55 protein-coding genes and 1 pseudogene (1 of these 56 only partly in view) are annotated in these 57,671 nt (G+C 35.2%); 30 read left to right on the plus strand and 26 right to left on the minus strand.

Annotated features, from left to right (window positions below):
* The 5 genes from K0U91_RS01390 to K0U91_RS01410 all read left to right on the plus strand — a co-directional run.
* Nucleotides 1-682, plus strand: partial view of a DNA topoisomerase IB gene (locus K0U91_RS01390; RefSeq protein ID WP_220180137.1) — the 3' portion only. It extends 422 nt beyond the left edge of the window; only the last 682 of its 1,104 coding nucleotides appear in the window; its start codon lies off the left edge, out of view; its stop codon occupies nt 680-682.
* A 153-nt stretch (nt 683-835) separates the two neighbouring features.
* Nucleotides 836-2,461 (plus strand): L-glutamate gamma-semialdehyde dehydrogenase, encoded by a 1,626-nt coding sequence (pruA, locus tag K0U91_RS01395; RefSeq protein WP_220180138.1) that lies wholly within the window; start codon nt 836-838, stop codon nt 2,459-2,461.
* A gap of 176 nt (nt 2,462-2,637) precedes the next feature.
* The gene (locus K0U91_RS01400; RefSeq protein WP_220180139.1) at nt 2,638-2,850 is read left to right on the plus strand and encodes a cytochrome C551; all 213 of its coding nucleotides are present in this window, start codon (nt 2,638-2,640) and stop codon (nt 2,848-2,850) included.
* 87 nt (nt 2,851-2,937) lie between these two features.
* Nucleotides 2,938-3,201: a hypothetical protein gene (locus tag K0U91_RS01405; RefSeq protein WP_219971012.1), complete on the plus strand. Its 264-nt coding sequence runs from the start codon at nt 2,938-2,940 to the stop codon at nt 3,199-3,201.
* 138 nt (nt 3,202-3,339) lie between these two features.
* Nucleotides 3,340-4,500: a thioredoxin family protein gene (locus K0U91_RS01410; RefSeq protein ID WP_220180140.1), complete on the plus strand. Its 1,161-nt coding sequence runs from the start codon at nt 3,340-3,342 to the stop codon at nt 4,498-4,500.
* Nucleotides 4,501-4,591: 91 nt separating this feature from the next.
* Here the strand turns inward: K0U91_RS01410 and K0U91_RS01415 are convergent, their stop codons facing one another.
* Nucleotides 4,592-5,614 (minus strand): 3-oxoacyl-ACP synthase III family protein, encoded by a 1,023-nt coding sequence (locus K0U91_RS01415; RefSeq protein WP_220180141.1) that lies wholly within the window; start codon nt 5,612-5,614, stop codon nt 4,592-4,594.
* A gap of 76 nt (nt 5,615-5,690) precedes the next feature.
* On the opposite strand from K0U91_RS01415, the gene K0U91_RS01420 reads away from it, so the two are divergent.
* The 5 genes from K0U91_RS01420 to K0U91_RS01440 all read left to right on the plus strand — a co-directional run bounded on the left by K0U91_RS01420 (nt 5,691) and on the right by K0U91_RS01440 (nt 9,561).
* Nucleotides 5,691-6,590: a magnesium transporter CorA family protein gene (locus K0U91_RS01420; RefSeq protein ID WP_219971017.1), complete on the plus strand. Its 900-nt coding sequence runs from the start codon at nt 5,691-5,693 to the stop codon at nt 6,588-6,590.
* Nucleotides 6,591-6,638: 48 nt separating this feature from the next.
* Complete coding sequence (locus tag K0U91_RS01425; RefSeq protein WP_220180142.1) at nt 6,639-8,225, plus strand: patatin-like phospholipase family protein; 1,587 nt, start codon at nt 6,639-6,641, stop codon at nt 8,223-8,225.
* A gap of 99 nt (nt 8,226-8,324) precedes the next feature.
* The gene (locus tag K0U91_RS01430; protein WP_220180143.1) at nt 8,325-8,822 is read left to right on the plus strand and encodes a DUF2199 domain-containing protein; all 498 of its coding nucleotides are present in this window, start codon (nt 8,325-8,327) and stop codon (nt 8,820-8,822) included.
* Nucleotides 8,823-8,829: 7 nt separating this feature from the next.
* Entirely contained in the window at nt 8,830-9,150 is a 321-nt protein-coding gene (locus tag K0U91_RS01435; RefSeq protein ID WP_220180144.1) for a hypothetical protein, read from the plus strand.
* Nucleotides 9,151-9,192: 42 nt separating this feature from the next.
* A complete protein-coding gene (locus K0U91_RS01440) occupies nt 9,193-9,561 on the plus strand; it encodes a glyoxalase (protein WP_220180145.1) in 369 nt (122 codons plus the stop codon).
* A 63-nt stretch (nt 9,562-9,624) separates the two neighbouring features.
* On the opposite strand, the gene K0U91_RS01445 is transcribed toward K0U91_RS01440, so the two are convergent.
* Nucleotides 9,625-10,176: a DNA-3-methyladenine glycosylase I gene (locus K0U91_RS01445; RefSeq protein ID WP_220180146.1), complete on the minus strand. Its 552-nt coding sequence runs from the start codon at nt 10,174-10,176 to the stop codon at nt 9,625-9,627.
* Between the two features lie 135 nt (nt 10,177-10,311).
* Between K0U91_RS01445 and K0U91_RS01450 the strand changes: the two genes are divergently transcribed.
* Nucleotides 10,312-10,920 (plus strand): hypothetical protein, encoded by a 609-nt coding sequence (locus K0U91_RS01450; protein WP_220180147.1) that lies wholly within the window; start codon nt 10,312-10,314, stop codon nt 10,918-10,920.
* Nucleotides 10,921-10,986: 66 nt separating this feature from the next.
* Here K0U91_RS01450 and K0U91_RS01455 read toward each other — a convergent pair whose 3' ends face one another.
* The 5 genes from K0U91_RS01455 to K0U91_RS01475 form a co-directional block, all read right to left on the minus strand.
* The gene (locus tag K0U91_RS01455; protein WP_219971025.1) at nt 10,987-12,564 is read right to left on the minus strand and encodes a DHA2 family efflux MFS transporter permease subunit; all 1,578 of its coding nucleotides are present in this window, start codon (nt 12,562-12,564) and stop codon (nt 10,987-10,989) included.
* A gap of 117 nt (nt 12,565-12,681) precedes the next feature.
* Nucleotides 12,682-13,785 (minus strand): HlyD family secretion protein, encoded by a 1,104-nt coding sequence (locus K0U91_RS01460; protein WP_220180148.1) that lies wholly within the window; start codon nt 13,783-13,785, stop codon nt 12,682-12,684.
* A 17-nt stretch (nt 13,786-13,802) separates the two neighbouring features.
* Entirely contained in the window at nt 13,803-15,116 is a 1,314-nt protein-coding gene (locus tag K0U91_RS01465) for a TolC family protein (RefSeq protein ID WP_220180149.1), read from the minus strand.
* Nucleotides 15,100-15,726: a TetR/AcrR family transcriptional regulator gene (locus K0U91_RS01470; protein ID WP_219971028.1), complete on the minus strand. Its 627-nt coding sequence runs from the start codon at nt 15,724-15,726 to the stop codon at nt 15,100-15,102. Before K0U91_RS01470 ends, K0U91_RS01465 begins: the two co-directional genes overlap by 17 nt.
* Nucleotides 15,727-16,200: 474 nt before the next feature.
* A complete protein-coding gene (locus tag K0U91_RS01475) occupies nt 16,201-17,319 on the minus strand; it encodes a DNA polymerase III subunit (protein WP_219971029.1) in 1,119 nt (372 codons plus the stop codon).
* A 205-nt stretch (nt 17,320-17,524) separates the two neighbouring features.
* Here K0U91_RS01475 and K0U91_RS01480 point away from each other — a divergent pair, with 205 nt between their 5' ends.
* Genes K0U91_RS01480 through K0U91_RS01490 form a run of 3 tightly spaced genes read left to right on the plus strand, consistent with a single transcriptional unit; the run spans nt 17,525 to nt 20,468 of the window.
* Nucleotides 17,525-18,817 carry a hypothetical protein gene (locus tag K0U91_RS01480; RefSeq protein ID WP_220180150.1) on the plus strand — a complete coding sequence of 431 codons (1,293 nt, stop codon included), beginning with the start codon at nt 17,525-17,527 and terminating at the stop codon, nt 18,815-18,817.
* Entirely contained in the window at nt 18,817-19,413 is a 597-nt protein-coding gene (lptC, locus tag K0U91_RS01485) for an LPS export ABC transporter periplasmic protein LptC (protein WP_220180151.1), read from the plus strand. Before K0U91_RS01480 ends, lptC begins: the two co-directional genes overlap by 1 nt.
* An 8-nt stretch (nt 19,414-19,421) precedes the next feature.
* On the plus strand, nt 19,422-20,468 hold the full coding sequence (locus K0U91_RS01490; RefSeq protein ID WP_219971032.1) for an anhydro-N-acetylmuramic acid kinase: 1,047 nt from the start codon (nt 19,422-19,424) through the stop codon (nt 20,466-20,468).
* Between the two features lie 28 nt (nt 20,469-20,496).
* Here the strand turns inward: K0U91_RS01490 and K0U91_RS01495 are convergent, their stop codons facing one another.
* Entirely contained in the window at nt 20,497-20,886 is a 390-nt protein-coding gene (locus K0U91_RS01495; protein ID WP_219971033.1) for an SRPBCC family protein, read from the minus strand.
* A 29-nt stretch (nt 20,887-20,915) separates the two neighbouring features.
* Here K0U91_RS01495 and K0U91_RS01500 point away from each other — a divergent pair, with 29 nt between their 5' ends.
* Complete coding sequence (locus tag K0U91_RS01500) at nt 20,916-21,527, plus strand: NUDIX hydrolase (RefSeq protein WP_219971035.1); 612 nt, start codon at nt 20,916-20,918, stop codon at nt 21,525-21,527.
* Here the strand turns inward: K0U91_RS01500 and K0U91_RS01505 are convergent.
* Nucleotides 21,520-22,791: a UDP-N-acetylmuramoyl-tripeptide--D-alanyl-D-alanine ligase gene (locus tag K0U91_RS01505; protein ID WP_220180152.1), complete on the minus strand. Its 1,272-nt coding sequence runs from the start codon at nt 22,789-22,791 to the stop codon at nt 21,520-21,522. The two genes, K0U91_RS01500 and K0U91_RS01505, sit on opposite strands and share 8 nt — an antisense overlap.
* A gap of 61 nt (nt 22,792-22,852) precedes the next feature.
* A complete protein-coding gene (gldJ, locus tag K0U91_RS01510) occupies nt 22,853-24,454 on the minus strand; it encodes a gliding motility lipoprotein GldJ (RefSeq protein WP_219971038.1) in 1,602 nt (533 codons plus the stop codon).
* Between the two features lie 164 nt (nt 24,455-24,618).
* Here gldJ and porU point away from each other — a divergent pair, with 164 nt between their 5' ends.
* The 3 genes from porU to K0U91_RS01525 all read left to right on the plus strand — a co-directional run bounded on the left by porU (nt 24,619) and on the right by K0U91_RS01525 (nt 32,394).
* Nucleotides 24,619-28,515: a type IX secretion system sortase PorU gene (porU, locus tag K0U91_RS01515; protein ID WP_220180153.1), complete on the plus strand. Its 3,897-nt coding sequence runs from the start codon at nt 24,619-24,621 to the stop codon at nt 28,513-28,515.
* A gap of 56 nt (nt 28,516-28,571) precedes the next feature.
* Nucleotides 28,572-29,735: a type IX secretion system outer membrane channel protein PorV gene (porV, locus tag K0U91_RS01520; RefSeq protein WP_219971040.1), complete on the plus strand. Its 1,164-nt coding sequence runs from the start codon at nt 28,572-28,574 to the stop codon at nt 29,733-29,735.
* Between the two features lie 397 nt (nt 29,736-30,132).
* Nucleotides 30,133-32,394 (plus strand): FUSC family protein, encoded by a 2,262-nt coding sequence (locus K0U91_RS01525; RefSeq protein WP_220180154.1) that lies wholly within the window; start codon nt 30,133-30,135, stop codon nt 32,392-32,394.
* Here the strand turns inward: K0U91_RS01525 and K0U91_RS01530 are convergent.
* Nucleotides 32,375-32,989, minus strand: coding sequence for a 4'-phosphopantetheinyl transferase family protein (locus K0U91_RS01530; RefSeq protein ID WP_220180155.1), 615 nt, complete (start codon nt 32,987-32,989; stop codon nt 32,375-32,377). The genes K0U91_RS01525 and K0U91_RS01530 overlap by 20 nt on opposite strands.
* 252 nt (nt 32,990-33,241) lie before the next feature.
* Between K0U91_RS01530 and ahcY the strand changes: the two genes are divergently transcribed.
* From ahcY to K0U91_RS01555, 5 genes are all read left to right on the plus strand, one after another.
* Nucleotides 33,242-34,558 carry an adenosylhomocysteinase gene (ahcY, locus tag K0U91_RS01535; RefSeq protein WP_219971043.1) on the plus strand — a complete coding sequence of 439 codons (1,317 nt, stop codon included), beginning with the start codon at nt 33,242-33,244 and terminating at the stop codon, nt 34,556-34,558.
* Between the two features lie 109 nt (nt 34,559-34,667).
* A complete protein-coding gene (locus K0U91_RS01540; RefSeq protein ID WP_220180156.1) occupies nt 34,668-35,477 on the plus strand; it encodes a hypothetical protein in 810 nt (269 codons plus the stop codon).
* Nucleotides 35,478-35,669: 192 nt separating this feature from the next.
* Nucleotides 35,670-36,062, plus strand: a complete 393-nt coding sequence (gene yiaA, locus K0U91_RS01545) for an inner membrane protein YiaA (RefSeq protein WP_219971045.1) — start codon at nt 35,670-35,672, stop codon at nt 36,060-36,062.
* Nucleotides 36,063-36,283: 221 nt separating this feature from the next.
* Nucleotides 36,284-38,095: a BspA family leucine-rich repeat surface protein gene (locus K0U91_RS01550; protein WP_220180157.1), complete on the plus strand. Its 1,812-nt coding sequence runs from the start codon at nt 36,284-36,286 to the stop codon at nt 38,093-38,095.
* Between the two features lie 34 nt (nt 38,096-38,129).
* Nucleotides 38,130-39,455, plus strand: coding sequence for a BspA family leucine-rich repeat surface protein (locus K0U91_RS01555; RefSeq protein WP_220180158.1), 1,326 nt, complete (start codon nt 38,130-38,132; stop codon nt 39,453-39,455).
* A gap of 52 nt (nt 39,456-39,507) precedes the next feature.
* On the opposite strand, the pseudogene K0U91_RS16355 reads toward K0U91_RS01555, so the two are convergent.
* The 3 genes and pseudogenes from K0U91_RS16355 to K0U91_RS01565 form a co-directional block, all read right to left on the minus strand.
* Nucleotides 39,508-39,600: pseudogene (locus K0U91_RS16355) on the minus strand (5-(carboxyamino)imidazole ribonucleotide mutase); the annotation flags it as partial.
* 9 nt (nt 39,601-39,609) lie between these two features.
* Complete coding sequence (locus K0U91_RS01560) at nt 39,610-40,197, minus strand: DUF6705 family protein (RefSeq protein ID WP_220180159.1); 588 nt, start codon at nt 40,195-40,197, stop codon at nt 39,610-39,612.
* Between the two features lie 25 nt (nt 40,198-40,222).
* On the minus strand, nt 40,223-41,938 hold the full coding sequence (locus tag K0U91_RS01565; protein ID WP_220180160.1) for a hypothetical protein: 1,716 nt from the start codon (nt 41,936-41,938) through the stop codon (nt 40,223-40,225).
* A 79-nt stretch (nt 41,939-42,017) separates the two neighbouring features.
* Here K0U91_RS01565 and K0U91_RS01570 point away from each other — a divergent pair, with 79 nt between their 5' ends.
* The gene (locus K0U91_RS01570) at nt 42,018-42,299 is read left to right on the plus strand and encodes a helix-turn-helix domain-containing protein (RefSeq protein WP_220180161.1); all 282 of its coding nucleotides are present in this window, start codon (nt 42,018-42,020) and stop codon (nt 42,297-42,299) included.
* Nucleotides 42,300-42,335: 36 nt separating this feature from the next.
* Here the strand turns inward: K0U91_RS01570 and purE are convergent, their stop codons facing one another.
* Nucleotides 42,336-42,839 (minus strand): 5-(carboxyamino)imidazole ribonucleotide mutase, encoded by a 504-nt coding sequence (gene purE, locus K0U91_RS01575; protein WP_219971048.1) that lies wholly within the window; start codon nt 42,837-42,839, stop codon nt 42,336-42,338.
* Nucleotides 42,840-43,050: 211 nt separating this feature from the next.
* On the opposite strand from purE, the gene K0U91_RS01580 reads away from it, so the two are divergent.
* From K0U91_RS01580 to K0U91_RS01590, 3 genes are read left to right on the plus strand one after another with little or no spacing between them, the layout of a single operon-like run.
* Nucleotides 43,051-43,959: a DMT family transporter gene (locus tag K0U91_RS01580; RefSeq protein ID WP_220180162.1), complete on the plus strand. Its 909-nt coding sequence runs from the start codon at nt 43,051-43,053 to the stop codon at nt 43,957-43,959.
* Nucleotides 43,960-43,982: 23 nt separating this feature from the next.
* Nucleotides 43,983-44,843, plus strand: coding sequence for a hypothetical protein (locus tag K0U91_RS01585; RefSeq protein ID WP_220180163.1), 861 nt, complete (start codon nt 43,983-43,985; stop codon nt 44,841-44,843).
* Between the two features lie 9 nt (nt 44,844-44,852).
* On the plus strand, nt 44,853-45,215 hold the full coding sequence (locus K0U91_RS01590) for a hypothetical protein (RefSeq protein ID WP_220180164.1): 363 nt from the start codon (nt 44,853-44,855) through the stop codon (nt 45,213-45,215).
* Between the two features lie 44 nt (nt 45,216-45,259).
* On the opposite strand, the gene K0U91_RS01595 is transcribed toward K0U91_RS01590, so the two are convergent.
* Complete coding sequence (locus K0U91_RS01595; protein WP_220180165.1) at nt 45,260-46,369, minus strand: 5-(carboxyamino)imidazole ribonucleotide synthase; 1,110 nt, start codon at nt 46,367-46,369, stop codon at nt 45,260-45,262.
* 15 nt (nt 46,370-46,384) lie between these two features.
* Entirely contained in the window at nt 46,385-46,933 is a 549-nt protein-coding gene (locus tag K0U91_RS01600) for a DUF1543 domain-containing protein (protein ID WP_219971053.1), read from the minus strand.
* Nucleotides 46,934-47,020: 87 nt separating this feature from the next.
* Here K0U91_RS01600 and K0U91_RS01605 point away from each other — a divergent pair, with 87 nt between their 5' ends.
* Nucleotides 47,021-47,851, plus strand: coding sequence for a sulfite exporter TauE/SafE family protein (locus K0U91_RS01605; protein ID WP_219971054.1), 831 nt, complete (start codon nt 47,021-47,023; stop codon nt 47,849-47,851).
* The gene (locus tag K0U91_RS01610; protein ID WP_219971055.1) at nt 47,848-48,231 is read left to right on the plus strand and encodes a DUF1634 domain-containing protein; all 384 of its coding nucleotides are present in this window, start codon (nt 47,848-47,850) and stop codon (nt 48,229-48,231) included. Before K0U91_RS01605 ends, K0U91_RS01610 begins: the two co-directional genes overlap by 4 nt.
* A 39-nt stretch (nt 48,232-48,270) precedes the next feature.
* Here K0U91_RS01610 and gloA2 read toward each other — a convergent pair whose 3' ends face one another.
* Nucleotides 48,271-48,648 carry an SMU1112c/YaeR family gloxylase I-like metalloprotein gene (gene gloA2, locus K0U91_RS01615; RefSeq protein ID WP_220180166.1) on the minus strand — a complete coding sequence of 126 codons (378 nt, stop codon included), beginning with the start codon at nt 48,646-48,648 and terminating at the stop codon, nt 48,271-48,273.
* A gap of 5 nt (nt 48,649-48,653) precedes the next feature.
* Nucleotides 48,654-49,091 (minus strand): nuclear transport factor 2 family protein, encoded by a 438-nt coding sequence (locus K0U91_RS01620; RefSeq protein WP_220180167.1) that lies wholly within the window; start codon nt 49,089-49,091, stop codon nt 48,654-48,656.
* A 124-nt stretch (nt 49,092-49,215) separates the two neighbouring features.
* Here K0U91_RS01620 and K0U91_RS01625 point away from each other — a divergent pair, with 124 nt between their 5' ends.
* Complete coding sequence (locus K0U91_RS01625; RefSeq protein ID WP_219971059.1) at nt 49,216-50,295, plus strand: endonuclease/exonuclease/phosphatase family protein; 1,080 nt, start codon at nt 49,216-49,218, stop codon at nt 50,293-50,295.
* 38 nt (nt 50,296-50,333) lie between these two features.
* Here K0U91_RS01625 and K0U91_RS01630 read toward each other — a convergent pair whose 3' ends face one another.
* From K0U91_RS01630 to K0U91_RS01660, 7 genes are all read right to left on the minus strand, one after another.
* Complete coding sequence (locus tag K0U91_RS01630; RefSeq protein WP_219971060.1) at nt 50,334-50,480, minus strand: hypothetical protein; 147 nt, start codon at nt 50,478-50,480, stop codon at nt 50,334-50,336.
* A 1-nt stretch (nt 50,481) separates the two neighbouring features.
* On the minus strand, nt 50,482-51,540 hold the full coding sequence (locus K0U91_RS01635) for a diphosphomevalonate/mevalonate 3,5-bisphosphate decarboxylase family protein (RefSeq protein ID WP_220180168.1): 1,059 nt from the start codon (nt 51,538-51,540) through the stop codon (nt 50,482-50,484).
* A 106-nt stretch (nt 51,541-51,646) separates the two neighbouring features.
* The gene (locus tag K0U91_RS01640; RefSeq protein ID WP_220180169.1) at nt 51,647-53,407 is read right to left on the minus strand and encodes an AMP-dependent synthetase/ligase; all 1,761 of its coding nucleotides are present in this window, start codon (nt 53,405-53,407) and stop codon (nt 51,647-51,649) included.
* A complete protein-coding gene (locus tag K0U91_RS01645) occupies nt 53,407-54,423 on the minus strand; it encodes an NAD-dependent epimerase/dehydratase family protein (RefSeq protein WP_220180170.1) in 1,017 nt (338 codons plus the stop codon). The genes K0U91_RS01640 and K0U91_RS01645 overlap by 1 nt, the downstream gene beginning before the upstream one ends.
* A gap of 235 nt (nt 54,424-54,658) precedes the next feature.
* Entirely contained in the window at nt 54,659-55,447 is a 789-nt protein-coding gene (locus tag K0U91_RS01650) for an alpha/beta fold hydrolase (protein WP_220180171.1), read from the minus strand.
* Nucleotides 55,448-55,522: 75 nt separating this feature from the next.
* Entirely contained in the window at nt 55,523-56,242 is a 720-nt protein-coding gene (locus K0U91_RS01655; RefSeq protein WP_220180172.1) for a pyridoxine 5'-phosphate synthase, read from the minus strand.
* A gap of 45 nt (nt 56,243-56,287) precedes the next feature.
* The gene (locus K0U91_RS01660; RefSeq protein ID WP_219971070.1) at nt 56,288-57,553 is read right to left on the minus strand and encodes a mechanosensitive ion channel family protein; all 1,266 of its coding nucleotides are present in this window, start codon (nt 57,551-57,553) and stop codon (nt 56,288-56,290) included.
* Between the last annotated feature and the right edge of the window lie 118 nt (nt 57,554-57,671).

Here is a 57,671-nt window from a genome sequence, read left to right on the forward strand (position 1 = left end):
TTTAGCTTTAAAAAATTTCGAAAAAAGAAAAATAATGGCATTGATCGTCAGTCTGATGCAGCGTACTAATATCAGAATCGGAAACAGCGTTTACGAAAAATTATATGGTTCTTTTGGTCTAACTACTTTGAAAGGAAAACACGTAAAAGTAGAAGGACAAAAAATTAATTTCACATTTAAAGGCAAAAAAGGAGTAATGCATGATGTTGATCTTAACAGTAAAAGATTGGCAAAATTAATTACGAAATGCAAAGAAATTCCAGGGAAAGAACTATTCCAGTTTTATGATGATGAGGGAAACCGGCATGCTGTAGATTCTGGAATGGTCAATGAATATATCAAAGAATTAAGTGGTGAAGACTTTACCGCAAAAGATTTCAGAACATGGTCAGGAACAGTCAATGCGTTGATTGCTTTTAAGGAAATCGGTTATGCCGAAAACAGTACCCAATATAAGAAAAAAGTAAAAGAAGCCTTGGAAATTGTGGCTTCACATCTTGGCAATACAAGTACTGTCTGCCGAAAATATTATGTTCATCCTTTAGTGATCAATTTATACGAAAATAACTCTATCAAAAAATATCTTGATGCACTTGAAGTCATTGAGGAAAACGATGGAAAAGCAGGACTTACGCATGAGGAGAAACTGGTTTTAAAAATTCTGGAAAACGAGAAAATGTGAGACGGTGAAGTGTGAATGTCCAATTCGCTGCACACATCAATTGATTAATTCTCGTATATTCATTATTCACTTGCAAGCAGAATTCAAATTCTTTACATAAATTTTAAAAGTTGTAAATTTGTAAAAAGCAAAAATCAAACAATACAACATACTATGTCAAAAGCAATTTCGCAAGTACCATTTGCAGTAAACGAACCGGTAAATTCTTACGAGCCTGGTTCTCCGGAAGTAAAATCTCTGATCGCTCAATACAAAAAAATGTGGGCACAGAAGATAGAAATTCCAATGGTTATCAATGGTAAAGAAGTAAAAACTGACGATAAAGTTCAGCTTCAGTCTCCTCAGGATCATGCTCACGATTTCGGGTTTTATCACAGAGGTACGATGCAGCATGTAGATGATGCCATCAACGCTGCTTTAGCTGCCAAAAAAAAATGGAACGACTTGGGCTGGGAACACCGCGCAGCCATTTTCTTAAAAGCTGCTGATCTTTTGGCAGGACCTTACAGAGATGTTATCAACGCTGCAACCATGATCGGACAGTCTAAAAATGTTCATCAGGCAGAAATTGATGCAGCTTGTGAATTCATTGATTTCTTAAGATTCAACGTAGAATTCATGACAGAAATGTATTCTGAGCAGCCGGTTTCTGACACAGGAATCTGGAATCGTGTGGAATACAGACCATTAGAAGGATTTGTTTTTGCAGTAACTCCATTCAACTTTACAGCGATTTCAGGAAATTTGCCGGCTTGTATGGCAATGCTTGGAAATGTTGTGGTTTGGAAGCCTTCAGACAAGCAAATCTACTCTGCAAAAGTAATCATGGATGTTCTAACTGAGGCTGGTCTTCCTGCTGGTGTAATCAATATGATTTTCACAGACGGAAAAGAAACTGCCGAGAAAGTTCTGGCGCACAGAGATTTTGCCGGACTTCATTTTACAGGCTCTACAAAGGTTTTCCAGGGAATGTGGAAAATGATTGGTGACAATATTCACAACTACAGAACATATCCAAGAATCGTTGGAGAAACCGGTGGAAAAGATTTCGTTATTGCTCATCCTTCTGCAAATGTTGAAGCGGTAGCCACAGGTTTGGTAAGAGGTTCTTTCGAATATCAGGGTCAGAAATGTTCTGCTGCGTCAAGAGCATATATTCCAAGATCACTTTGGGAAGATGTGAAAAAAGTAATGGAAACTCAGATCAATTCAATTAAAATGGGTTCACCTGAGGATCCTTCTAACTTTGTCAATGCTGTAATCGATAAAAATTCGTTCGAAAAATGCAAAGGTTACATTGAAAGAGCTGAGGCATCAAGCAATGCTAATGTAATTATAGGTGGCAAATGTGACGATTCTAAAGGTTGGTTTGTAAGTCCTACTGTAATTGAAACTACAGATCCTCAATACGAAAGTATGGTGGAAGAAATCTTCGGACCTATTTTGTCTGTTTATGTCTATGAAGATCAGGACTGGACAGAAACTCTTAAAATCGTAGATTCTTCGTCACCTTACTCATTAACGGGTTCTGTGTTTTCACAAGACAGATATGCAACTGATGAAGCTTTCAAAGCTTTAGAAAACGCATCGGGAAACTTCTACATTAATGATAAACCAACAGGTGCAGTTGTAGGGCAACAGCCTTTCGGTGGTGGCAGAGCTTCAGGAACAAACGACAAAGCAGGTTCTAAAATGAATCTTTTGAGATGGACTTCTGTGAGAAGTATCAAAGAAACTTTTGTTTCTCCAAAAGACTATAAATATCCATATTTGGGATAATTAGCAATAATCGTTATTGTTTATTTTTAAAATACAGCCCTGAATTTTTTTTTCAGGGTTTTTTTTGTTTAAAATTTAACAGAAAATTAATATCTATCACCTTTTATTCGTTATAAAACAAAACTTTTCGGAATAATTATTGAATGCTTATCACCGACACCATAAAAAATTATATTATGAAAAAGTTATTGTTATTAACCTTAGGAATTGGATTTATTGCAGCAAGCTGCGGTACTAAAGAAAAACAGATGTCGTCCAGTAACACAGATTCTACAGCGACAGATACGGCGATGCCGGCTGCACCACCTGTAGCTGACACGATGACAACGACAACCGTACCGATGGACTCTATGAAAGTAGATTCTGCAGCGTCACCTGCTACCAGATAAAAATCTGATCTAAAAATGGCAAAATCCGCAGATGAAAGTTCTGCGGATTTTTTTTATATTTGAAAATATAATATTAAAAAATATACTATGAAAAAATTGTGGATAGGAGCTATTCTAAGCGTTTTATTTTTAGGAAATTGCGCTCAGAAAAAAGAAAATAGAGAAGAATTTAAAGAAGAGCATAATAAAGATGCGATGCGAAATGATCTTGGAGATTCTGCAGTAGCAAATTCTGAACAAAATCCTGTAAAGTCAGATGCTGAAAATCTGGCAAAAGATACTCTTGTGAAGCCCACAGATTATGAAAGCAAAGAATCACGTCCGAATACTAAAGTAGGAGGTTCGAGATAAAATACTTCCACAGAAATTTCTGTGGATTTTTTCTTTAGTAAAAATATTTTAATTATATCTCGTTAATGATTTCCATTTGTAACAATTATAAAGGCTTATGTTTCTATAATTATTACATTTGTATTCAATTAAAAATTCATGAAAAAAACAGCAATATTATCATTACTATTCTTTGCAGCAATTGCATTCGGACAAGGGATTAAATTTGAAGAGGGTAATTTTAAAAGCCTTTTAGCAAAGGCCAAAAAAGAAAACAAACTGATTTTTGTAGATGCCTACGCGGTTTGGTGCGGACCCTGTAAACTGATGGTGAAAAATGTTTTTCCTTTAAAACCTGTTGGCGACCATTACAATGCTCGTTTTATCAATGCAAAAATTGACATGGAAAAAGGCGAAGGGATTGATTTAGCTAAAAAATATAACGTAAAAGCTTTCCCTACATATTTATTCATCAACGGAGATGGTGAAGAGGTGCATAGAACGTTAGGATATGTTGAAGAAAAAGACTTTATCCAGTTTGCAAAAGATGCGGAAGATCCGAGTAAAACGCTTCCCGCTCTAAAACAGAAATTTGAAAAAGGAGAAAATAATCCCGAATTTCTGAAAAACCTTGCAGGTCTTACGATGTACAATGATGCAGACTTCACAGGAAGAGTTTTGGATCGTTACTTTAATTCAAAAAATGAATTTGATCAGGAAGATATCCAAATGCTTTTTTCAGGAATACAAAACGTAGAAAGCCCTTTGTATAAAACTTTTCAGACCAGAAAAGCGGATATTACCAAATTGCTTCCTGTTGAAAAGTATGAAGCGTTTGATAAAAATTTAAAATTAAATACGATTTTTAAAAATTCATATAACGTCGAGAACAAAACGTGGAATGACAATTATTTTCTTACGGAAGCTCAGAAATTTTTAAGCAAAGAAGAAGCTGAAAAAATGCTTATGAGAGCAAAAGCAAGCAGAGCATTGAGAAATAAAGATTTTGCAACCTATGAAAAACTGAGCTTAGAATTGTATAAAGACTATTCTGCTGCAGGATCTGAAGAGCTCAACTCATTAGCATGGAATTTCTTTGAAAACGTCATTACCAAATCATCTCTTGAGACTGCTGTAAAATGGGCTCAGGAATCTGTAAAGAAAAAAGAAGAATATGCAAATACAGATACACTGGCAAACCTTTACAACAAAATAGGTGACAAGAAAAATGCTAAAATCTGGGCAGAAAAATCTATCGCTTTAGGAAAAGCAGCAGGTCAGGACACAACCGATACTGAAAAAATATTAAAAGGTCTTTAATCTTAGACATAAATTTCAATCATAAAAAGGCGGCCGCTGAAAATAATTTTCAGCGGCCGCCTTTCTTTCGTTATTATTTGACTTCGAGAATTTAATATTCAAATAAAATACTTCCCCATGTAAAGCCGCTTCCGAAAGCCGAAAGAAGAACCAGATCACCCCTTTTGACTTTTCCAAGCTCAATCGCCTCGCTTAAAGCAATTGGAATAGAAGCAGCCGTTGTATTGCCGTATTTCTGGATGTTGTTGTGAACTTTTTCATCAGGTAAGCCAAATTTCTGCTGTACAAACTGGGCAATTCTTAAATTCGCCTGATGAGGAATAAACATATCCAAATCATCAACCGTTTTTCCTGCTTTATCTAACGCTTCTTTCATCGTTTCAGGAAATCTTGTCACTGCATGTTTAAAAACAAAATTTCCATTCATAATCGGGTACACTTCTTTATCGGTTACATTTTCGGGCTCTTTTCTCATCCTATCGCTCCATCCGTACTTCGATCCCGGGAATTGTGTGCACAATTCGTCTGCATATTTTCCTTCAGAATGCATATTCATCGCTAAAATATCGCCCGCGTTTCCATCTTCGGTTGCAGAAAGCACGATTGCTCCTGCCCCATCTCCGAAAATTACCGAAACACCTCTTCCTTCATCCGAAAAATCGAGTCCGAAAGAATGAACTTCTGCTCCTACAACTAAAATATTTTTATACGTTCCCGACTTAATAAAAGCATTGGCAACACTCATCGCATAAACAAATCCCGAACACTGATTTCTCACATCCAAAGCTCCGATTGTATCGCAGCCCAGCATATCCTGAAGCAAAACACCACATCCCGGAAAATAATAATCCGGTGAAAGCGTAGCAAAAATAATATAGTCAATATCTTTTACGGTTAAACCAGCGTGCTGAATTGCTTTTTCCGAAGCTTTAAAACCTAAATAAGCTGTCGTTTCCTGAGAATCATTTCTGTTGGCTCTGTGTCTGCGTTCTTTGATGCCTGTTCGCTCCGTAATCCATTCATCATTGGTGGTCATTAATTTTGCTAAATCATCATTGGTGACAACATGATCCGGAACATGAAAACCTATCCCTTTTATTGTACTTTTAATCATATAGTTTGTTTAATTTTGGTAAAGATAAAACTTTATCTTACACATCGTTTTTTTAAATAAATAGTATTTTTACGGGATGCCTATCAACACAATTTACAGAGATCCGGGATGCGAATGGATAGACGTGGAAGCACCTACGGACGAAGATATGAAATATCTTCACGAGAGATATGAGATCAACAATCTTCTTTTGGAAGACACTTTAGACCCTAATCACCTGCCGAAATATGAGGAAGACGGAAATATAAAATTCTTTCTTCTCCGCGAAAGTACTGAGCTTGAGCGTAAAAACCTCAACACCATCAGTGATATCAGCACCAAAATCGGAATCTTCCTTCTGGATAAAACGATTATAACGATACACCGGATGAAGGCAAAAAGTATCACCGAAACCAAAAAAGACATTACCTCAAATTCAGAAAACATACATTCTCATAAAATAGCACTGATGATTTCTTTGGTGATTATGAAAACTTTTGATGATGAGGCGATTAGCCTGTTTGAAACAATGGACAATATCGAAAACGAAATTTTCCTTAAAAATACCAATCACACCAATCAGATCCGAAGATTGTATAAATTAAAACGAAAATCCGGACTCAACTCGAGAGTGTTGACGATCTCAAATGACGCCATTGATAAGTTTAAATTATTGAATTTACAGGATTCTGAAGTAGTAGATTTAAAAGACAAGCAAAAAGATGTGGTTGCAGATTTTGATCACTTAAATATTCAGATTACCAACTTGATTTCGATGTTCCTGGCGTTATCTGATCAGAAAGCCAATCAGGTAATGAAAGTTTTGGCGATTTATTCGGTGTATTTTTTACCGATCACCTTTATTGCCGGTCTGTACGGGATGAATTTTGACAATATGCCCGAACTTCGTACACAACACGGCTATTTTTACACGTTAGGATTAATGGGTGTGATTGTGATCTGTACATTTATTTATGCGAGGAAAAAACAGTGGTAATTTCAGTTGAATTAAAAAGTTTTTTGTTAAACGCACCAAACCAAAATCATGAAAACCGAAATCCTTCAAAAAATCCTTGGGGACGACGTACTTTCTCAGGAATCTAAAGAAAAGCTCTCTGCGCTGCATGAAAATATTTCCAAAAAAGAATTTTCAGACATTCTCGATGCTGAAGGCAATCAGTATATCGAGTTTGTGCAGGAAGGCGGCGGCGTTTGGGGAAGTGCTTTGGTGGGCTACATGTACGCGCTCGAAATCTTCGGAATCCGGTTTCTGAAAATTGCAGGAACCAGTGCAGGAGCCATCAACACCATGCTTATTGCAGCCTGCAAAACTAAAGAAGAAGCCAAGGGTGAAGTGATCAAAGACATCCTTTTCAATTGGGATTTTTCAGATTTCATCGATGGAAAACCATATGTGAGAAGCACGATTCATGCGATGCTCAACAATAAAAATTTCATTAAAATCAATAGTATTCTTTTAGCAATTACCCTGATTATTCTAATCGCTATCCCTTTTGTAATTGAAACGGAAAGATCCTGGCAGGCAAAACTTTGGTTTCTTGTCCCTATTATTCCTTTAATAATCATTTTTTTTATCGTCAGGAAATTTTACAATGACTTCAAAAAAAGCAATAGCGGACTCAATCCCGGAACTATTTTTCTTAAGCAGATGACCGCTGTGATGAATGGATTTGGCATTAAAACGGTTGCCGAACTCAATGAGAAATTCATCCAGAAAGAATATAAAATGAATCTCAATTACCGTTACGGAAACGGTCTGGAGTTCTACACGAATGCCCTCAACGGAATTGAAGATATCAAGATGAATAATCTGGAACACATCGATGAAACCCGTTACCGTATATTTTTTGAGAGTGCCGAAAACAATGATTATTACAAAAACAATCCGTTTTATCAGCTTCAGACAGAATACATTGTCATTACAGCCGATATCAATGCCAAAATAAAAGTCGAACTTCCGACGATGGCCAATCTTTATTGGTCTGAAGAAGAATTGAAACACATCAGTCCGGCTGAGTTTGTGCGGGCTTCGATGTCTGTACCTTTCTTTTTTGAGCCTATGCAGAAGCTCATCAACAAAGATGACGAATCTGTGCAGTACGCCTGGAAATTTTGGATGAATATACAAAAAGAAGACATTTACCCGGTCGGAATTTTCATCGACGGCGGTACGCTTTCCAATTTCCCGATTGATCTTTTTCACATGAATGATATTTTTTACCCGAGACTTCCCTTGTTCGGTGTACAGCTCACCAGCGACTCTGAAATTTTGGGCGAAAAAGGAAAGACGAGTGAACAAATCCTGAAAACTCCCCTATCCTACGCCGGAAATATCATCGGAACTTTAAAAGGTTTCAACGACAAAACTTTCCTGACCAAATATTCATTCTACAATCTTTACAGCATCAAAACCGTCAATTGCGGAACGAGCAGCTGGCTCAATTTCTTCATGAAAAGGGAAGAAAAAGAACAGCTTTTCAACGCCGGATTTCTCGCCGCCCTTGATTTTCTTAACCAATTTGATTGGTCACAGTACAAATGTGAAAGAATGATGGTCGCCATGAAGGAGAAAAAGATTTTGAAAGAGGAGGATACGAAGACGGTGGGGTGATTGGGTTGGAGTGTTTAAGTGTTTGAGTGTACGTTAATAAAAGTGCAGTTTTTGACTTTAACTTTACAATTTTTATTATTTTTGAATTTACTTATCTCTATGAAATACATCTGCCAATGCTGCGGCGAAGAAAAAGAAGATTGGCCGGCAATAGCTTACAGTTCTCCTCATCCTTATATGAATCTTTCTGATGAAGAACTGGAAAATTCTGAAATTACATCAGACATATGTATTATCAGGTACTCAGATGAAACATGTTACTTTATCCGAGTTGTTCTTGTGCAGGAAGTCAATGAAAGCTGTCAGGATTTGGAATATGGAGTTTGGGTTTCTTTGAGTGAGAAAAGTTTTAATGAATATGTTGAAAATTACGATAATAAAGATTTTGAAACTGTTTATTTCGGATGGCTTTGTAATAATTTTCCCGATTATGATTTTGAAGATTCTATTCCGACCAATGTTGAGGTTAATAATAAAGTAGGAAGACCATTTATCTTTCCTAATGAAAGTCATGAACATCCTTTTGTTCATGATTTTTATAATGGAATTTCAAAAGAAGAAGCGGAGAGAAGAATTAAATTGGTAATAAATTGGTAATTTCATCATGGAAATTTTTGGAGAATTTGAAATACATGATACATTTAAAATTACCAATCACGGAATTGTTTTAGCTGGCAAAATTATTTCTGAAAATAAACCTGTCACAATTAATATCAATGATAAAATTTCTTTTCGGTATGATGAGAAGGAGGTTATTAGAAATATTAAAGGTCATGAACGTGGATTTGGCAGAAATATACAAATTGAATTGTCACATCTACAAAATGTTGCTATTCTAATAGAATGCGAGAGCGATTTAGAAATTGAATATTTAAAAAATTGGATACCAAATAGAACTATAGCCACATTGCTAACGAAAGATTAAAAAATATTATCTATTGTTATATTAAAATTAATCAAACATTTCATGACCACAAAAATAGACCTCAGAGAATCTCTCAATATACCTAATTCAGAAACAACCACTCCAGCAGAAATATTTCAAAACCAAATTCTGCGTCCCATTTTAAAATTACAGAATGATCTTTATTTGTCATTGTTTACGAACTATTCACTCCGACAGAAAGCAGATTTTAGCTCGTTATCAGCTTTTAAAAAGCAAATGTTTATTGAGCAGAGCGTGCAGAAAGACTCGGTCTTGAAAAATATTTTCATCGGGATGACTATAGGGATGTTTACTTTGGAGGAATTGGATGTATATCAATCTGACAGTAAAGTTTTTAACAAAAGAATCATTTCTATGCTGATCGAAAGATTGAAAAGTCAGATGAATTAATAAAAAAGGCTAATCGTTATTATTGAAAATAAACTTTGAGATCCTCCTTTGTCGGAATGACAATCAGCCTCTTCTCCACATCGGATCACACTTCAAAATCTCTTCATTCACCACACAATCCTCCGCATGTGCACCTTTCAGAAAACCGATGCTCATCAGAAACTCATTCACGATTTCTCCACCTGTAAATTTGAAAGTTTTTTTGAAAATTTTCATCCATTCCTGTAAATCTTTTGGATGATGATGTTCCAGCCATTTTTCAAACGAACCGAATTCTTTTTGCAATTCGATAATGGTTTTTGCATTTTCGATAGCAGCGTTTACTTTCAGTTTATTTCTGATAATTCCTGGATCAGAAAGCAATCTCTCACGGTCTTCTTCGGTATAAGCAGCTACTTTTTCAATATTAAATTGATCATACGCTTTTCTGAAACCTTCTTCTTTTTTCAAGATTGTTTCCCAGCTTAGGCCTGCCTGATTGATTTCCATAATGAGTCTTCCAAACAGTTCATTGTCATCATGAATCGGGAAACCATAATGGTTGTCGTGGTATTTTTTGTGTAGCTCCTTTCGGCTTTCGGGCTGCATGGTTTCGATTGCTGAACAATAACTCATTAGGTAGGTATTTTAATTTTTACAAATATAAGATGAGTTTGTGAAAAGTGATTGTCAGTAATGTTGAAAATATATAGTTATTTCTTTGGTTACAAGTTCTTATCTTTACTTTTAAAGTAATGTATTCTAATTTTTATGTCACGCTTATATTTGTTTTTCGCTCTTTTACTTCAATTTTGTTTCTTATTTGGACAAGACTCATTAAAATATGATAAAATTTTAAAAATTGAAAATCTTAAATTTAAAAATAACGAAATTCGTGTTTATAAAAAATATCAAACATCAACAGGCTTAGAGCTTTTTAGATTTTATCAGGATGAAAAAGAAGATTGGAAAGCAGAGTTTTTTGAAACTGTTGCTTACGGAAATAATAATGACATTAAAATAAGAACAAGGAAATCAAAATTAAATTCTTTTAAAAATTTTGAATTGATCTGGGCTAAAATTTTAGATACCAATGTTATGTATCTTCCAAAATGGGAAACTTTTCAATATAAATTAAAAAAAATCAACAAAAACTATCTGATTGAAGATGGTGAAATATATTCTTCAACCACTATTATATCTACTCTTGATGGCGAATCATTTTACGTAAAAATTAAAAACAGTAGCGGAGAAAATGAAATAAATTATTCTAATCCTGAATCATATCTAAAAAAATATCCAGACGTAGACGAATTAATTTCATTTCAAGAATTGTTACATCTTATCAGAAATGAATTTAAAATTTTCATAGAAAATTAAAGCTATTCAAATATATTTTTCCTTAATGCAAATAAAAACCTCCAAAAATTTCAGAGGTTTATATTTTTAGTGCATTGCTTCACTCAGGTCTATTTTTTCTTTGCTTTTCCGCTCTTTAATAAATAAAATAAACGGAATACAAATTAAGAAAACGACTCCCAGGTAGAGAAAAACATCCATATAAGAAAGTACGGTCGCCTGTTTGGTAACGGTCATATCGAGGACTTTGTATGCTGCATTCATGGCATTATCAGGTGTCATTCCTTTCGCAATAAAATTCGCTTTCAGACCTGCCAATCGCTGCTGAACATCAAAGCTGTCGCTGTCGAGATGGGAAATTAAATTCACCCTGTATTTCTGACCGGCATTAGCAATAAATGTTGTGATCGCTGCAATTCCGAAAGAACCTCCAAGCTGTCTCATCATCCCTGTAAATGCTGCTCCCTGACCAATCTCCTGACCTTTTAAGGTACTTAAAGATAAAGATGTAATCGGGATAAACAATAATCCCAATCCCATTCCGCGTACAATCAGCATCCAGAAAAAAGCCTGCTTGCTGGTATCCGGTGTAAGAATCTTGTATCCCCAAAAACTATATATAAAGAAAATGAGTAATCCTAAAGAAACTAAAATCTGCTGTTTCACCCCTTTTGTCAGTAATTTACCTATGATTGGCATCATGAACGCGGTCGTTAATGCTGCAGGAATCATTAAGGCTCCGGACTGAAGCGCCGTCCATCCCAAAACACTTTGAGTATAGAGCGGAACAATAAATGTAGAGCCATACAAGCCAAATCCTAAAACAAAAGACATCACCGTTCCTATTCTTAGGTTTCCGTTTTTCAGAACCCGCAGCTCTACGATGGGATATTTACAGGTCAGTTCACGCCACAGGAATAAGATAAATCCTAAAACGGCTGTTGTGGTAAAGGTGACGATCATTCCGCTTTCAAACCAGTCTTCTTCGTGACCTCTTTCTAAAATAAACTGTAAAGAACCTACCGTTAATGCCAAAAGCATAATTCCTAGCCAATCAACATCTGAAGCTTTGCGTTTTTCAGAAAATTTCGGGCTTTTGACAAACTGTAATGTCATCAACGTAGCTGCAATTCCAAGTGGGATATTGATATAAAAAATGTATGGCCAACTGAAATTATCTACAATATATCCTCCCAAAGGCGGACCTAAAGTAGGACCTATGATAACTCCCAATCCATAAATAGCCTGAGCCATACTTCGTTTTTCAACAGGATAAGATTCTGTAATGATAGTTTGTGAGGTTACTAATAATGCGCCACCGCCAATTCCCTGACAGAGCCTGAAAAACACTAGTTCCCAAATATTATCGGCATTTCCGCAGAGAAATGAGAAAACGGTAAAAATAATAATCGAAGCTGCGAAGTAATTTCTTCGCCCGAATTGCTGAGAAAGCCAGCTGGTCATCGGTACAATGATAACATTACCAATGGCATACGCCGTAATGACCCACCCTACTTCAGAAAGTGTAGCTCCCAGATTCCCTTTCATCTCGTTGAGGGCAACGTTTACAATCGTGGAATCCACAATTTCAAGCAGAGCACAAAGAATCGCTGTGATCGTGATAATCACTCTTCGGGCCCCATATTCTACTAATGAATCTTGCATTTTAATTTATTTAAAGATTAAAAAATTAAAGGATTAAAGATTATCTGCCCGCATAATAATTAATGTTTATCATCTCGGTGCAATCTTTTAAATGTTTGAATCTTTTAACTATTTAATCTACATTAAAGAAACCTCTGCTTTTACATTCATTCCGGTTCTTAATTTTTTTGCAATACTAGGATCAAGCTTTACAAAATCGATTTTTACCGGAAGTCTCTGTACTACTTTTACGAAGTTTCCGCTAGCGTTATCCGGGGGCAGAATAGAAAATGTAGAACCTGTTGCCGGAGAAAATGAGCTTACAACCCCTTCAAAATCTGTATCAGGGAAAGCATCGATCTCTATTTTTACTTTTTGTCCCTCAACCATTTTAGCTACCTGAGTTTCTTTAAAATTGGCAATTACCCATTTCTGATCATTTTTAACCAAGCTGAACAACTGAGAACCTGCCTGTAAAAACTGTCCCGCCTGAATCGGAATTTTTCCTACAAAACCGTCTTCCGGAGCTGTAATTACTGTATAAGAAAGATTGAGTCTTGCGCTCTCAACATCCACCTGTCTCTGTTTTGCAACCGATCCTGCAACACCGATCTGCTGAGAGCTTGCGTCAGTTTGAGAAGAAGCAATACTTGTTTGCTGCGCAATCTGATTTCTCGTATCAACCAAAACCTGCAGTTGCTTATCTGCAGACTGTTTTGCTGCCAAAGCCTGTTCGTATTGCTGTTCTGTAATTGAATGATCCTTTACAAGCACAGAATATCTTTTTAAATCCTGAGAAGTCTTCCAGACATTGACTTTTGCCGCCTCGATCTGTGCATTTGCAGTTGCTACTGCAGCCTGCGAACTGCTAATATTCTTTGAAGTTGCGTTAGTAGAAGACTGCGCAGATGAGATATTGCTTTTTGCAGTTGATAAAGCCGCCTGAGCCTGTTCCAATGCCATTCTCTGATCTTTACTGTCTAAAATGACTAAAGTATCTCCTTTTTTTACAAATTGATTATCTTTTACTTTGATCTCTGCAACATAGCCTGAAATTTTAGATATCACAGGATTCATATTCGATGCGATCTGTGCATCATCGGTTTCTTCATGAATCTGCCCGTAAGAATAGGTTTTGTATCCGTAAATCCCTCCTACAATAATAATGACTGATAAAATGATAGGGAAAACTAAACTTTTTTTCTTTTTAGGTTCGGCTGCTGGTGTATTGTTATTTTCCATTTTGGATATATTCTGTTTTATTTAATTGTTAAAGTTCCTGTGGTTTGTAATAGTTTTCTGTAAGCAAGCACTGCATCAGCTTTTGCATTAATAACTCCTACGTTGGCTGCAATTTGTGCAGCATCCGCGTCTAAAAGCTCTGTCATGGTTGCGAGACCATTGTCATATTTATTTTTGGTAATTCTATAATTTTCGTTAGCCTGCACTGCTGCTTTTTCGAAAACGGCAATTCTCTTTTTAGAATAATCTGAGTTCTGATATTCTCTGTTGACCTCTAGTTTAATATTGTCATTCAAAAGCTCGTTGGTTGCAGATAACTGCATTTCTCTAGCTTTTGATTGCTTTAAAGCTGAATTTTCTTTCCAGAGATTTGATAAATTGTAAGAAATCCCAACTCCGACATTTACCGCGTTGTATATGGTTAAAAATTTTGGAATATCTGCTGCCACATACCCTCCCGTAAATGCAATTGAAGGTAAATTTTCTGCTTTTGCTGATCTTGTTCCCAGCTCCGCTGCTTTTCTCTGCTGATCCAAAGACTTTAAATCATTACGGTTTTCATACGCTTCGTTGACATAAAAGCTGACCGGTTTTAAGTCTGAAGCTTCATCAATATAATTCTGATCCACTTCGATTTCAGTGGTTTCAGGAAGGCCTAAAAGTAAATCCATATTGATATTGGCAATGCTGTAATTATTTTGAGCTTCCAATAACTGCAGTTCAATATTTGAAGTCTGGAGATTGGCTTTTAAACGGTCGTTTCTTGCAATTACACCGTTATTTTCAAGCTTAAGAAAAGTTTCATCTCTTTTTGCTGAAGCGGAAAGATTTTCTTGCAAAACTTTAATCGACTGATTGGCTTTAAACAGATTATTGTAAGCCTGAGCTACATTGTAAGCAATTGCTACCTTGTCATTTTCACTGCTTAATTTTGAAGCTTCAACCAAATATTTTGCAGACTGAATTCCGTATTTTATTCTTCCACCGCTGTAAATAGGAACAGTAAGATTAGCAGAACCATAAGCCACCTGATGCACTTCCGGGCCTCCCGCCGCAGACACGCCCGGAATTTTCAGATCTATTGTAGGTTTTAACGGGAGATACAGATAACTTGCAGAAACGCTAAGATCCGGAAGCTGCCTGTTTTTCGCTGCCAGAAGATCAGCAGTTGCCTCTTCTATTTTGGCGGCATCTATTTTTAAACTTTTGCTGTTCTCGATTCCCAACTGAACCGCCTCATCGAGGGTGATTTGTTTTTTTTCCTGAGCATTGGCATTTGCAATTCCTATAAAGAAAGAAATTGCAATAACTGATTTATTTATTCTCTTCATAACCTAAAAGGTCTTTTAATATATGCTTGATATGTTGTATAAGTTCGGTGAAGTAGCGTTCTTCAAAAACATTCTCATCTTCATTATTTTTCAAAAATTCTTTATACATTCCTGTGGCATTTGATGCATAGAACAACGTTCCGCTTACTGTAGAATGCAATAAATATATGGGTGGGTTTTTAGTAAAAATTCCTTTCTCAAGACCGCTTTCTAGAATTTTAGAATACATGGTAATAAAACTCATTTTTGTTTGCTTCAGAAACTCAACAATCTGCGGATTCTCTGTGTATAGCTGCTCTCGTTGCATAATTCTGTAGAAACATTTGTTATGTCTTACTCTTCCTGCAAACTGATCAACTATTTTTTCTATTTTTTCCCATTCGTTCAGGTCTGTTCTCTCTACCAAATCCTTAGAAAAAGACTGTCCTTCATTCATTCTGTATTCAACGAGCTTCTCGTACAATTTTTCTTTAGAACCGAAATAATAAGAAATCATAGAAATATTCACATTTGCAGCTTTCGAAATTTCTCTTGTAGAAGTTCCGGGAAATCCTTTTTCGGCAAAAAGTTTTTCAGCAGCAAATAATATATTTTCTTCTTTAGAAATCATATGTTCATTTTTCAAGGTGCAAATATACACAAGTTTTTAATAAAATCAAACGATTGATTGATTTTTTGATTTATTTTCTCCCTTTGTGGATGTAACCAGCTGAAATTATTTAAATTTGATTTCTATAAATACAAAAACATAAAAAATTATTTCAATCTTAGCGATTGGTATAGTTTTTTTAAAATTTTGCGCAAGAAACTCCAAAAGGCGGCGGCTGTTCTGGAAAAGATAAAAAAGAATGCTCTACAGCAGACAAAAAAGCAAATCAGGAATATCACAAAGACTGTGATAAAAAAGATAACACCGGACGAGATCAGAAAGTTGATAAGACCTGGAAGAAAAGATAATCCTTTTTTTCCATTCTGTAGAAATGCAATTAAAGCTTAATATCATCGAAATTTCTATGGAAACAAATAAATCTAAATGATAATTTAAACTATAATCAAAAACTATGACAGACCAATCGGAGCTTTTTTATGTTGATTTATGAATATATCTCGAAAGCTTAATTCCCAAATCTGTCCAGACAATCTTAGGATTTCCGTTTCTGGTTAAATGATGATCTGCTGTGTTGATTTCATCTAAAATGCTGACAATATTGGCACCGCTGATAAATTTAGAAAATCCTACCCAGTTGAATCCATTGGCATCTATCTTTTTATACACCAGTTCTTCAGACTGGTAATTTTGCAACAATGCTAATCTGAAAATTTCTGAAGAATAATTGAGAAAATTCTTTTGTTTTTCACGGTTCCAGCCTGCAATTTCTCTGGCCCAGAGAATGATATTTTTAAGAAATTCGGGTTTCTTTTTTACCTGAAATGCATCACGAACCCATTGTACAAAAAGTCTTTCAAACTCAGGATTTTTGATTTCGGCATTAAGAAGCTTTATTGCTTCATTCAAATTTCCTTGCGCTTCGTGTGCCGCCAAATTTGCCTGATCTTCTGATGCTGCAAATTGAGTCATCAAATGATTTTTTAAATCTTCATCAGCAATTCTCGGTACTTCAATAATCTGTGTTCTGGAAATAATGGTCGGAAGAATGTCGTCTCCACTTTCTGCCGTTAAAAGAATGATGGTTTTTGCAGGTGGCTCTTCAAGAAACTTAAGAAATTTATTGGATGCCGCAACATTCATTTTATCAGCCCGCCAGACAATGAGAATTTTGGTACCGCCTTCAAAACTTTTAAGGGCAAATTTTTGATTCTGATCATCAATTTCATCCGCTGAAATAAACAGCTGCTTGTTTTCAGAATCCAGAAAAGCTGTCCAGTCGTCGTAACTTGCATACGGAGACTCCAGCATCATTTCCCGGAACTGTTCAAATTTATTTTTACTTAGAGAATTTTTGTTGTCGGTAAAGACAGGAAAAGAAAAATGAAGATCTAAATGATTCAAGTGCTGAACTTTTGAAGCCGCATGTTCGTTTTCACCTTTTAAAATTTCTTTCGCGTACGCTAAAACCAATGGCATCGTACCGTAACCTTCTTTTCCGATGAAAAGCTGGGCGTGGCTCACTCTGTTTTCGGAGATACTATCCTGAAGAAGTTTTTTTAGATTTTCTTGTCCGGCGATGTTTTCCCAATTCATGTTTCAAAGATAAAAGAATTTTGCTAAAATGTGAATTGGAGAATTGTCAATTTTTCTTCGCAGGTGAATTGTAAATTTAATTGATAGCAAAGCTAATTCACGATTGATAATTCACCGTAAAAACCCCTTAACAAACTTTAACCTCAGTAAATTTTTACAATTCATTAATATTTAAGATATTTGCGCATTATTTTAAAAATCTAGAATGAAAAAAATTTTTGTACTATCATTCATTTCGGTTGGGTATTTCCTTAACGCGCAGAGTTTGAGCAATTCACCCTATGCAACTTACGGAATTGGGGATGTAAAATATGATAATACGATTGAAAATACCTCAATGGGAGGTATTTCTACCGCTTACATAAGTGACTTTAGCAGTAACTTCAACTTCGGAAACCCTGCTAATAACAGCAATTTTGACTTAACGAGCATCAAGCTTGAAGCTACAAACGAAAACAATTACTTCAAAACCGACTATAATAATACAAAGTCTACCAAACATTCTACGTATTTATCTAATATCTCATTGGCTTTTCCTATTAACTCGAAAATAAAAATGGGACTTTTGTATCAGCCGTACAGTTCAAAGAGCTACGATATTGTTAACACTAGAACGGTAAGAGATCCAAAAACGGGTCAAGAAAGTATTTACGGAAATCGTTTCACAGGGAGCGGAACTCTAAATACTGCGCAAGCAGCATTATCCTATAAAATAAATTCAGAATTTGCTGTGGGTGTACGTGCCAATTTATATTTTGGAAATTTGTACGATACCAATGAATTTACAACTTCTACCTCAGAATTAATCAACGGATACGAAACTAAAAACAAGATTAAGAATTTAAATTTCACTTTAGGAACCAGCTATCAAAAACTGAATACCAGTACAGATAAAAAATTTACATTAGGTGCCACGGCGACTTTTGGTAATACAAGCAATATGGTTTCTGAATATGTGAACAGCACTTATTATTACACCGAAGGAGACGTAAAAGCCGGGCAAAGCATTATCGAATCAAAAAGTACGAGCTCAAAAAATCTATTACCGTTGCAGGCATCTTTAGGAGTAGGTTATGGTAGCGAAAATCAATGGTTTTTATCTGCTCAGCTCGATTATAAAAAAGGAGAAACAATAAGCTACTTCGGGAATACTTTCGATTTTAAAGACTCTTACAGAGTTTCTGCCGGAGGTTGGTATCTTCCTAATTACAATAATTTCAGAAGTTATTTTTCGCGGGTAGTATACCGTTACGGTGCTTTCTATGAAAAAGGAAATCTCGAAATTGCAGGAAACAACATCAATAAATTTGGGGTTTCTGCAGGGGTTTTACTTCCATTTAAAACCAGCAGCATTACAAGAATGAGCGGTCTTGAAATTGGCGTTGAACTTGGAAAAAGAGGAACCCTCAAAGATAATCTGATTAATCAAAATTTTGTAAATCTAAGAGTAGGATTCAATTTTGCGGATAAGTGGTTTAGAAAATCGCTTTATAACTAATGAATTTGATTTCAAACATATCATATAAAAATATAGCATACCTTTTTAGTTGTGCTATATTTTTTGTGTTTACATCCTGTGAAGAAGATCTTACGAAACAAAACGGAAATCGAAGTAAAAATTTCCCTTCACAAATTATCAATAATGCGAAAATCATCAGACGAGACTCAGGTTTTGTAACAATGAAAGCGACGGCTCCAATTATTGAACAATATCAACTGATCGATAGCCCATACACGATTGCAAGAAGAGGCATGAAAATAGAATTTTTCGATAAAAAAAATCCTAAAAAGCCCGGAAATATTACTGCAAAATATGCAAAAATATATGAATATAAGCAGTTCTACGAAGCAAAAGGAGATGTAAGGATACTCACAAGCGATGGACAGCGATTTGCTACTCAGAGCGTTTACTGGGATCAAAAAAAGAACAGAATTTATACAAGAGATACTGTCTATACAACGACTGCAGACGGATCTGTTTTGGTTGGTGCCAACGGAATGACAGCAAAAGATGATTTCTCAGAATATACTTTTTACAACAATTCCGGGGATCTTGATATCAGCAAGACCAAAATCGCAGAGTCTAAAAAATAACTATGATAATGAGTTTTCAAGCAATCGGGTTGATGTCCGGAACCAGCCTAGACGGTTTGGATATCTGTTTTGCAAAGTTTGAAAAACAACAAGCAGCCTGGAAATTTGAAATTTTAAAAGCCGAAACAATTCCTTATTTTAAAGATCTTGAAGATCGGCTACGAAATTCCATTCATTTATCTGCCCAAGAACTTCTCGAGCTTCATTCTGAATATGGATTCTACTTAGGAAAATCTGTTAAAAATTTCATTCAAAAAAATAATATTGAAAACATTGATGTCATCGCATCGCACGGTCATACTGTTTTCCATCAGCCTCAAAAAAAATTCAGCTTACAAATTGGTGACGGTAGAGCCATCAAAATTGAAACTCGTTTACCTGTGGTTTATGATTTTCGTTCACAAGACGTCTTACTGGGAGGAAACGGTGCTCCACTGGTTCCGGTTGGGGATGAATTTCTGTTTTCAGAATACGATGCATGTTTGAATCTCGGAGGATTTTCTAATATTTCATTAAAATTAAAAGACAGAAGAATCGCTTTTGATATTGCTCCGGTGAATATCATATTAAATAAATTAGCCCAAAACTTCAATCAAGATTTTGACAGAAACGGAGATTTAGCCAGACAAGGAAAATTGAATGGGGAATTATTGCAAAAACTAAATTTACTAGAATTTTACAGTCAATCTCATCCGAAATCCTTGGGAATTGAATGGTGCAACGAAAATATATTTCCTTTATTTAGAAGTTTTGATGCAAAAGATATTTTAGCAACATTTACCGAGCATGCAGCTGAACAGATATCAAAAGTTTTTAACGTACATCAATTAAAAAAAATACTTTTTACCGGTGGTGGAACTTATAATTCTTATTTGATTGAAAAAATAAAGGAAAAAACAAAATCAGAAATCATTATTCCTGAAAAGGAAATAATCGATTTTAAAGAAGCTTTAATTTTTGCTTTTATGGGCGTTCTAAAAATCACTGGTGAAATTAATGTTCTCTCTTCCGCCACCGGAAGCAGCCATGACCACAGCTCAGGAATTATTGCATAAAAAAACCTTCATTTCTGAAGGTTTGATCTTATTTATAAGCTTCAATCTTATCGGTCAAAGTATTGATGAAATTCTGAAGCGGTTTTTCAACCATCATTTTGATAAAAGGATTAAATTTTCCTTCAAAAAGCATCTGAACTTCTGTCTGATTCTCGCTAAGAGGCTTCATCGTTGCGGTAAGAGCGAAATCTAAACTCGAGCTTGCAGATGTCAAAACTGCTTTTTCTTCGGTTACTTCATCGATCTTTAAGGCGATTTCGGGCATACCCTGAAGTCCGAATTTGAACCCATCTTCTCTGCTTTCAAACTTCTGAAGACCGTCTGGCATAAAATCTTTGTAGTTTTCAGGTTTTTTTAACAACTCAGATAACTCTTTAGATGATTTATTGACAACAATTTTTCGTCCTTCTAAATTCATTTTTTTATTTTTGTATTAAATTCTTACAAATGTATAAAGTTTTTGTGAACGAAAAAAAATTATTACTGTCTAAGCAGTCTGAAGCCTTAGAAAAAACTCTGAAATATGACAGTTTCACAACTTTAGAGATTGCACTTGATCTCCTTCAAAACACTTCGGTAAAAGAGCTGAATGTTTACGGAGAAGAGATTGATGAGATTTGGGAAGAATTTAAAAAACTTTTCAGAATTATTGAAGCAGCAGGTGGTATCGTCAACAGACCCGACGGAGATATTCTTTTCATTAAAAGACTAGGAAAATGGGATTTGCCGAAGGGTAAAATGGAAAAGGGTGAATCTCGCGAGGAATCTGCCGTAAGAGAAATCGAAGAGGAAACAAACTTAAGAAATGTTGAACTTTTAGATTTCATCAATACGACTTACCACATTTACGTCGAAAGAAATGGTGATAAGGTGCTGAAATACACGCATTGGTTTGAAATGAATTTTGATGGTGAAGATACCTCCAGACCACAACTGGAAGAAGGTATCACAGAGGTCGCATGGAAAAATACCGCGCAAATCGAAAGTGAAGTTTTTCCGAGTACTTTTAAAAACATCAAACTGATTATCAAAGAATTTTGGGAGACGAAATCTAAATAAAATCAATTGCTTTTTCTAGAGAAATTCCTCTTGAAGCCTTCAACAAAACATTTTCTGACTGAATTTTGTTTGAACTAAGGTATTGGATCAACTCAGCAGTATTTTCAAAGGATTTTGATGAATCATTTACTGTCTTAAAGTGTTTTCCCACGGTAATAATTTCATTAAAACCTAAATCGTGGGCAGTTTTCAGAATGTTCTGATGTTCCGCAACACTGTCGTCCCCCAACTCCAGCATATCACCGATAACAATAGTTTTCGTTCCTTCAAATGTAATAAAATTATACAGAGAAGCCGTCATCGAACTTGGGTTTGCATTGTAGGTATCCAAAACTAAAGTTCTACCTTCTTTTTTTACAATCTGCGAACGCATATTAGTGGGCGTATAATTTTGTATTGCTTCTTTTATTTGATTAAAATCTACATCGAAATGAAGTCCGAGGCTCGCGGCAGCACAAAGATTCGTAAAATTATAATCTCCTGTAAGCTGAGATAATGCTTTCATATTTTTATAATCTAGCCCTACAAAATGTTCATCTGAAAAAATTTCAAAAAAATAATCTGATGTACGTTTTCCGAAAGTAATTTTAGAATTATAATCAGTCGTTTTTTCCACCTGAATCTGATCATTTTCATTAATCAAAATTGTCTGGCGATTGTTTTTGAGGTAATTATACAATTCAGATTTACCTTTGATCACCCCTTCAAAACCACCGAAACCTTCTAAATGAGCTTTTCCGAAGTTGGTTATATAACCTAAGTTGGGTTTAGCTAAAGTACAAAGCAACTCAATTTCTCTCTGATGATTGGCGCCCATTTCGATAACCGCCATTTCATGTTCTGGCTTTATTGATAAGATGGTAAGCGGAACCCCAATATGGTTATTTAAATTACCATACGTGTACTGAACATTATATTTTTGAGACAATACCGCATGAATCAGTTCTTTCGTTGTCGTTTTGCCATTACTTCCTGTAAGACCTATAATCGGGAGCTTAAGTTGATTTCTGTGGTGAATCGCAAGATTCTGCAGAAACTCTAAAGTTGACGGAACATAGAATACATTTTGATCTTTATTTTCAAAAGTGTCATCTTCAACAATTACTGCCAAAGCACCATCACTGATCGCTTTTTCTGCTAAAGTAGCTGCATTGAAATTAGCTCCGGAAAAGGCAAAGAAAATATCATTGAGATTAATTTTTCTACTATCAATTGTTACTTTTTCAGCTTGTAAAAATAAAGGATAAAACTGTTCTATGTTCATTCGTCAAAAATAAAAAAACCTCCCGAAAGTTCAGGAGGTTTTTTACAAGTATTTTGAAATATTATCTTCTTGTTCTAGATTTATCGTTCACTCTAGCATCTTGCGCTACACGGAAACCGATCCAACCATAACCAGAAGCCTGGTTTTTGTATCTTCTCTGTCCCGGATCCAGCCAATATGCAGAATCTTGCCAAGAACCACCTTTGATCACTCTGATATCATTGGTCATTGCGGATGTTCTTTCTTTTGTATCTTTCTGCAATACTACTTTTCCGTTTCCGTCAACTACGAATCTTGTTGTAGGAGCGTTGTACATATTGTAAGAAGCCGAAGAGTCACTAGCATTTCTATAATTCAGTGAAGACATTCTATCACCATCTCTATAGTTTCTGTAATCAGCAATTGTTTCTCTTTCGAACTGACCTGGAAGGTTTTTGTAAACCAATCTTCCGTCAGCTAATGTGTCATATTTAATAGTACCTTCGTCTACCATTTTGTAAGTTCCGTCTCCGTTTCTTACGATAGCTTGAGGCATATTTCCTCTGTAGTAGTTAAAATCGTTTGCATCTTCATCAATGATTGGTCTGTAAACATCAGCTGTCCATTCAGAAACGTTTCCAAACATACCATACACACCGATATCATTTGATGGGAACTGTCTTACATCTGAAGTCTGTGCTGCACCGTCATTTTTCCAACCAGGTAGTCCAGAATAATCACCTCTACCTTGTTTGAAGTTAGCCAAGATCATCCCTCTATCTTTACCCTTAGTACCTCTAAGTCTATCGATTTGCGGTTTCTTCTCTGTATAACTGTTATACTCTCTATTTTTCTCCATTCCAAGAGCAGCATATTCCCATTCTACTTCTGTAGGAAGTCTGAATTTAGTAACCATTGCCGAGCTAGGAGATCTGTTGGCAGAAAGCAATCTTTGGTTGGTAGTTTTCATACCAGATTTTTGTGCCAATCTCTGCTCATTGATGTAGCCTTGCATTTCAGGATCATTCGATTTGAATTTATCCATGTTGAAAGCGGTTCCACCTTGGTTATTCGATTCGTTGATATACAAATCTTTTGCAATAATACCTGCCTGCATTAAAGCTTTTTCGTTCGCTCTGTCTGTCAACCATTCACAGTATCTGTTTGCCTGAGTCCAAGAAACACCTACTACCGGGTAATAATCATAGTTCTGATCTCTGAAATAGGTTTCGTTAAGATCATTTCTAGATAATTTATTATCCCATAATAAAGTATCAGGTAAAGCACCGTTGTAGATTTCCTTGAAACTTGGATCACTTGGAGGGAATACATACTTCAACCATGTAAGGTATTCGCGGTATTCGTAGTTAGTAATTTCTGTCTCACCGATAAAGAATGAACTTACCTGCATTCTGCGAGGCGAGTTATTCCAATCGTGCATTACATCATCTTTCACTAATCCCATGGTAAAAGTTCCACCTTCAACATATACCATTCCTGGCCAACCTTTCTGCTTTTGTTGCTTTCCTGCAAAAAACCAACCTTGTTTTTCGTTTGGTTTCCAACCTGTCTTGCTGACAAATTTTTTAGTACCGCCTCCTTTGCTGGTACTAGACCCCCCACAGCTGGTTAATGCAAGTGTAGAACTTAATGCTATTAATGAAAACAACTTTAGTTTTTTCATAGTCGATATAAATATTATTCAAAGTACAAAGAAAAAATAAATTATTCAATAAATCAAGTAAAGATTTGATTTTTTTTGAAACGTTAACAAATTAATTTTATTGTATCACTGTTTAATTCTAAAATTTTCATTTATTTTGTAATTTAGAAATTTCAAAAACCAACATGAGACTAAAAACGACTCTATTCTTCATATTCGCTTTAATATCAACGACTTGGGCTCAAAGAGTTTCCATAGAATGGGACGGAGCAAAAATCGAAGACTTCGGCGATGTAAAAAAGAATCTTCCCAATTTTAAAAATGAAGGTTTTTCTTTCAGCCAAAATAATGTTTTCATCCTGAATAAGCAAAAAATAGGTGAAAATCAACTGAAAGTTTCTAATCTTGTTTGGGAAGCTATTTCAAATAAGGATTTATTCGACCTCAATAAAGATCTTTTACCCGATAACGATATTGCAGATATTAATTATTACTATCTGGAAGGTGAAAGATTTGCTAACATCAATGTTGGACTGTTTAAAAATATAAACGGAAGAATCCAAAGATTGTCTTCATTTGAAATTACTCCGTCCAATTTACCTGTAAATTTCAGTGCCCAAAAAGTAGGAACAACCGTAAACCCTTTATCAACAGGAGGTTTTTATAAAATTAAGGTTGATAAGTCGGGGATTTTCAAAATCACTACGCAATTTTTAAAAGATATAGGAATCAATCCATCAAACGTAAATCCTAAAAATTTCAGGATCTATGGAAATGGGGGAATTATGCTTCCGGAACACAATCAGGATGTGAAATACAGCGCCCTGCAAGAAAACTCTATACAGGTTGTTGGTGAAGATGACGGTGTCTGGAATGATGCTGATTATGCTTTGTTTTATGCTCAGGGTCCGAATGGTTATAATTTATACAATATATCAAACGGAAATGGGTTTAAAAGAAATGAAACCAGAAGTGACGACAGCGAAAATGTAAAAAATATATACGAAGATTTTTCTTACTACTATATCAATTACGATAAAGGTGCCGGTAAAAGAGTGCAAAATGTTGATTTAAATCTTCCTGCCACAGCTCCAATTACAAGATATGATGAGTATCAGGTAATTAACAACGATCAGAAAAATTTATTGAAGGTCGGGAGAATATGGGTTGAAGATCAGTCTTTTTCTACTGAAAAAACCATTACATTTACTCTGAATTCTCCAATACAGGGTTCCGACCTTATCAGATACAGGACACAAGTAGTAGGTTATAAATCTCAGCAAAATAATGTAGCTTTTACCATAAATAATCAAAATCCTGTTACATTAGATGTACCTCCGAACGCTTCAGGGTACGCGTACGATTTTTTTCCTTTACGCTATAAAGGTACAATTTCCAGTTTAAGTGGTAATCAGATTATCTTCAAATACAATCCTAATATTGCGACCAATCCTAATGGTGCTTTTCATCTTGATTATGTAGAGGTGCAATATAGAGAAGATCTTAAATTCAATGGAAGCCAGATGAATTTCCGGGATTTTTCTCTTCAGAGCGGATCAAATACCACGTATGGTTTTAGCATTTCTTCCACTGCAAATATGGAGCAGGTTTGGGATGTTACCGATATCACCAATGCAAACAGAAGAGTAAACAAAGCTGGAGGTTCGGGTACATTTAATTTTGCTTACAATACTGCAAATCCTGATTTTAATAATGAATTTGTAGCCTTCCGGGCAGATGCAGCATTTAGTCCGCAGTTTGTGGAAAGAATCAATAATCAAAATCTTTCTGCATTACAGAATGTAGATTACCTGATTATCACTACACCTGAAATGATGTCTCAAGCACAGAGACTGGCCAATTATCATCAGACAAAAAATAATTATAACGTACAGATTGTAGACGCCACAAAAATTTATAATGAATTTGGAAGCGGAAGCAGAGATCTTACAGCAATCAGAGATTTTGTAACAAAACTCAACACTCCTCTCGGAAGCTTAAAATATGTTTTTATTTTAGGAGATGCATCATATGATTATAAAAACAGGGTTCCAAATAATTCAAATATTGTTTCAAGTTATCAGAGTGAAGATTCGGGTGATTTTGTAAGCTCATTTGTTACCGATGATTATATTGTGATGACAAAACCTCAGACAACCACATTCATTACAAATAATTTACCTGACCTTCCTGTGGGAAGAATTCCAGCGGCAAATCCTACCGAAGCTGGAAATATGATGGATAAAACAATGGCCTACTACAACTCATTATCCGGCCAGTCTACGCCATTCGGAGAATGGAGAATGAAACTTGATTTTGTTGTTGATGACGATAATGACGGCGGAGTTCCGTTCCATACAGTCATGAATAATACACTACAAAGCACATTTGAAATTCCTGCAAATACAACGCTTAAAGAATATAACGTTCGAAAATTATATCTGGATGCTTTTCAGGCTCAAAGTACAGCGGGTGGACAAAGATATCCTCAGGTCAATCAGGCAATTTCGAATGACTTAGGAAACAGCCTTTACCTTTTTTACCTCGGACATGGTGGAATTAATGGTTGGGCGCAGGAAAGGGTTTTCACTTTAGATGAAATTCAGAATGCCAATAACTTTTCTAATGTATACAGCAGATTTCCTTTTGTATCTACCATTACCTGTGAATTTACACTTTGGGATGAGCCGGGAACCGCATCTGCAGGAGAACAGTTAATGAAACTAAAACAAGGTGGAGCAGCTGCCATGATTACTTCAAGCCGTGCTGTAGGTGTGGGATACGGACTTGATTTTACAAACCTCTACACCAAAGATATTTTTAAATTGGTAGGTGACGACTTTTTGCCAATAGGTGATACACATCTTAACGCAAAAAAAACAAGAGGTGCAGATCCCAATCACCTTAAGGTAAATCTTTTAGGAGATCCCGCAATGAAATTGAGCAGACCTAAAAGATTATTAGTAATTGACGGAATTGAAACTCCAGTTCCGGGTTTGATCAGAGGACTGGATTTTGTAAAAATTACAGGCCATATCAACAATGCCAACGGAACTACGAATACAACATTCAACGGAAGAGTGGTCATTAATATTTTCGATAAAAGATTAAACAAAACAACCTTAAATAATGATGGTGGACTTACTCCTGTTTTAAATTATACAGAAGAAGGAAGTGCGATTGTAAAAGCTTCAGGAACTGCGGTTAACGGAGTTTTCAAAGTTGAGTTCTATGTCCCGAAAGATATCAACTATGCAGTGGGTGAAGGAAGATTGCTGGGATATGCTGATAATAAATCGATTGATGTTTTTAACAATCAGTCAGTTCAGGTAGGTGACATCAACCCTAATGGAATCAATGATAATGAGCCGCCAAAAGTAAAATTGTACATGAACAATACGAATTTTGCAAATGGTGGAATTACAAACCAAAGTCCAATGCTTTTAGCCTGCGTAACAGACGATACAGGAATAAATTCTACAGGTTCTGGTATTGGTCACGATATTACTGTATATTTGGACGGACAAATTATTAATACCGTAGTTTTAAATGACTTTTTCGCTTCAGGTGAAGGAAACGGATGTTTAAGTCCCAGTTTGGCAGATTACCAAAAAGGAAATGTAACATACCCTTTCAGGAACTTATCGTTAGGACAGCATCAGCTCACATTTAAAGTTTGGGACATAAACAATAATTCGACAACTGAAACGTTAAACTTTGAAGTTAAAGATGAAGCCGATCAGCATTTAGTAATCAACAGACCGCTAAACTGGCCAAATCCTTTTACGAATAAAACGTATATACATTTTGAGCACAATTGTGATGATATATTGGATGTAAATGTTCAAATTTATACGATTACAGGAAAATTAGTAAGAACATTAAGTCAGCCGGTAGTTGCAGAACCTTTCCTACAGGGCTTTAGAACGCCTCGCCAGGCAATAGAATGGGACGGAAAAGACGATTTTGGTGACACAGTAGCAAAAGGTACGTATATTTTTAAGATATTTGCAAAAAGCCAAAATCAAGAAAAATGTAAAGGAAGTGCTACAGCTGTAGAAAAAATGGTACTTTTGAAGTAAAATAATAAATAATTGAGAATATCAATAAAAAACTGATAATATATAAAAGACAACATATGAATTTAACTACTAAACTGCTTTTGGGGATTGGTTTTAGTGCTGGGTTTTTAGGCTATGCACAGGATTTGAGTCAGGTGAGACCTGTTTTAACCGGAGCTCCTTTTCTTAGAATTGCACCTGATGCAAGATCCGGAGGTATGGGAGATCAGGGGGTCGTTACTTCCCCGGATGCTTTTTCTCAATTCTGGAATGCTGCAAAATATCCTTTTAGCAGAACAAGTTCTTCTGTGGGTATCAACTACACACCATACATGGGGAAACTTACAAATGATGTATTCTTATTGTATGGAGCTTTCCATAAATTTATAGGTCAGGAAGAAAGATCTACAATTTCTGCAAGTATTTATTATTTCAATATGGGTGAGGTAGACCTTACCTCATTAGTAGGTAACGAAGTTACTTCTAACGGTACTTCAAAACCCAATGAATTCTCGATTGATGTAGCTTACGCGCTGAAATTTTCAGATTCTTTCTCAGGAGCTGTTACCGGTAGATTCATACGTTCAGATTTGGCCGGAGGATTCAACACAGATACCACTATTAAACCCGCAAATTCATTCGCAATAGATGTTTCTGCATACTACACTTCACCGAGATTTTCAAGTTTTGGAGGGTATGATGGTAAATTAAATGGAGGTTTTTCAATAAGCAATTTAGGTCCGAAATTAGACTATACCGGAAACGAAGAATCAAGATCCTATCTTCCTACTATGGCAAGATTAGGGATTGGTTATGACATGTATCTGGATGATGTAAACAGAGTTGGCTTGAGTCTGGAAGGTTCAAAAATATTAGTGCCGGGTTCAGAATTCGTAGGAAATGACCCAAACACAAGACAGCCGATCTATGCAGTGCCCAACGTAGGAGTAATGTCAGGAATTGGTAAATCTTTCAAAAATCCTGAATCCATTATGTATAGCGGTGCTTTAGAATATTCTTATGATAATGCGTTTGCTGTACGAGGAGGTTATTTCCACGAAAGTGATGTGCAGGGAGCAAGACAATTTGCAACTGCCGGTATCGGATTAAAATACCGTTCTTTTGGATTGGATATCTCTTATCTCATCAATATGTCTAAAATCAATACTGCACTTGATAACACGTTGCGTTTCGGACTTACCTGGAACATCGGTGACGAAACTTCTAATGTAGATAACTAAGAATAACAGAACATATAATACAAAAGCTCCATCAATATGGAGCTTTTTTCATTTTAAGATTATAAAAATTTACCTATTATTTTTATGATGGCAACTATTTCCGCTTTCCAACACCACTGTTTTTTCCTCTGATGAATCTTTGCAAAATGAGCTCCGTTCAAACCTAATGAAGTGGTTCGATTATTTAAATGAAAAAAATAATAAATCTTATCAAGTCGGGCTGCTGTAATTTGACAATTGAAGATTGATAATTAGAATAAATTGTTATTACTCAATCTTAAAATTATTCCAAAACAAAATAGGTAAGTCATTCTAAATATTATATATTAACAAAATATGTTCGCAAAAGTCTCATATTTATAAGGCTTTTTTATTTTTCAATAATTATTTTTGTACAATGAATTATTCTTCTGAGCTAAAAAAAATCGTTACCAGCCAATATGTATATTCCTCCATTAGGATTACATTGGCAACGGTTATTCCGTGCTTGGTGCTTTCCTACTTTGGTTTGCTAAAAGAATATTTCTTATTTCCTTTGGGAACAAGCTTTGTTGCATTGACAGATCAGCCCGGACCGTTCATCCGAAGGAGAAATTCACTAACGTTTGCCATTTTCTGTTTCGTTATTGTTTCAGGAATTGCGAGTTTAGTTAAAGGCATTATTCCGTTAGTCATTTTAGAAATCATCCTTTTCGGAATGTTCTTTTCTCTTATTGGGGTTTACGGACAGAGACTTGCCGCGGTGGGATCATTAGCTTTGGTTGTTTTAGCTATATTTATCGACGGGCATTTAACCGGGGTCAATATTTTGAAGAGTTTATTGATTTTTGCATCAGGCTGCATCTGGTTTCTATTAATTTTTCTCGTTGTTACCACGATTCAGCCCTATAAATTAGCCAGTCAGATGATTGGTGAAAACTATCTGCAGCTTGCCGAATTTTTAAAAATTAAAGCCAATTTTTATCAGAAGAATCCGGATTTTGATCGCTTAAATACACAAGTTATCGCTAAGCAGATTGAGATCAAAAACCTGCAGGAAGAAACCCGTGAAACTGTTTTTAAAACCCGGACCATCGTCAACGAATCAACGACTATCAGCAGATTATTGATGTTGATGTTTCTGAATTCGATGGATCTGCATGAAAAGCTGATGACTTCAGAAAGCGATTACAAAAAGCTTCAACAAAGTTTTGAAGATTCCTCTATTCTAGTTCAGATTCATGATTATTTAAATATACTTTCCGAGGAAATTGCTAACATCGGGATTTCATTACAAAGCAGCACGCGAGCAAGGCCTATTTTTAACCTGGAAGCCCGTTCGCAGGATTTAAATGTTCATTATTTTGAGCTGCGAAACCACCAGATGAATCCTGACAACCTCGAGAACTTTATGGTTCTTAGACAAATCATGATGCGCATCAATGAGATTACAAAAGAGATCAAAGAAATTTACAGTGTTTTTGCTCAAAATGTAAAATTGGCGAAAAGTCTTTCCACAGGTCTGGATTTGAAAAAATTTATGCCGAATGAAGAAAAAATCAACTTTAAAGTTTTAAAAAGCAATATTTCTTTAAGCTCATCACACTTCCGTCATGCCATTAGAATCACAACCGCTTTATTATTGGGATATCTCGTTTCGCAGCTTCCGTTTTTAGTAATCGGTCATACGTATTGGATATTAATTACCATCGTGGCAATTTTAAAACCCGCCTACTCTATTACCAAACAGAGAAACCTGTTGCGTTTTTATGGTACGCTTGCAGGTGCAGTGATTGCATATGCTATTCTGTACTACGTTCACATCAGTGCTATTTTATTTGCAATTCTTCTGCTGAGCATGATTTTATGTTTCAGCTTGTTAAAAGGAAGATATTTTTGGGCAGTGTTGTTTATGACCATGTACGTTTTCATGAGTTTTAATTTTTTAAACCCGGGAAATATCAATGTGATCTTTAAAGATAGAATTGTAGACACTGTAATTGCGGGAATTATTGCTTTTTTGGTTTCTTATATTGTGCTTCCGGTTTGGGAACATACCCAGAATTTAGAATTGATGAAAAAATCAGCAGAATGCAACCTCACTTATTTTCATAGCGTGATGGCTAAATTTCTGAATGAAGATTTTGATATTGAAGATTACAAGGTAAAACGAAAAAACGCCATTATTTCACTCGCCAATCTTTCCGATAATTTTCAGCGAATGATTTCTGATCCCAAAAACCAGCAGAAAAAGCTGGAAATCGTCCATCAGTTTGTAGCAACCTCACATTTGATTACAGCCTATACCGCTTCTCTTTCCCAATACTCTAAAAACAATGAAAAATATCCTGAAATAGATTCTGAGAGCTGGACAAAAAAAATTGAGGCAGAAATGAATCAGGTTTCCGTATTGCTGAAGGGAGAAAAAATTAACGAGACCCTGAAAATGGACAGCCGTCTGGAACCTGAAGATTCTTCCATTGAGAATTTACTGATCCAAAGGAAATCTGAACTTTTGGAAAATGAAATTTTCGACCGCAGAGACCCGAATAAGATTTCACATTTAACAGAGCTTAAAAACATCCATGATGTATTGGAATTGATCTACGATGTCGCAAAAGAGCAGCGAAAAGTAATTCAAACCTACAGCGCAGAGAGTACTACTCTTCCACAATCGTAAAACAATAATCGTCAAAGAACTTCACACGGGCTTTAAACTCATCTGAAATTTTGTCGTCATGTACTCTGCAGCTGATGTCAAAAAGATGTTTGAGTTCGAAAGGTTTCACCTCATAATTTTTCTTGAGCGACCAGTATTTTGAATGGTGAATTTTATACATACTTTCTTTCACGCTCCAGATAATTGTATAAAAAGTTGCTGCATTTTCAGCAGGAATAAATCCTCTTTCGTTCTCATATGTGAATTTGTCGATAACGCGTAAAATTTTAGGATGAAATTTTTCAATATCAATTCCTATTTTATTTTTTGAAATAGCAATCGCAGCAAAAGGAAAAGAGTGGGTAATTGAAATTTCTGCATCATTTGGCGATAGAAAAGGCTCTCTTTCTTTGTATAGAATTTTTGAATTGGGCTTTAAACTTTTTAAAAGCTTGCGAACCATCAAGACTTCCAGTAATTTTTTTGGATGGTAATCTTTTACTTTATCGACATTTTCCGGCTCCAGAAGCTCATCAGGATTTAATTCTTCACCTTCCTCATATTTCCAGATGAAAATGGTTGCATTGTTGTCAGAAAAATCACGGTAAAGTGGCATTGGGTTTTTGTTTAAAGAGTAAAAGTAATAAAAAAGAAACGAATGCCTGAGATAGGAAGCGGTTGGCAAAAATATCTTTCCCTATAAATTTTTGAATGGGCAGAAACCCTAATGCTCTTTTTCCATTATCAATCTAGCAATCAAAATAAACGATAATAATCATATACAGGAACTTAATATGCGGTTTTTTTATCTTAATTATATGTTGTAATTTTGCACTTAATTATTTGAAATTAAACTTATTCATAAGATATGAGTACTACAACACAATACATTCCTTATAAAGTTAAGGATATCACCCTTGCAGAATGGGGAAGAAAAGAAATTACTTTGGCAGAAGCAGAAATGCCAGGCTTGATGTCTATCCGTGAAGAATTCGGACCTTCTCAGCCATTGAAAGGTGCAAGAATCGCAGGATGTCTTCATATGACGATCCAAACTGCAGTTTTGATCGAAACTTTGGTTGCTCTTGGAGCTGAAGTTACCTGGTCTTCTTGTAACATTTTCTCTACGCAGGATCATGCTGCTGCTGCAATTGCTGCTGCAGGAATCCAAGTATATGCTTGGAAAGGTCTTGACGAAGCGTCTTTCGACTGGTGTATCGAGCAGACATTATTTTTCGGTGAAGACAGAAAACCATTAAACATGATTTTGGATGATGGTGGAGATTTAACCAACATGGTGTTTGATAAATTCCCTGAATTTACAAAAGACATCAAAGGACTTTCTGAAGAAACGACAACCGGAGTTCACAGATTGTACGAAAGAATGAAAAACGGAACTTTGGTAATGCCTGCAATCAACGTAAATGATTCGGTGACCAAATCTAAATTCGACAATAAATACGGATGTAAAGAATCTGCAGTAGATGCTGTAAGAAGAGCTACAGATATTATGTTGGCTGGTAAAAGAGTGGTTGTTTGCGGATATGGTGATGTAGGTAAAGGTACTGCTGCATCTTTCAGAGGAGCTGGATCTATTGTTACAGTAACTGAAATCGACCCAATCTGTGCTTTACAGGCTGCAATGGACGGATTTGAAGTAAAAAGATTAGATACTGTTGTTGATAATGCAGATATTGTAATCACTACAACCGGTAACTTCAACATCGTAAGAAAAGAACATTTCTTAAAATTAAAAGATAAAGCGATCGTTTGTAACATCGGTCACTTCGATAACGAAATCGATATGGCTTGGTTGAACGAAAACTACGGTCACACAAAATCTGAAGTGAAACCTCAGGTTGATATCTATACGTTAGAAGAAGGTAAAGAAGTAATCATTCTTGCAGAAGGCAGATTGGTCAACCTTGGTTGTGCAACAGGTCACCCAAGTTTTGTAATGTCTAACTCTTTCTCTAACCAGACTTTGGCTCAGATTGAACTTTGGACCAACTCTGAAGCTTACGGAAACGAAGTGTATATGCTACCAAAACATTTGGATGAAAAAGTTGCTGCTTTACACCTCAAGAAATTAAGCGTTGAGTTAGAAGAACTTTCTACAGAACAAGCTGAATATATTGGTGTGGATGTGAAAGGACCTTACAAGCCAGAATATTACAGATACTAAGATTTAATCTTATAGTGATAAAATCCCATTATTCAACATAATGGGATTTTTTATTAAAACCCTTTAAAGCTCTCGTTGAAATACTTACTTTTGAGCAATTAAATTAAAAATGAAAATTAAAAACTACCTTTTCCTAAGCTTAATAAGTTCTGCAGCATTATTGAACAGCTGCAGCAATACGGATGAAAATGAGACAACCAATCCTGCGGAACCAAAAATATTATTAAGCAAAGTTACAACAACATTTTACGGTAATCCTGCAAATCCTGATACAGATATTGCTACACTTACCTACAATAGTCAGGGAGAATTATTAAAAATACTTTCAGAAGATAAAAGTTCAAGTTTTGAGTACGACAACTCAGGCAAACCCTTAAAAATAAACTATTACAAAGCTGACGGAACATTAGATTATTATTCTCTATACATTTATAATGGTGATCAACTATCGACTATCAAAGCAATTTATAGCAATCCTGACTACAATAGAACCATCAATTATACCTATGAAAATGGTAAAGTGATAACTTCTACTCTATGTCAATCTGCAAACTGTACAGATCCGAGTATCTTTACATACACTTACAGTGGAGAAAATATCACAGTAGAAACATACATAACTGGCAGTACTTTTTCTATGTCAACAAAACGTGAATATTTATATGATAATCAACTCAATCCTTTTACTTACACCAATAAATATTTTAAAGTTTCAATGGGTGGAGCTTATGTTTTAAGTAAAAATAATTATACTACAGAGAGAATCAGCTATAAAGATGGTGCAGGCAATTGGATACAGAATCAACAAATTATTTATAATGTTCAGTATAACAGCGCTCAGTTACCTTCTCAAGTAATTGGAAAAACTTCAAACGGGAATGATTATGTTAAACATAATTACGAATATATCACTCAATAATAAAATGAAAATTTTTTCTTTGATTAAATCTTTCATACATTCAACTACAAAATCTGAAATGCTGCCACAATAGAATCCCGCACAAAAATCAAACTGTTAAAAAACTCTTTAAGGATAGGGAAAGTATTATAAATTACAAGCTTTCATTAAAAAATAATATATTTGACCTCACATTAAATAAAAACAACAATTATGAAAAAACAGGGCGTATCAAATGCGTTTGTAGCAGCATCATGGGTTGCTTTGGGTGCCGGAATGATAGGATTCATCGTAGGTCTTGTACGTGCCGAAATGCAATTGAATGAAAAAGGATATTACTTCACGATTCTGCTTTACGGTCTATTTGCCGTAGTATCTTTACAGAAAGCCGTGAGAGACAGAATGGAAAACATTAAAGTAACTGATATTTATTACGGAATCTGCTGGTTTGCCACTTTATCATCCATCGTTCTGTTAACCATTGGACTTTGGAATGCCACGATACTTCCGAGTGAAAAAGGTTTTTATGCCTTTGCATTTTTACTGGCTCTGTTTGGTGCAATTGCCGTCCAGAAAAACACGCGGGACAATATGATGGAAGATTAAATCATACAGCTCACCAGATTTGGTGGGCTTTTTTTCGGTATTTATTTATTCACAAAATATAGACCTATTTCAAAAAGTATTATATTTGCTATTGTATTTATATTGATAAAATCGCAACAGTATTTTTTTATCATTAGGAATATTTTAGAATATCATTTTATTTAAAATAAGTTTGGAAAGTATTCCACCTGTAATTTTTGACCAATCACCAAAATATAACCATGAAAAAACTATTACTATTCGCGATCTGCATCCTCTTTTTCCAGATTACAAAAGCGCAAGACGAGTTTATTACTATTTGGAAGCCAAGTAATATATCTACACAGGCTATTTCAGGCGGCGTTCTATCCACCTCTACACAGATCTGGTTTCCGGGAAGAGGAAATAATTATAATGTGTCTTGGGAAGAAATAGGATATCCTTCGCATAATGGCAGCTTATCAAACATTTCTTCTACTCTGCATTTCCTCATTGATTTTGGAACTCCACAAAATCCCGTTGCAGCAAATGCGACATACCGCGTAAAGGTAAGCAACGGAAATGGAACTTTTCAAAGAGTGAAATTTTATGATCCTTTGGGTTCTATTTTTTTTGGAGACCCAAGTAAAATCTTACAAATTGAACATTGGGGGAATATTGTATGGACCAATATGGATTTTGCTTACTCATCCTGCCCACATTTGGATATGACTGCAACAGATACACCCAATTTAACCAATGTTACAAGTTTCGAAAGCATATTTTTTTCTTGCGCTTCTCTTGTCGGCAACAGCAGTTTTAATAATTGGGATACTTCAAACGTGACAGACTTACAGGCTGCGTTTTCAAACAGCCCGTTATTCAACCAGCCTCTTAGCAATTGGGATACTTCTAATGTTACAAGAATGATCTTGACATTTGCACTCTCTACATCATTTAATCAAAATATTAATAATTGGGATACTGGGAATGTTCAAACTTTTAATGCCATGTTTTTTAATGCAAGCGCGTTCAACCAACCTTTAGAAAATTGGGATACCTCTAGTGCAATAGAGATCGAATTAATGTTTTCAGGGGCTCTTTCATTTAATAAACCTATCGGAAATTGGAATACTGCAAATGTCACAGATTTTCAAAGAACTTTCTTGAATGCACCCAATTTTAATCAGCCTATAGGAGATTGGGACACTTCGAGCGGAATTTATATGAATGGAATGTTTCAAAATGCAACGGCGTTTAACCAAGATATTAAAGATTGGAATACCGCAAATGTTACTTCTATGATGAGTATGTTTCAAAATGCAACATCTTTCAACCAAGATATTAAAGATTGGAATACCGGAAATGTTATCCACTTAAACAGTATGTTTCAGAATGCAACCTCCTTTAACCAAGATATAAAGAATTGGAACACTTCAAATGTAACAGTAATGAATTCAATGTTCCAGAATGCAACGTCATTTAACCAAAATGTCGGTAAGTGGAATACAGGACAGGTAACGACTATGAATAATATGTTCAATGGTGCAACAAATTTTAATCAAAGTCTAGGAAGCTGGAATCTTTCTTCCCTTACGTCTGCGAGTAATCTATTTCTAAATTCTGGAGTCAATTGCCAAAACTATGACAGCACGCTTTTAGGATGGAGTAATAATCCCTTAACTCCACAAAACATAAGTATTTCCAATGCCTCACCTCTTAAATATTCACACTCGGCAGCAGTGAATGCAAGAAATTTTTTAATCACCTCCAAAGGCTGGTCGATAACGGGTGATACCTATGACGGAGAATGCCAATCAGTACTTTCTACCTCAGAAAACACTATTAAAAACGAAATTTCTATTTATCCAAATCCTGCGACAGATTTTATTTTTGTTAAAAATCTTCCGAAAGAGGTAAAGGAATATCAGATTACAGATTTTAGCGGAAGACTCATTAATAAAAATCTTCTGGATCAAGAAATGATCAATATTCAGCATTTGGTTCCGGGAAATTATATTTTAAAAATTATCATTAGAGACAAGGCTGAGAATTTTAAATTTATTAAAAAATAATCATTGATTCTATTACCACTTTTAAAGAAACTGCATGAGAAAGATCATTATGCTATTTATTTTTGTTGCATTTTTCCAAATAACAAATGCCCAGGATGAATTTATTACCATTTGGAAACCTGGGATTACTCAGCAGATCCATTTTCCCGGGCGAGGAACCAATTTTAATGTGACCTGGGAAGAAATAGGATATCCGCAGCATAACGGAAATGTAAGCGACATCAACTCAACCGTAGATTTTACGATTAATTTTGGAACGCCGCTCAATCCTTCACCTGCAAATGCCACTTACAGAGTAAAAATCAGTAATGGAAATGGAAATTTCAATCAGGTAAAATTCTTTGACAATACAATAACGCCGATCTATCTGGGGCCAGACAGGGAAAAGTTACTCAATGTATCACAATGGGGAAATATACAGTGGCAGACTTTTGATAATGCTTTTGTATTTTGTACCAATCTTGATATTACAGCGCCTGATGCTCCTGATCTCAGTTTGGTAACCAGTACCAGAGAAATGTTTTATCTCTGCTCTTCACTGGTAGGAAATGCAAGCTTTAATAATTGGGACACTTCAAATCTGACAACGATCAACTCTATGTTTTCTGCAGCAGACCAATTTAATGCTCCGATCGGAAACTGGGATGTTTCTAACGTGACCGATTTTTATGCTGTATTTGACATGGCCTCTAACTTTAATCAACCCTTGCGAGATTGGGACACCTCCAATGCGACAACGATGGAGCATATGTTCCACGGTGCCAGTTCGTTTAATCAAAATATAGAAAAATGGAACACTTCGGGTGTTGCGAATATGGATATGATGTTTGCCGTAACGACCAGTTTCAATCAAAATATTGGATCATGGAACCTGAGCTCATTAGAATCGGCGGTCGACATGCTTATTTCTTCCGGCCTTAACTGTCAGAACTACGATAATGCGTTGTTTGGCTGGAACAATAATCCTCAAACCCCCAACAGCATCAATCTGGGAAATGCGGCGCCGCTTCACTACACACATCCTGCAGCGGTGGCCTCACGAAACAATCTTATCACCAATAAAAATTGGCTGGTAACGGGAGATAATTACAATGTATTCTGCAATTCAATCTTGCAAGTTGCTGAGGCTGATAAAAAAATGAAGCTGACCATTTATCCAAATCCGGCAGATCATATAATCTTTTTAAAAAATAATAAAAATGCTGAAAGCTTTATCATAACGGATGCAACCGGCAGAATCATTAAGAAAGATACCTTGAATAAAGATTATATTAATATACAAAACCTCTCGCAGGGAAATTATATTTTACAGATCATCACGAAAGATGGTACAGAAAACTTTAAGTTCATCAAAAAATAAATAAAAATGCCTCGTAATTTTACGGGGCATTTTTTATTTAAATCTGAAATCTTTACAAATCATACAGATTCGGGTGTTTTGCTTTAATATCATCTACCGTTCCCAAAACTTTGTCCTTTAACGTATCCTGATAAATCTGAAGCTTAAGATTTATCTATTGCTTTGTGAAAATTAAATCTTTTGTTGCAGGCAAATAAATCGTTGTATCCAAAGTTGAAGGGCATTTATCTGCTGTTGTTACGAGATCATCTGGACGGTATTCCCAAGAGATTTGTGTTGAATTGATTTTCTTTAAAAAAATGTCACCCCAGCCAACGCTACAATTAGTTCCACTGTAGACTAATTCTGCCTTTGTACCGTTTTCTGAAACCCATAAGCTATAAATAGCATGTGATAGATCATCTTGTTGTAATACCATATTTTTAGTATCTTGTAATATTGTCCCTATTGAGTTTTTTACGATATATTTTATTGATATCACATCCCTATAAATTTGTTGATCCCCGTAATTAAAAAATTTATCATTTTCTTTAGAAATATAAAGAGTGGTTTGATTTCCATTGTATGTTGAAACATATGTTCCTACAAAAGATTGAAGTTCATTATTAGTGTCTTTTAAATGAGACATATTTGGGATATTATCCAAAGAGGTCAATAACGGATAAGTTTGCTGAGCCTTACAAGACATTAAATTTATAATTAACGCTAATGATACTAATATTTTTGATTGCGTTTTATTCATATTATTTATATTTAGAATTTATTAATTATGGGCAAGGCGTTCCGGTAGGCATACCATTGCTGTCTAAAGTTACATTATCTACAATACCATTTTCTATTCGTTGTAGGTTTACTTTTCCGTTTAGATTCATAGTGTTCAATGTCTCAAAAAATAATTTTTCCAATCCTTTTTCATTAAGATCTCCTGCGTTATTTTTGATATAGGTATTTCCATTCAATGATGTATTAGTTAACTCCTTTTTTTTGATTCGATATTTATTTTCAAATTGTTTCATCTGTGCAGGAGAATAAACATATCCTCCTAATTGCGCTCCTGTTCCCGTAAATTGTATTACATAATGTATATACTGAACATTATTGGGGCAAGTTCCGCACCATTCCCCAGCTATCATACCAAGATACGCATTTCCCACTCCATCTGCTATACTTTGTGCTGCTGCAAATCCAAACAAAGCATCAATATCCGGTGGAGAAAACATATGCGTTCCGGTTGCTGTATGGTTGTGATAACCACCATAAGAATCTGTTACATCATTAAACACCACTTGATGTGCAGAATTGACATCCGCGGGCGCTATAGTACCATCTTTCTTTTCTTTAAAACCAATTTCCCCGGCATTTACATTACTAAGGGTTTGTAATGCCTGAGCCTTTATTCCCGCTATACCTTGCTGTACATTGGGTCTTGCAAGCATTGCTTTTGTTTTTTCACAAGGTTTAAAAACCGTATTATTAAACTCTTCCCATGTTGCATTAGGATGATCTCTGAAATATTTCAATATGAGTTTTATCCTCTCCTTAAATTCGTATGAATAAAAATCTGCTTCACATCTATTGAGTAGAGCCTGTGTTTCTATGACAATGAACTGATATATCCTGAGTCTCAAGTTTCCATTGCTATTAATCTGATCAATCTCCTCAGTATTTAATTCTAAAGAATTGCAAGTAGTTCCTTTGGGGCCGTGTGTGGTATAAAGTGGAGCTTCCGTAGGTATTGCTACTACAGGTGGAGTATAAGGCGCATTGGGTGAACCGCCACCGCCGCCTTCACCACCAACAGTTCCTCCGGTATGGCTGCTTCCTGTACAGCCGGCTTCAAAAATAACGGAGACCGTATTAAACGGCATATTAACACCTAAAACACTGCAGTACTGTCCATTGGTGTGGTGTCCGTCATATCCGCATTCATACGATACAGTGGTATAGGTAGAACATCCCATTGAAAAAGTATCTATGAACATTAATTTACTGCTTGTATTATTCTGAAGTTTCAGGGTTTGGTAAGAAGTAGTGTCAATAGAAAAATCCTGCTTTCTTTTATATCTCAGAATATGCTGGTCGGTGATTTGTCCATTAATACTTTTTACGACCAGCTTCTCTTCATATCCGTCTGGCTCATCTCCAATGATGTAGAAAGAATGGTATTTGGCATCCAGATAAGAAACCTCCTCAAAGGTCTTGGTATACACCTCATATCCACTAATGATTTGTGTTGATTTGGATGAAGTATTTCCGTTTTTTTGGTTTTTCAGAAAACCCGTTACCTGACCGATGCCCGCTTTCAAGAATTCTGTTTTTTCAAAATCTGTTTTATGCAGGATACGGGTTTTTACATTGTCTTTGTTGAAATCGTAGAGGCTGGTCTGAGAATCATGATTAGTGAGCATATCTATTTCCTGTCTGCACCCAAAGAAAAGGAAGATAAGGGTTGCAAGGAATAGCGTGCTAAATTTTTTCTTCATCGTATGTGTTTTGTGGGTTAAATATATAAATTTTTCACAAATATACACACTCTTTTTTAATTATGGCAAAAAAGCCACAATGATTTTTTTTTTAATTCTCAACCTTTGTCTTGTGAAAGCAAGCATAGACAAACAATTCATAGTATTATTTGGGCAAAATCTGAGAAAAATAAGAGAGTCCAAAAAAATAAGTATGCAAAGTCTTGCTGATACAATCAATGTAGAATATTCACAAATAAGTAGAATTGAAAGAGGATTGATTAACACTTCAATAGGAATCGCTCATTCAATATCACAAGCTCTAGAAATAGACATTAAAGAACTCTTCAATTTTCAAGTGGAAAAAAAATCGAATAATTAAATAAACAAAAACTCTACAAATTGTAGAGTTTATAATTTATAAATCGTATAGATTCGGATGCTTTGCTTTAATATCATCTACCGTTCCTAAAACTTTGTCTTTTAACGTATCCTGATAAATCTGAAGTTTTTCTGCAACTTTTTCATCTCCACATCCTAAGATTTTTGCAGCTAAAATTCCGGCATTCAAAGCGCCGTTTAACGCGACTGTCGCCACAGGAATTCCGCCCGGCATCTGAAGAATCGATAATACAGAATCCCAGCCGTCAATAGAATTGCTAGACAAAATCGGAACACCGATTACCGGTAAAGTCGTACAGCTCGCCACCATTCCAGGAAGATGGGCAGCTCCGCCGGCTCCTGCAATAATTACTTTCAGACCTCTTTTTTTAGCATGTTTGGCATAATCAAACATTCTTTCTGGTGTTCTGTGGGCCGACACCACCGTAAGTTCGTAAGGGATGTCTAAACTTTTCAAAAAATCTGCCGCCAGTTCCATGATTGGTAAGTCGCTTTGACTTCCCATGATAATTCCTACCATTCTTCAATTTTATTAGATTTTCAAAGATAAGGATTTTAAAAAAAGTGAATGATGAAAAGTGAATTTTGCTTCGCAAGCCAATGATGATTTTTTATTAGGAGAATTCCTGTTGATATATAACAAATTCATGATCACGCTTTCACTTATGAAACAAAACTGACCTTCTATTCATCGTAAATAAATATCTTTGCAATTCCACTTCATATTCATTTTGAAAAATTACAAACTTACTTTCGCCGTTCTTACCGTTGCCATTGTCTGGGGAACTACTTTTCTCGCCATTCGCGTGGCGGTAGAAACAATTCCTGCCTGGTTTGTGGCGGGAATCCGTCAGTTTTTGGCAGCTATAATCATGCTTATCATTCTGCTCTACCGGAAAGAATTTAGATGGATTGGCTGGAAAAACTTGAGCTATCAACTTATTTTTTCAACTTTGATGCTCATTATTGCCAACGGAATGACGACTGTTGCTGAGGAAGAAGTGACAAGCAGTCTTACCTCGCTCATCAGTGCATGCTCACCCATTGTCGTATTCATTGGAAGCGTGGCGATTGGACTTCAAAAATTTACCATGCGTGCGCTTTTCGGAGTATTATTATGTTTCAGCGGTATACTTTTTATTTTTTGGGATGGTTTGGCAGATATGGCGAATCCCGATTACCGGATGGGAATTTTGTATCTCTTTATCGCTATCGCAGGATGGGCTTCAGGAACCATATTTACCAAGAAATTGAATATTCAAAGCAGAAATATTTCTTTGAACTTGTTTTACCAGTTCGCTTTTGCAGGAATCGTTCAACTTTGCTTTGCTTTATTATTTTCAGAAAATTATAATTTTGAAAATTGGACTGCTCTAAGTATTTCTGCGATGCTTTATTTAGCCGTTTTTGGCTCCGTAGCTGCATTTTTTGCTTTTCATTATGCTCTTACCAGAGTTTCGCCGGTTCAGGTCTCTATTTTGGCATACGTAAATACAATTATTTCGATTTTCTTAAGCTGGCTGATTTTAGACGAAACTATTTCAGCTAAATTTATCATTGCTTCTGTATTAATTATTATCGGCGTTTTTATCATTAATTACAATAAGGAATTATTTAAAAGAAAACAGATCGAAAAATAATTTTAATTTTAAAAAAACTTATAATGGCTAAATATCTATCTATTTTCACAGTATTCATTTATCTCAATCTTTTCAGTCAAACTGACAGAAATGGAAATCCAGTGTTCAACTCAATTACAATTTCAGAAGAAAAAGAAAAAGATTATCAGTTGAAAACAAATTATTATACAATAGAAAATAATATTAATAATAAAAATTCTTCCGTTTTTGTAAATGAAAATCCAACTTTAAATGAAGTTGAAGCATTCGCGACAAAACTTCCTTCGGATTTCTTTTTAGTATTAAAAGATAATTCTACCATTAACCTTGTCATGATTGTAGATAAGCCCGAAAAAGTATTTTTCGTCATAAATCCTTCAACAGGAACAAGTGAGACTTTTCCTTGTAACATTAACGGTGATATAACTGAAAACCGCGCAAATGAAATCATTAAGCAACACTATGATAAGGATGCAAAACTGAATGGCAATGTTTTATCTTTTAATAATAAAAAATTTAATGTCATAAGCAGTGAGGAAATTAAAAATAAAATTAAAAACCTTATTGCTGAAAAAAAATTGAGTGAAGGAAGTACGGGTCAGGTAAAATTTGCTGATAAGGGTGTGTTGAAAAAAATAATTATTGAAGAAAGTAAAAAAGGTGGAAAACTAGATTTTTTCACTCCCATAAAGGATCACGAAATGGACGGAATACAAATAAAACCAGGTGTTTTCAGTACCAATATAGGCATTGCATTGTATAAATGGGGAAGAGAAAATTATGAATTAGGAGTCAATACAGTAGAAGATGCACTCAATATTTGGAGTGAAATAAAAAACAGAAAGCCTAATCAAAGAGAGATTGAATACATAAAAATGGGATTCAATAAAGAACTGGAAAAATAATTATTTGCAATGAAAAAAGCTCTCATCATTTCAATTTCAGTAATAATAATCTTTATTTTATCTTTTATAACTTATTGGAATTTGCCTATTGAGGTCACAAGAAAATCTGACATTAGATTTGGAAATGAACTGATACAAAAAATTCAAGATTATAAAAAAACTAATAATAAACTTCCGGAGAATCATGATTGGCAAACTTTAAAGAAATTAGGTTTTAAAATGGAAGACTTAGGTACAAAACCATTGTATGCAAAAGACAGCACAAATACTTATGAATTAAGCTTTTCTGACGGTTTTGAAGGACCGTATTTGATGTGGAATTCTCAGGAAGGAAAATGGACGATTGATTTTCCTAAAATAGTATCAAAATAAAAAGACTGCTCAAAAGCAGTCTTTTAAAATATATGTAAAAAATATTAAGCAATCACTCTCACCATCGCTTTTACTTTCACCAGTTTCTCCATCAGCTCTTCTCTGGAATCTGCCAAAACATTGATGTGTCCCATTTTTCTTCCGGGTTTCGTTTCCGTTTTTCCGTAAAGATGAATGTACGTTTCAGGAAGTTTCAAAACCTCTTCCATACCTTCATAGATTACTTTTCCGGAGAAACCTTCCGCACCCACCAAATTGAGCATTCCGCTATAAATAATGGCGTCTGTATCTGCCAACGGTAAATTTTTCACCACGCGGTACATTTGTTCAAATTGTGAATTGGCATTTCCTTCCTGACTTTGATGCCCTGAATTGTGAAGTCTCGGAGCTGTTTCGTTAACCCAGACTTTCCCTTCTTTATCTAAAAATAATTCGATCGCAAACAATCCGGGTGAATTGACAGCACTCAAAAACTTCTCTGTAATTGAATCGATTTGGCTTTCAATTTCTTCATTTAAAAAAACCGGACAGATATTAAAATCAAGTAAGTTTAATTTCGGGTCAGCCACCATTTCGGTTACGGGAAATGTTTTCGTTTCACCGTTTTCGTTGATGGCAACAATCACTGAGAGTTCTTTGTCAATATCCACCAGATTTTCCAAAACAGAATCTTCAGTCCACAAATTTCTCAGATCTTCAGATGTTCGGATAATCTGTACGCCTTTTCCGTCGTAACCGCCGGTATTGAGTTTTTGTACAAATGGAAACTGAATTTTTATTTCATCTGAACTCCCGTCCATAATTTCAAAATCCGGACTCGGGATATCATGCGCTTTATAAAACTCTTTCTGAAGTATTTTCTGCTGAATGGTTTTAATAATCTGAGCATTCGGAACTACTTTTACACCCAGATTTTCAAGCTCAGATAATGCATCTGCATTTACATGCTCTATTTCTATCGTTACTACATCTTTATATCTCCCGAAATCTAAAACTGTCTCGTAATCATTGAAACTTCCCTGAGTAAAATGGGAGATATTGTGGCAAGGTGCATCTGAAGCAGGATCTAAAGTGTAAAATTCATCATCATATTTCAGTGCTTCCTGAATGAGCATTCTTCCGAGCTGTCCGCCTCCTAAAATTCCTATTTTCATTTCGTACTTAATTTATTAAATTTTATCAATTTTAAAATACCCCACTTCCGAAATATTTTCCTGATTTTCTTCTTCAGATTTTTCCAGAATAATCGAGTATTTTTCTCTCATATATTCCGGCAGAATATCATTAACCGTAAAAATATCGTCAATATCCACCCCATGTTTATCGTCAATGTGACTGGTTGCTTTATCAAACCCCATTGTTCTGTAGAATTCAGTTTTCTTTACTCTCTTTATCACTTCACCCATTGTTGGTCCCACCATTAAATGCTGCTCATGAAATTCTGCGAAGAAACCTCTTTTATATCCTCCAAGATTGATAAAAAACAATTGATTTTCCTGATTCAACTCTTTTTTCTCTACAATTTTCACTTCGTATCCGTCTATAAATTTTACTTCCTGATAAGCATCGAGGTGTATTTTTCCTTTTGCTTCTTTCCAGAAATCTTTCATATCGGGCACGAGATCATGAAGCGTTTCGGCAATTCCAAAGAAAACGTCATGCTGTTCAATATTTCGCCCCTTTGGGGTTGCACCGAGAATTATATAAAATAACTTCATTTTTGAATTTTATTTTGCAAAAATACGGCAAAAAATAATCTTTCCTTAAAGTTTGCCCAAAAACGCCAATAGTTTTATATTTGTAACATGTCGGAAATCATTATTCTCTTTCTTGGCGCTATTTCAGCAGGTCTTCTAGGTTCGCTTACAGGTTTAGGAGGAGGAGTTATCATCATCCCTTTATTAACGCTCGGTTTCGGTGTTCCTATGCATTATGCCATAGGTGCATCACTCATTTCGGTGATCGGAACTTCTTCGGGAGCTGCCGTTGCTTTTGTAAAAGAAGGCTTCACCAATATGAGAATAGGAATGTTTCTGGAGATTGCCACGACTGCAGGTGCGATTGTCGGCGCTTTGGTTTCCGGAATGCTGAATCCGAATACGATCGGAATTATTTTCGCAAGTATTCTTCTCCTTACCGTGATTTTAAATCTTAAAGGAAAGCCTGATCACCAGGAACCTCTGATTACCGGAAGTTTAGAAGATAAATTAAAACTATACGGAACATTCCCTGACAAAGGTGTTATGAAAAGCTATGCTGCAAGAAATACCGTTCCCGGATTTTTTATGATGATGTTTGCAGGCGCCATGTCCGGATTATTAGGAATCGGATCCGGTGCGTTGAAAGTGTTAGCAATGGATAATATGATGAGACTGCCATTCAAAGTTTCGACAACAACCAGTAATTTCATGATCGGGGTCACTGCGGTGGCGAGCTCATTGATTTATTTTCAGAGAGGTGAAATAATTCCTGTAATTGTTGCTCCGGTTTTGGTAGGTGTTGTCGTCGGCAGCTTTATCGGATCAAAAACATTAATGGTTTCTAAAACAAAAAAACTTAAGACATTTTTTGCAATCGTCATTACGATTCTTTCGATTTATATGATGTATAACGGTCTAAGAAGTAATTTCTCATGAAAAAGAATTTTACAGATTTAGATTTGAACCGTTCCGTCGGAAATCTTCTGAGATTAGGTGTTATTTTGTCGGTTATCACTTCACTGATCGGTTTTATTAAACTTTTCATAGAAGGTTTTAAGATGCCCAGAAAATACAAGCTTCTCGATATGGGAACTTCTTCTGAAAAAGTGTGGAGCCATTTTTGGGAAACGCTTTGCAAAGGAGAAGGTATGGCGATCATTCAACTGGGAATTTTGATGCTGATTTTCACGCCGTTGATGAGAATTATTTTTGCATTGATCGGATATTTGAAGGAAAAAGATTATCTGTATGTTGCGATATCATCCATCGTTTTAATTATCATGGTGATCAGCTTTATTACAGGTTATGCGCATTAAATATTATTGATGAATAATGATTAATAAAGTCACTTAAGGTTACATTTCATAAAACTCCAAAGGCAAATCATCCGGATCCTGAGTAAAGAAAAATTCTTTTCCGGTAAATTCATCAATACGGATTTCTTCACAGTTTAATCCTTTCTGAATTAATTCTTCATGTTTTTCATTCACATTTTCAACTGAGAATGCCAAATGTCGTAAGCCGCAAGATTCCGGTCTTGAAGGTCGTTTTGGCGGAGAAGGAAATGAAAATAATTCAATAACATAATGTTCTCCGATGGCCAAATCAAGCTTATAAGATTGTCTTTCTTCCCGGTATACTTCGCGGATAATTTTAAAACCTAAAATTTCCGTATAAAACTTTTTTGAAATCTGATAATCTGAGCAGATGATGGCAATATGATGAATGTTCATTTAGATTATTTTTTACAATTGGTTCTTCTTGTATCAATCAGATACTGAATTTTCCAGACATTATTTTGCTTTACCATCTGAAAACTGTTGGCACCGCAGTGCGAAAATTTTCCTTTATAATAAAATTCGTAAGGTGTAAAAACACTTGCCAGATTTCCGTCAATATAAATTGGTTCAAAACTGATTCTTTCATCTGCATCATTCTTCGATAATTTAGAAAAAGACAGAAGAAATTCTGAGATCTTTTCGGTTCTTACACTATTATTTTTGGTTATTGTCTGTAAGATTGCATTTTCGGCAAATACGGATTTTATGATTGCTGTATCTGCGTTTTTCATGCCAATGAAAAGCTTCTCTACACTTTCTTTTATTGATTCTTTTTCTGTTTTTTGTGCGAAACAGAATGAGCTAAAGAACAAAAGAATCATCACTATCTTGTACATATTTCTTGTTTTGATTATAAAATTAATAAATATAAGTCTCACCGCAGCTTTATTTATAATGTTTAAATAAAACTGCAATAAATTTGCTTAAAATATCTTATTTTTATCCGTTTATTTTTTGAATATGTGGGAAACTTACCTTGTTATAAGTACTTTATTACTGATTTTAACTGTCTTGCCAAAAATTCCGAATCCGCACTGGATTTTTCGCTTTCCCGATTTCGGTAAAATTCAGATTACCTACTTTATCATTATCACCTTAGTTTTAGGATTCTTCACAAAGAACCAATATCTATGGTATGTACAAGGATTATTATTGATAATGCTCATTTATCACGGGGTTACACTGATTATGTACACTCCGCTTTATAAGGTAAAAAAACACAAACGTAATGAAAAGTCGTCAGAAAAATATCATTTAATTTCTGCCAATGTTTATCAGTTCAATACAAATTTTGACAAATTTATTCATCTTATCCGAAAAAATAAACCCGAAATGTTCCTCACCATGGAAAGCAATGCTGATTGGGAAAAAGCGCTTCAGGTTTTAGAAAATGAATATCCTTACCAACATAAAGTTACCCTGGAAAACACCTATGGTATGCATTTTTATTCTAAAATTAAAATTGAAGAATCAAAAACGCATTTTTTTGTAGCTGATGATATCCCAAGCATTGAGGCGCATCTAAAAACGGAAGACGGCTATTCATTCGTGTTTTTTGGAGTACATCCGCCGCCACCAAGTCCTACAGAGGAAGAAACCTCAAAAGAAAGAGACGGTGACCTTTTGAGCGTAGCAAAACGCGTTCAGGAACTAGAAAAACCGGTCATTGTAGTGGGGGACTTCAATAATGTTGCCTGGTCAAGATCTTCTATTTTGTTTAGAAAAACCAGTCATTTGATTGATCCTAGAGTGGGACATGCTTTTGTTTCCACCTTTCATGCAAAATCACGTTTACTGAGATTTCCGATTGATCTGATGTTTCACAGTGAAGATATTTTTATTGAAAATTTAAAAACTCTTGAGAGTTTTGGTTCTGATCATCTTCCGGTATATTGCGAATTTTTTATTGATCATCACAATAACGATCAGGAAGATCGTGTAGAAGAAGCAGATTCTGAAGAAATTGCTGAAGCTGAAGAAATTATTGTAGAAGGAAAAAAAGAAGATGGAGAGCGCGATGCAGTGGTGACAGAGGATTAATTATTATTTTCAATTTTTCAATTATCTAAAACAAAAGATTACCAAATCAAATCCCAACCCCAATTTATAGTTCTGTTTCTACCCCAAGTTCCTATTGCGATTCCTTTTTCATATTTGATGAAGTAGCAAATCAACAGTATTAGAGTCAACAAAACTAAAATGATATATTTCTTTTTCTTTTTCATTTTAAAACTTCATCACATCCTTCACTACTCCATTTTTTTGTGTGTGTTGCAGCAATTCATTTTCAATAAATGATTTAATTTTTTCTTCTGAACCGTCATTTGGAAATAGCAGATGTACATTAGCTCCTGCATCCAAAGTGAAAAACAATGGTAATTCTGTTTCTCGTCTGAAATCCCAGATTTTATTGATGACTTCTAAAGTCCCGGTTTTCATCAGGATAAATGCCGGATCGCTTATCATCATCATGGCGTGAAGCGTGAGAGCTTCGTGCTCAACCAATTTAATGAAAGCATGCAAGTCACCATTTTTTAAAATTTCTTTCATGGGAACAAAATTTTCTCTTGCTTCCTGAAATCTTCTTTCTGCATAAGGATTGGTATTCATTAAACCATGTCCGACTGTTGATGAAACGCTTTTCACTCCTTCATGAATCAGCAGAACCCAATCATTAAAATCTTTAAAAATTGGATGAATTTCGTCATCAGAATATTTTACGGCAAATAAATCTGAGCTTCCGTCTACTTCATCAGATTCGCCCCAAACGACCAAACCGTTATATAAACTTCGGCAAGCACTTCCGCTTCCTAATCTGGCTAAAAATGAGGCTTTTTTTAATAATTCCTGATCTGAGCTTTTTCCTGAAAAAATTTCATCCAATTTCATCAGACATTTTGCAATCGCTCCAAAACCTGAAGCCGAACTTGCAATGCCTGAGCTGTGAGGAAATGTATTTTCAGTATTGATAATGTATTTTCCTTTTAAAATCCAGGGAAGGTACTGTTCTATATTTTTAAAATATTTCTCGATTTTTGAAGCGAATTTCACTTCTTCATTTCCTGACAGAAAAGTCTGGACTGAAAATGGTGCATCAGCTAAAAAATCTATTGTCGTATTGGTTTTACAATGATTCAGCGTATAACTGATGCTCGGGTTTGCAGGAATCTGATTTTCATATTTTCCCCAATATTTTATCAGGGCAATATTTGACGGACAGCTTTCTGAAACTGTTGTAGATTTTATATTGAAATTTTCTTTTCCTAAGAAATTTTGTGTCGTCATAGCTTAATTTTTAAAATACTAAACTTAATTTTTAACCAAAAGCACTGTTGAGATTTTTACGGAATGACAAACCCTGCGTTGATAAATTTGAGGTCAAAAAGTTTATCTAATACATTTTTTCGATAAGATCAGCATACTTTTTCAGAACTACCGCTCTTTTTACTTTCAAGGTCGGAGTAATTTCGCCATTGCTGATTTCAAATTCTGCAGGCATTAAAGTGAATTTTTTCACCTTTTCAAAATCTGAGAGGTCGTGCTGTAATTCTTTTATTTTACCTTTATAAAAATCAATTATTTCTTCCTTTTTTACAATTTCTTCCCAGCTTGTAAACGGAATATTGATTTTTTTCAAATAATCTTTTAAAAACTCAAAATTTGGAACAATCAGTGCTGAAACAAACTGTCTTCCTTCGGCGATCAGAACAATCTGCTGAATAAAATTATTATTGGTAAGAATATTTTCAATCTGCTGTGGAGCAATATATTTTCCATTGGAAGTTTTCATCAAATCTTTTATACGATCGGTAATGAATAGGTTTCCGTTGTCATCAAATCTCCCGGCATCCCCGGTTTTAAACCAGCCATCTTTTGTAAAAACTTTTTCTGTCTCTTCAGCTTTGAGATAGTACCCTCTCATAATACCATTTCCTTTTGCCTGGATTTCATCATTTTCTCCGATACGGATTTCTACGCCCGGCAATGGTTTTCCACAACTTCCATGTTCAAATTTTGTAAGAGGAAAAGCCGTGAGAGTAGCCGTAGTTTCTGTAAGACCATAACCTACCGTTACATGAATTCCTACCGCTTCAAAAAACTGGGTTACATCAGGCGATAGTGAAGCTCCACCACAAGGCAAAAACCATAATCTGCCACCCATTTTTTGTTTGATTTTGCTAAAAACTAAGGTTTCTGCCAAAGATTCTTTTAATTTTAATCCGAAAGGAATCGATATTTCTTTTCTTCTGAGTTCTGCGGTTTCTTTTCCAACCTCTAAAGCCCAATTGAAGATCTTCTTTTTTAATGATGAAGATTCTGCCGCCATTTCGTTGACTCCTGCGTAGATTTTCTGGAAAAATCTTGGGACTGAACACATCATTGTCGGTTTTACCTCAACCAATGCTTTTGCAATATCTTTAGGGTCTTCAAGAAAATATACTCTTGCGCCGCCATAGAGACAAAGTAGGCTCCAACATCTTTCAAAAACGTGAGTGAGCGGTAGAAAAGCTAAGGACAATTCATTTTCAAAATTTTTAAACTTAAAATATTCAAAATGTGCATCGAAAGCTTTGACGAAATTTCCGTGGGTCAACATCACACCTTTTGGAGTTCCTGTAGTTCCTGATGTATAAATGATGGTCGCAAGATCATCAAATTCTTTTTTGACAATCGCGAATTTCGGGGAAGTTTTAGAAATAAAATCTTCGAGATAAAAAGTATGTTCTTTTTTTACCCAAACTGCTTTTTTGGTAACAATAATGGTTTGAAGGCTGTTTTCTTTTTGTACAATCTCAAAACAAGCATCGTATTGCGGCTGACTCCCGACTAAAACAACTTTCGCCTGAGAATCGTTGATGATGTATTCTGCCTGTTCGGCGTTATTTGTAGAATAAATAGGAACCGTAACGGCGCCTATTGACATCGCAGCCAAGTCAAAAATCATCCATTCTGCAGAATTGTCTGCGTAGATCGCTACTTTGTTGTTTTCTTCAACACCTCTGTCTTTTAATGCGTTTGCGGTTTTATAAATAATTTCGCTGAACTTTTTCCAGCTTAATTCTTTCCATCCTTCTTTCTTTTTAAAACCAACAGCTGATTTATAAGGATGTTTTTCTGCATTTTTACTGATAATTGCCTCTGCAAGATTCATTATAATTTATTCAGCTTTTTGTCATTAATATAATTGTTAAGATGGAAATCTATACTTTCCTGCACAGGTATAAAATCAAAATTTAAAACTTTTTTTACTTTTTGATTTGAAATGATACTCGAAGAAGTCACCGATTCGATATTTGTTCTGGTTGCCATTTTCAATTGCGGAATCAACCATCCAAAAAAAATATTGAGCCATCGACCTGTGTTCAGAATGCTTTTTGATAGAATTTTGGCATCTTTTAAATTTAATTTTCTCCGGATCTGATTTCCTATTTCTGAATATTTTTTACTTTCGGAAATAAGAATAAAACGTTCTCCGAATTTGTTTTTTCCCATCAAATCGATAGCAATTTTTGCAACATCACGCACATCCACATACGCCGAACTTCCGGAAAATGTAAAACTGCTCTTTTCAAATGTTGAAAACAATTCACCGCTGCTCTGTTTCCAGTTTCCGGTTCCGATAATCATTCCGGGATTGATAATAATGGTATTTAAGCCTTCTGCTGATGCTCTCCAGACTTCCATTTCAGAAAGATGTTTTGAAATTGCATAGGCAGAATGATCAATTTTCGGATTAAAATCTGATTCTTCATCCAATTCACCATTTTCATTAACACCATCTAAAACTGCAATAGAACTTACGTGGAGGAATTTCTGAACATTGGATTGATCGCAGGCAAATAAAAGATTTTCTGTTCCTTTTATATTGGTGCGATACATTTCTTTTTCGTCCTTAGGATGAAAGCTCACTTTTGCAGCACAATGATACACTTCGGTAACACCATTCAAAGCACTTTGTAATGAATGAATATCTTCAAAATCAACATTTATCCATTCAATTTTAGTAAAAAAATCATCTGGATTTTCAGTGTAAAACTTATAAGAATGTTTTACTTCGGCAATATCACTTGCAGGCCTTTTTGCAGCACGAACCTTTTTCCCTTTTTTTAAAAGTTCCAAAACGATGATTCTGCCTAAAATTCCTGTTGCTCCTGTTACAAAAACCATGAATTTATTTCCTGCTTGATTAGTTAATTACAATTCCTGCAAATTTGCAAATTTTATGTGGTTATTTGACTGAATTTTTATGATTGATTTTTTATTTTAAACGCAAAGTTCGCTAAGATTTTTTTTTACTACTAACTTTTTTTAAGTTCGCAAAGGCGTCTGACTTCGTCGAATCCTTGATTTCACTCAGCAAAGATCTCAAAGATCTCATTTTTTATAAAGCTTTGTTATAAATTTAATTTAAATCTAAAAAGTTTCTCACCACTTCACTGAAGTCTACGGGATTATCTGCCTGAACCCAATGTGCCGCATTTTTCACCTTTACAATTTTAGCTTTTGGGAACTGTTGTTTGATAGAAAATTCATCCTGTGGTAAAATATAATTTGATTTTTCTCCCGCAATAAATAAAGTTTCTCCTTCAAAAACCCCGAATTTGATAGCATTTGAGACAAACTGATTGTATTTTTCTGAAAGTGTTTTAAGATTAAACCTCCAATTCAACCTTTTAGTGTTGCCATTTTCTTCCCAATACAAATTTTTTGCTAAAAACTGAATCGTTGATTTTTCAGGAATATATTGGCTGAGAATAGTTTCGATCTCGTTTCTAGATTTTACTGCCTTAAAATTAACTGTTTCAAGCGCTTTTATAATTCCCTGATGATGTGGAGGATATGCTTTCGGACCAATATCAACCACGATCAGTTTTTCAACTTTTTCAGGATAAGACAGTGCAAACTGCATCACTGCTTTTCCTCCCAGAGAATGTCCTAAAACATGTGCCTTTTCAAATCCAAAATGATTCATATAATTGGCAATGTCGTCTGCCAGATCATCATGAGACATGTCTTCAGAATGAAAACTTCTTCCATGATTTCTCAGATCAATCAAATGAACCGGAAGAAATTCTCCCAGTTCTTTTCCGAAACTTCCCCAGTTATCGAGCATCCCAAACAAACCGTGAAATACTAAAAGTGGTGTAGACGATAGATTTTCGCCGAATATTTTTGAATGTAAAATTTCCATATATAAATTTTTAAGGCTTGATGATGGATGCTGGAAGTAATAACTGTGCTGCCAGACTTCCAACTTCATACTTTCTTACCATTTTGCCAATCTCTTCAAATAAGCCTGAACGGTGTTTTCCATTCCCATATAAAGTGCTTCTGAAACCAAAGCATGACCGATGGAGACTTCCAATAGATTTGGAATATTATCTGCGAAATATTTTAAATTTTCTAAGCTTAAATCGTGACCGGCATTGATTCCTAAGCCAAACTCATTAGCTACAACTGCAGTGTCGTAATAAGGTTTGATCGCCAATTCTTTATTTTTCACATAATGTGTTGCGTAAGCTTCGGTATACAGCTCGATTCTGTCGGCACCGGTTTTTGCAGCATATTCTACAAGTTCCGGAACCGGATCGAGAAAAACAGAAGTTCTGACCCCGGAATTTTTAAATTCTGCAATGATTTCTTTAAGAAAATCCAAGTGCTTTCTGGTGTCCCAACCTGCGTTTGAAGTGATGGCATCGTCTGCATCAGGAACCAAAGTTACCTGTTCGGGTTTCACTTCCAAGACCATATCTATAAAATCACGGTGTGGATTTCCTTCAATATTAAATTCTGTTGTCACCAAAGGTTTCAGATCGTAAACATCTTTTCTTGTGATGTGCCTTTCGTCTGGTCTGGGATGAATAGTAATCCCATGAGCGCCAAATTCCTGAATTTTGACTGCAGCTTCTGTCACGCTTGGCGTATCTGCGCCTCTTGCGTTTCTTATGGTTGCAATTTTATTTATGTTTACACTTAGTTTTGTCATTGTATATATACTTAGATAACGGAGTTCAGAGTTAAATTATTTAAATTATTTTGGCAAGCCAATCTGCATAATTTGTAAATCAAATTCTTTGGAAGCAACCAAAAGATGATCAAAAATATCTGCCTGAATCTGCTCAAACTTTTCCCATTTCGAATCATTTGCAAAGCAATAGACCTCCATTGGCAAACCTTGGGTTGTAATTTCCAGCTGACGAACCATGACCGGGCTTTCCTTATCAATTTCGGAATCATTTTCTAGGTATTTCTGAGCATAATATCTGAAAACACCAATATTGGTCAGCTGTCTTCCATTGATAATTTTATTTTTGTGTTGTATTTTTTCTTTTTCTAAATTGATCTCAGAAGTTTTTTCATTTAGGTACTCCGAAATCAGGTTAATCTCCTTTAATCTCTCAATATCGTCGTCATTTAAAAATTTAAAAGAATTGATGTTAAAAAAGATTGATTTCTTAATTCTTCTTGTATTGGATTCTGACATTACCTGAAGATTTTTTATCTCGGTTGTCAACAAATCATACGTTGGAATCGACGAAATAGTTTTATCAAAATTGGTAATTTTCGTAGTTAGTAAGTTGATGTCTAAAATATTTCCTTCAATATTGTATTTCGGGATGCCGATCCAGTCACCAACTTTTAAACTTCGTGAAGTGGCTACGTGGATTCCTGTTATAAAACCCAAAATTGTATCTCTGAAAACAAGAACCAAAACTGCCGTGATTGCTCCAAGACTTCCCACAATCGTTGTTCCTCTGATACCAAAAATCACACAGATACTGACGATTGAAAATATAAAAATACCCAGGATTTTAACGGTTTCAGAAATAGCATTGATCGCCATTACCTTATAATAATCCTGTTTTATGGTGAAATAATTCCTAAATGCTGTTAAAGAGCGGTATAGCATCCCTGCGAGAATAAGAACCAGACCGAGATTAACAGATCTGTGTATAAAAATGTTTGTTTGCTTTAATGCCCCGACAAAAATTGATTCGTGCATAGATCCTACGATTGCCAAAGCCACAAAATGGGCAACAGAATTGGTAATTCTTGAGCGGTAGATTGATTTTATAACAGGGAACTTTTCTTCATTATGAAAAAACCGAAAAACGTAGTTGATGATGATTTTGAAAATTAAATCAAAAACCATAAAAATAATGACAAGCAATACCATTTTTACAATGATGTGAAAAACCCAGTCGAAACCGGCTGGAGAAATTTTAGTGATATACACGTAAAGCTGTTCACTTAGTTCTTGAAAAAAACTTTTGGTATCTTTTATTTCGTCTTTCATTTGATACAAATTTACAAAATATAAAATTTCAAAAAACTCCCATTATCAAATTAAGTAATTCGCCTTTAAATCTACAAAAATCAAAATATTTCAAATAAATATGATAAAAAAATAACAT

Source organism: Chryseobacterium sp. LJ668 (assembly GCF_019613955.1).
In the GTDB taxonomy this organism is placed as follows: domain Bacteria; phylum Bacteroidota; class Bacteroidia; order Flavobacteriales; family Weeksellaceae; genus Chryseobacterium.

Excerpts from the sequence above, each read along its gene's own strand:
- K0U91_RS01455 (WP_219971025.1), bottom strand. The coding sequence starts at position 12,564 with ATGCAAGATTCATTAGTAGAATATGGGGCCCGAAGAGTGATTATCACG.
- K0U91_RS01505 (WP_220180152.1), bottom strand. The coding sequence starts at position 22,791 with ATGAACATAGAACAGTTTTATCCTTTATTTTTACAAGCTGAAAAAGTA.
- K0U91_RS01565 (WP_220180160.1), bottom strand. The coding sequence starts at position 41,938 with ATGAAGAAAAAATTTAGCACGCTATTCCTTGCAACCCTTATCTTCCTT.
- K0U91_RS01625 (WP_219971059.1), top strand. The coding sequence starts at position 49,216 with ATGTGGGAAACTTACCTTGTTATAAGTACTTTATTACTGATTTTAACT.
- K0U91_RS01480 (WP_220180150.1), top strand. The coding sequence starts at position 17,525 with ATGAAAAAAATTTTTGTACTATCATTCATTTCGGTTGGGTATTTCCTT.
- K0U91_RS01635 (WP_220180168.1), bottom strand. The coding sequence starts at position 51,540 with ATGACGACACAAAATTTCTTAGGAAAAGAAAATTTCAATATAAAATCT.
- K0U91_RS01530 (WP_220180155.1), bottom strand. The coding sequence starts at position 32,989 with ATGCCACTTTACCGTGATTTTTCTGACAACAATGCAACCATTTTCATC.
- purE (WP_219971048.1), bottom strand. The coding sequence starts at position 42,839 with ATGGTAGGAATTATCATGGGAAGTCAAAGCGACTTACCAATCATGGAA.
- K0U91_RS01450 (WP_220180147.1), top strand. The coding sequence starts at position 10,312 with ATGTCACGCTTATATTTGTTTTTCGCTCTTTTACTTCAATTTTGTTTC.
- K0U91_RS01655 (WP_220180172.1), bottom strand. The coding sequence starts at position 56,242 with ATGACAAAACTAAGTGTAAACATAAATAAAATTGCAACCATAAGAAAC.
- K0U91_RS01465 (WP_220180149.1), bottom strand. The coding sequence starts at position 15,116 with ATGAAGAGAATAAATAAATCAGTTATTGCAATTTCTTTCTTTATAGGA.
- K0U91_RS01525 (WP_220180154.1), top strand. The coding sequence starts at position 30,133 with ATGAATTATTCTTCTGAGCTAAAAAAAATCGTTACCAGCCAATATGTA.
- K0U91_RS01605 (WP_219971054.1), top strand. The coding sequence starts at position 47,021 with ATGTCGGAAATCATTATTCTCTTTCTTGGCGCTATTTCAGCAGGTCTT.
- porU (WP_220180153.1), top strand. The coding sequence starts at position 24,619 with ATGAGACTAAAAACGACTCTATTCTTCATATTCGCTTTAATATCAACG.
- lptC (WP_220180151.1), top strand. The coding sequence starts at position 18,817 with ATGAATTTGATTTCAAACATATCATATAAAAATATAGCATACCTTTTT.
- K0U91_RS01660 (WP_219971070.1), bottom strand. The coding sequence starts at position 57,553 with ATGAAAGACGAAATAAAAGATACCAAAAGTTTTTTTCAAGAACTAAGT.
- K0U91_RS01415 (WP_220180141.1), bottom strand. The coding sequence starts at position 5,614 with ATGATTAAAAGTACAATAAAAGGGATAGGTTTTCATGTTCCGGATCAT.
- K0U91_RS01590 (WP_220180164.1), top strand. The coding sequence starts at position 44,853 with ATGAAAAAAGCTCTCATCATTTCAATTTCAGTAATAATAATCTTTATT.
- K0U91_RS01650 (WP_220180171.1), bottom strand. The coding sequence starts at position 55,447 with ATGGAAATTTTACATTCAAAAATATTCGGCGAAAATCTATCGTCTACA.
- K0U91_RS01495 (WP_219971033.1), bottom strand. The coding sequence starts at position 20,886 with ATGAATTTAGAAGGACGAAAAATTGTTGTCAATAAATCATCTAAAGAG.
- K0U91_RS01620 (WP_220180167.1), bottom strand. The coding sequence starts at position 49,091 with ATGTACAAGATAGTGATGATTCTTTTGTTCTTTAGCTCATTCTGTTTC.
- K0U91_RS01425 (WP_220180142.1), top strand. The coding sequence starts at position 6,639 with ATGAAAACCGAAATCCTTCAAAAAATCCTTGGGGACGACGTACTTTCT.
- K0U91_RS01555 (WP_220180158.1), top strand. The coding sequence starts at position 38,130 with ATGAGAAAGATCATTATGCTATTTATTTTTGTTGCATTTTTCCAAATA.
- K0U91_RS01560 (WP_220180159.1), bottom strand. The coding sequence starts at position 40,197 with ATGAATAAAACGCAATCAAAAATATTAGTATCATTAGCGTTAATTATA.
- K0U91_RS01550 (WP_220180157.1), top strand. The coding sequence starts at position 36,284 with ATGAAAAAACTATTACTATTCGCGATCTGCATCCTCTTTTTCCAGATT.
- K0U91_RS01405 (WP_219971012.1), top strand. The coding sequence starts at position 2,938 with ATGAAAAAATTGTGGATAGGAGCTATTCTAAGCGTTTTATTTTTAGGA.
- K0U91_RS01600 (WP_219971053.1), bottom strand. The coding sequence starts at position 46,933 with ATGAAGTTATTTTATATAATTCTCGGTGCAACCCCAAAGGGGCGAAAT.
- K0U91_RS01470 (WP_219971028.1), bottom strand. The coding sequence starts at position 15,726 with ATGATTTCTAAAGAAGAAAATATATTATTTGCTGCTGAAAAACTTTTT.
- K0U91_RS01430 (WP_220180143.1), top strand. The coding sequence starts at position 8,325 with ATGAAATACATCTGCCAATGCTGCGGCGAAGAAAAAGAAGATTGGCCG.
- K0U91_RS01460 (WP_220180148.1), bottom strand. The coding sequence starts at position 13,785 with ATGGAAAATAACAATACACCAGCAGCCGAACCTAAAAAGAAAAAAAGT.
- gloA2 (WP_220180166.1), bottom strand. The coding sequence starts at position 48,648 with ATGAACATTCATCATATTGCCATCATCTGCTCAGATTATCAGATTTCA.
- K0U91_RS01440 (WP_220180145.1), top strand. The coding sequence starts at position 9,193 with ATGACCACAAAAATAGACCTCAGAGAATCTCTCAATATACCTAATTCA.
- K0U91_RS01645 (WP_220180170.1), bottom strand. The coding sequence starts at position 54,423 with ATGGTTTTTGTAACAGGAGCAACAGGAATTTTAGGCAGAATCATCGTT.
- K0U91_RS01540 (WP_220180156.1), top strand. The coding sequence starts at position 34,668 with ATGAAAATTAAAAACTACCTTTTCCTAAGCTTAATAAGTTCTGCAGCA.
- K0U91_RS01610 (WP_219971055.1), top strand. The coding sequence starts at position 47,848 with ATGAAAAAGAATTTTACAGATTTAGATTTGAACCGTTCCGTCGGAAAT.
- ahcY (WP_219971043.1), top strand. The coding sequence starts at position 33,242 with ATGAGTACTACAACACAATACATTCCTTATAAAGTTAAGGATATCACC.
- K0U91_RS01570 (WP_220180161.1), top strand. The coding sequence starts at position 42,018 with ATGATTTTTTTTTTAATTCTCAACCTTTGTCTTGTGAAAGCAAGCATA.
- K0U91_RS01475 (WP_219971029.1), bottom strand. The coding sequence starts at position 17,319 with ATGAATTGGGAAAACATCGCCGGACAAGAAAATCTAAAAAAACTTCTT.
- K0U91_RS01410 (WP_220180140.1), top strand. The coding sequence starts at position 3,340 with ATGAAAAAAACAGCAATATTATCATTACTATTCTTTGCAGCAATTGCA.
- yiaA (WP_219971045.1), top strand. The coding sequence starts at position 35,670 with ATGAAAAAACAGGGCGTATCAAATGCGTTTGTAGCAGCATCATGGGTT.
- K0U91_RS01640 (WP_220180169.1), bottom strand. The coding sequence starts at position 53,407 with ATGAATCTTGCAGAGGCAATTATCAGTAAAAATGCAGAAAAACATCCT.
- K0U91_RS01630 (WP_219971060.1), bottom strand. The coding sequence starts at position 50,480 with ATGAAAAAGAAAAAGAAATATATCATTTTAGTTTTGTTGACTCTAATA.
- K0U91_RS01420 (WP_219971017.1), top strand. The coding sequence starts at position 5,691 with ATGCCTATCAACACAATTTACAGAGATCCGGGATGCGAATGGATAGAC.
- K0U91_RS01490 (WP_219971032.1), top strand. The coding sequence starts at position 19,422 with ATGAGTTTTCAAGCAATCGGGTTGATGTCCGGAACCAGCCTAGACGGT.
- K0U91_RS01595 (WP_220180165.1), bottom strand. The coding sequence starts at position 46,369 with ATGAAAATAGGAATTTTAGGAGGCGGACAGCTCGGAAGAATGCTCATT.
- K0U91_RS01500 (WP_219971035.1), top strand. The coding sequence starts at position 20,916 with ATGTATAAAGTTTTTGTGAACGAAAAAAAATTATTACTGTCTAAGCAG.
- gldJ (WP_219971038.1), bottom strand. The coding sequence starts at position 24,454 with ATGAAAAAACTAAAGTTGTTTTCATTAATAGCATTAAGTTCTACACTT.
- K0U91_RS01585 (WP_220180163.1), top strand. The coding sequence starts at position 43,983 with ATGGCTAAATATCTATCTATTTTCACAGTATTCATTTATCTCAATCTT.
- porV (WP_219971040.1), top strand. The coding sequence starts at position 28,572 with ATGAATTTAACTACTAAACTGCTTTTGGGGATTGGTTTTAGTGCTGGG.
- pruA (WP_220180138.1), top strand. The coding sequence starts at position 836 with ATGTCAAAAGCAATTTCGCAAGTACCATTTGCAGTAAACGAACCGGTA.
- K0U91_RS01400 (WP_220180139.1), top strand. The coding sequence starts at position 2,638 with ATGAAAAAGTTATTGTTATTAACCTTAGGAATTGGATTTATTGCAGCA.
- K0U91_RS01445 (WP_220180146.1), bottom strand. The coding sequence starts at position 10,176 with ATGAGTTATTGTTCAGCAATCGAAACCATGCAGCCCGAAAGCCGAAAG.
- K0U91_RS01435 (WP_220180144.1), top strand. The coding sequence starts at position 8,830 with ATGGAAATTTTTGGAGAATTTGAAATACATGATACATTTAAAATTACC.